The organism is Pontibacter sp. YIM B11418, assembly GCF_059278805.1.
The window spans coordinates 57,672-115,342 of sequence record NZ_JCAEMH010000005.1; the positions used below are offsets into that span (position 1 = coordinate 57,672).

The 57,671-nt window shown below is 52.0% G+C and carries 52 protein-coding genes (2 of these 52 cut by a window edge); 37 read left to right on the forward strand and 15 right to left on the reverse strand.

Features of this window, described 5'->3' with window-relative positions:
• Nucleotides 1-640 carry the 5' portion of a hypothetical protein gene (locus tag AC4QZR_RS13060; RefSeq protein WP_494481311.1) on the reverse strand. 248 nt of this gene lie to the left of the window's left edge, so 640 of the gene's 888 nt are visible here — the first part of the coding sequence; its start codon is at nucleotides 638-640; its stop codon lies beyond the left edge, outside the window.
• Nucleotides 641-979: 339 nt separating this feature from the next.
• On the opposite strand from AC4QZR_RS13060, the gene cphA reads away from it, so the two are divergent.
• The 14 genes from cphA (at nucleotide 980) to AC4QZR_RS13130 (ending at nucleotide 12,889) form a co-directional block, all read left to right on the forward strand.
• The gene (gene cphA / locus AC4QZR_RS13065; protein WP_494481312.1) at nucleotides 980-3,622 is read left to right on the forward strand and encodes a cyanophycin synthetase; all 2,643 of its coding nucleotides are present in this window, start codon (nucleotides 980-982) and stop codon (nucleotides 3,620-3,622) included.
• Between the two features lie 127 nt (nucleotides 3,623-3,749).
• The gene (locus AC4QZR_RS13070) at nucleotides 3,750-4,715 is read left to right on the forward strand and encodes an isoaspartyl peptidase/L-asparaginase family protein (protein ID WP_494481313.1); all 966 of its coding nucleotides are present in this window, start codon (nucleotides 3,750-3,752) and stop codon (nucleotides 4,713-4,715) included.
• A gap of 533 nt (nucleotides 4,716-5,248) precedes the next feature.
• A complete protein-coding gene (locus AC4QZR_RS13075; RefSeq protein WP_494481314.1) occupies nucleotides 5,249-5,872 on the forward strand; it encodes a hypothetical protein in 624 nt (207 codons plus the stop codon).
• A gap of 7 nt (nucleotides 5,873-5,879) precedes the next feature.
• Nucleotides 5,880-6,188: a winged helix-turn-helix domain-containing protein gene (locus tag AC4QZR_RS13080; RefSeq protein ID WP_116544321.1), complete on the forward strand. Its 309-nt coding sequence runs from the start codon at nucleotides 5,880-5,882 to the stop codon at nucleotides 6,186-6,188.
• 81 nt (nucleotides 6,189-6,269) lie between these two features.
• A complete protein-coding gene (locus tag AC4QZR_RS13085) occupies nucleotides 6,270-6,608 on the forward strand; it encodes a potassium transporter KefB (protein WP_494481315.1) in 339 nt (112 codons plus the stop codon).
• A gap of 49 nt (nucleotides 6,609-6,657) precedes the next feature.
• The gene (locus AC4QZR_RS13090) at nucleotides 6,658-7,899 is read left to right on the forward strand and encodes a hypothetical protein (RefSeq protein WP_494481316.1); all 1,242 of its coding nucleotides are present in this window, start codon (nucleotides 6,658-6,660) and stop codon (nucleotides 7,897-7,899) included.
• Between the two features lie 43 nt (nucleotides 7,900-7,942).
• Nucleotides 7,943-8,230 carry a hypothetical protein gene (locus AC4QZR_RS13095; protein ID WP_253406283.1) on the forward strand — a complete coding sequence of 96 codons (288 nt, stop codon included), beginning with the start codon at nucleotides 7,943-7,945 and terminating at the stop codon, nucleotides 8,228-8,230.
• Nucleotides 8,231-8,280: 50 nt separating this feature from the next.
• Nucleotides 8,281-8,571, forward strand: a complete 291-nt coding sequence (locus tag AC4QZR_RS13100; RefSeq protein WP_494481317.1) for a hypothetical protein — start codon at nucleotides 8,281-8,283, stop codon at nucleotides 8,569-8,571.
• Between the two features lie 11 nt (nucleotides 8,572-8,582).
• Nucleotides 8,583-8,861, forward strand: coding sequence for a hypothetical protein (locus AC4QZR_RS13105; protein WP_494481318.1), 279 nt, complete (start codon nucleotides 8,583-8,585; stop codon nucleotides 8,859-8,861).
• 141 nt (nucleotides 8,862-9,002) lie between these two features.
• Nucleotides 9,003-10,016, forward strand: a complete 1,014-nt coding sequence (locus AC4QZR_RS13110; protein WP_494481319.1) for an NAD(P)/FAD-dependent oxidoreductase — start codon at nucleotides 9,003-9,005, stop codon at nucleotides 10,014-10,016.
• The gene (locus AC4QZR_RS13115; protein ID WP_494481320.1) at nucleotides 10,016-10,339 is read left to right on the forward strand and encodes a 2Fe-2S iron-sulfur cluster-binding protein; all 324 of its coding nucleotides are present in this window, start codon (nucleotides 10,016-10,018) and stop codon (nucleotides 10,337-10,339) included. Before AC4QZR_RS13110 ends, AC4QZR_RS13115 begins: the two co-directional genes overlap by 1 nt.
• Nucleotides 10,340-10,808: 469 nt before the next feature.
• Nucleotides 10,809-11,756, forward strand: a complete 948-nt coding sequence (locus tag AC4QZR_RS13120) for a cation diffusion facilitator family transporter (protein WP_494481321.1) — start codon at nucleotides 10,809-10,811, stop codon at nucleotides 11,754-11,756.
• Between the two features lie 9 nt (nucleotides 11,757-11,765).
• Nucleotides 11,766-12,185, forward strand: a complete 420-nt coding sequence (locus AC4QZR_RS13125; RefSeq protein WP_494481322.1) for a Fur family transcriptional regulator — start codon at nucleotides 11,766-11,768, stop codon at nucleotides 12,183-12,185.
• Nucleotides 12,186-12,262: 77 nt separating this feature from the next.
• Nucleotides 12,263-12,889, forward strand: a complete 627-nt coding sequence (locus AC4QZR_RS13130; protein WP_494481323.1) for a class I SAM-dependent methyltransferase — start codon at nucleotides 12,263-12,265, stop codon at nucleotides 12,887-12,889.
• A gap of 61 nt (nucleotides 12,890-12,950) precedes the next feature.
• On the opposite strand, the gene AC4QZR_RS13135 is transcribed toward AC4QZR_RS13130, so the two are convergent.
• Nucleotides 12,951-13,784 carry a helix-turn-helix domain-containing protein gene (locus tag AC4QZR_RS13135; RefSeq protein ID WP_494481324.1) on the reverse strand — a complete coding sequence of 278 codons (834 nt, stop codon included), beginning with the start codon at nucleotides 13,782-13,784 and terminating at the stop codon, nucleotides 12,951-12,953.
• Between the two features lie 234 nt (nucleotides 13,785-14,018).
• Here AC4QZR_RS13135 and AC4QZR_RS13140 point away from each other — a divergent pair, with 234 nt between their 5' ends.
• From AC4QZR_RS13140 to AC4QZR_RS13175, 8 genes are all read left to right on the forward strand, one after another.
• Entirely contained in the window at nucleotides 14,019-15,578 is a 1,560-nt protein-coding gene (locus AC4QZR_RS13140; RefSeq protein WP_494481325.1) for an aldehyde dehydrogenase family protein, read from the forward strand.
• A gap of 77 nt (nucleotides 15,579-15,655) precedes the next feature.
• A complete protein-coding gene (locus AC4QZR_RS13145) occupies nucleotides 15,656-16,000 on the forward strand; it encodes a DUF779 domain-containing protein (RefSeq protein WP_494481326.1) in 345 nt (114 codons plus the stop codon).
• Between the two features lie 375 nt (nucleotides 16,001-16,375).
• Nucleotides 16,376-17,266 (forward strand): DMT family transporter, encoded by an 891-nt coding sequence (locus AC4QZR_RS13150; protein WP_494481327.1) that lies wholly within the window; start codon nucleotides 16,376-16,378, stop codon nucleotides 17,264-17,266.
• Between the two features lie 56 nt (nucleotides 17,267-17,322).
• On the forward strand, nucleotides 17,323-17,802 hold the full coding sequence (locus tag AC4QZR_RS13155; protein ID WP_494481328.1) for an META domain-containing protein: 480 nt from the start codon (nucleotides 17,323-17,325) through the stop codon (nucleotides 17,800-17,802).
• A 73-nt stretch (nucleotides 17,803-17,875) separates the two neighbouring features.
• Nucleotides 17,876-18,310: a hypothetical protein gene (locus AC4QZR_RS13160; RefSeq protein ID WP_494481329.1), complete on the forward strand. Its 435-nt coding sequence runs from the start codon at nucleotides 17,876-17,878 to the stop codon at nucleotides 18,308-18,310.
• Between the two features lie 55 nt (nucleotides 18,311-18,365).
• A complete protein-coding gene (locus AC4QZR_RS13165) occupies nucleotides 18,366-19,166 on the forward strand; it encodes a HipA family kinase (RefSeq protein WP_494481330.1) in 801 nt (266 codons plus the stop codon).
• Entirely contained in the window at nucleotides 19,144-19,527 is a 384-nt protein-coding gene (locus tag AC4QZR_RS13170) for a DUF3037 domain-containing protein (RefSeq protein WP_494481331.1), read from the forward strand. The genes AC4QZR_RS13165 and AC4QZR_RS13170 overlap by 23 nt, the downstream gene beginning before the upstream one ends.
• Before the next feature lie 65 nt (nucleotides 19,528-19,592).
• Complete coding sequence (locus AC4QZR_RS13175) at nucleotides 19,593-20,153, forward strand: tetratricopeptide repeat protein (protein WP_494481332.1); 561 nt, start codon at nucleotides 19,593-19,595, stop codon at nucleotides 20,151-20,153.
• Between the two features lie 39 nt (nucleotides 20,154-20,192).
• Here AC4QZR_RS13175 and AC4QZR_RS13180 read toward each other — a convergent pair whose 3' ends face one another.
• From AC4QZR_RS13180 to AC4QZR_RS13200, 5 genes are all read right to left on the reverse strand, one after another.
• The gene (locus tag AC4QZR_RS13180; protein ID WP_494481333.1) at nucleotides 20,193-20,498 is read right to left on the reverse strand and encodes a hypothetical protein; all 306 of its coding nucleotides are present in this window, start codon (nucleotides 20,496-20,498) and stop codon (nucleotides 20,193-20,195) included.
• A 96-nt stretch (nucleotides 20,499-20,594) separates the two neighbouring features.
• Nucleotides 20,595-21,491 carry a cyanophycinase gene (locus tag AC4QZR_RS13185; RefSeq protein ID WP_494481334.1) on the reverse strand — a complete coding sequence of 299 codons (897 nt, stop codon included), beginning with the start codon at nucleotides 21,489-21,491 and terminating at the stop codon, nucleotides 20,595-20,597.
• Nucleotides 21,492-21,522: 31 nt separating this feature from the next.
• On the reverse strand, nucleotides 21,523-21,957 hold the full coding sequence (locus AC4QZR_RS13190; protein ID WP_494481335.1) for a hypothetical protein: 435 nt from the start codon (nucleotides 21,955-21,957) through the stop codon (nucleotides 21,523-21,525).
• Nucleotides 21,958-21,965: 8 nt separating this feature from the next.
• Nucleotides 21,966-22,844, reverse strand: a complete 879-nt coding sequence (locus tag AC4QZR_RS13195) for a TIGR02587 family membrane protein (RefSeq protein WP_494481336.1) — start codon at nucleotides 22,842-22,844, stop codon at nucleotides 21,966-21,968.
• 15 nt (nucleotides 22,845-22,859) lie between these two features.
• A complete protein-coding gene (locus AC4QZR_RS13200) occupies nucleotides 22,860-23,624 on the reverse strand; it encodes a transporter (RefSeq protein WP_494481337.1) in 765 nt (254 codons plus the stop codon).
• Between the two features lie 673 nt (nucleotides 23,625-24,297).
• Here AC4QZR_RS13200 and AC4QZR_RS13205 point away from each other — a divergent pair.
• Both AC4QZR_RS13205 and AC4QZR_RS13210 read left to right on the forward strand, forming a co-directional pair.
• Nucleotides 24,298-24,948, forward strand: coding sequence for an outer membrane beta-barrel protein (locus tag AC4QZR_RS13205; RefSeq protein WP_494481338.1), 651 nt, complete (start codon nucleotides 24,298-24,300; stop codon nucleotides 24,946-24,948).
• Between the two features lie 10 nt (nucleotides 24,949-24,958).
• On the forward strand, nucleotides 24,959-25,666 hold the full coding sequence (locus AC4QZR_RS13210; protein WP_494481339.1) for an outer membrane beta-barrel protein: 708 nt from the start codon (nucleotides 24,959-24,961) through the stop codon (nucleotides 25,664-25,666).
• 83 nt (nucleotides 25,667-25,749) lie between these two features.
• Here the strand turns inward: AC4QZR_RS13210 and AC4QZR_RS13215 are convergent, their stop codons facing one another.
• Both AC4QZR_RS13215 and AC4QZR_RS13220 read right to left on the reverse strand, forming a co-directional pair.
• On the reverse strand, nucleotides 25,750-26,490 hold the full coding sequence (locus tag AC4QZR_RS13215; RefSeq protein ID WP_253406259.1) for a (Fe-S)-binding protein: 741 nt from the start codon (nucleotides 26,488-26,490) through the stop codon (nucleotides 25,750-25,752).
• A gap of 2 nt (nucleotides 26,491-26,492) precedes the next feature.
• Complete coding sequence (locus AC4QZR_RS13220) at nucleotides 26,493-27,353, reverse strand: hydroxymethylglutaryl-CoA lyase (RefSeq protein ID WP_494481340.1); 861 nt, start codon at nucleotides 27,351-27,353, stop codon at nucleotides 26,493-26,495.
• Between the two features lie 301 nt (nucleotides 27,354-27,654).
• On the opposite strand from AC4QZR_RS13220, the gene AC4QZR_RS13225 reads away from it, so the two are divergent.
• The 3 genes from AC4QZR_RS13225 (at nucleotide 27,655) to AC4QZR_RS13235 (ending at nucleotide 30,718) form a co-directional block, all read left to right on the forward strand.
• Nucleotides 27,655-29,085, forward strand: coding sequence for an aldehyde dehydrogenase (locus AC4QZR_RS13225; RefSeq protein ID WP_494481341.1), 1,431 nt, complete (start codon nucleotides 27,655-27,657; stop codon nucleotides 29,083-29,085).
• 110 nt (nucleotides 29,086-29,195) lie between these two features.
• Nucleotides 29,196-29,588, forward strand: a complete 393-nt coding sequence (locus tag AC4QZR_RS13230; RefSeq protein ID WP_494481342.1) for a hypothetical protein — start codon at nucleotides 29,196-29,198, stop codon at nucleotides 29,586-29,588.
• An 80-nt stretch (nucleotides 29,589-29,668) separates the two neighbouring features.
• On the forward strand, nucleotides 29,669-30,718 hold the full coding sequence (locus AC4QZR_RS13235) for a CNNM domain-containing protein (protein WP_494481343.1): 1,050 nt from the start codon (nucleotides 29,669-29,671) through the stop codon (nucleotides 30,716-30,718).
• Between the two features lie 95 nt (nucleotides 30,719-30,813).
• Here AC4QZR_RS13235 and aceA read toward each other — a convergent pair whose 3' ends face one another.
• Together aceA and aceB are read right to left on the reverse strand one after the other, a co-directional pair.
• Entirely contained in the window at nucleotides 30,814-32,094 is a 1,281-nt protein-coding gene (gene aceA / locus AC4QZR_RS13240; RefSeq protein WP_494481344.1) for an isocitrate lyase, read from the reverse strand.
• A gap of 194 nt (nucleotides 32,095-32,288) precedes the next feature.
• The gene (aceB, locus tag AC4QZR_RS13245; RefSeq protein ID WP_494481345.1) at nucleotides 32,289-33,881 is read right to left on the reverse strand and encodes a malate synthase A; all 1,593 of its coding nucleotides are present in this window, start codon (nucleotides 33,879-33,881) and stop codon (nucleotides 32,289-32,291) included.
• Nucleotides 33,882-34,033: 152 nt separating this feature from the next.
• Between aceB and AC4QZR_RS13250 the strand changes: the two genes are divergently transcribed.
• The 5 genes from AC4QZR_RS13250 (at nucleotide 34,034) to AC4QZR_RS13270 (ending at nucleotide 38,281) form a co-directional block, all read left to right on the forward strand.
• On the forward strand, nucleotides 34,034-35,515 hold the full coding sequence (locus AC4QZR_RS13250; RefSeq protein WP_494481346.1) for a helix-turn-helix domain-containing protein: 1,482 nt from the start codon (nucleotides 34,034-34,036) through the stop codon (nucleotides 35,513-35,515).
• Nucleotides 35,516-35,992: 477 nt separating this feature from the next.
• Nucleotides 35,993-36,166 (forward strand): hypothetical protein, encoded by a 174-nt coding sequence (locus tag AC4QZR_RS13255; protein ID WP_494481347.1) that lies wholly within the window; start codon nucleotides 35,993-35,995, stop codon nucleotides 36,164-36,166.
• Between the two features lie 75 nt (nucleotides 36,167-36,241).
• Complete coding sequence (gene xseA, locus AC4QZR_RS13260; RefSeq protein WP_494481348.1) at nucleotides 36,242-37,804, forward strand: exodeoxyribonuclease VII large subunit; 1,563 nt, start codon at nucleotides 36,242-36,244, stop codon at nucleotides 37,802-37,804.
• The gene (gene xseB / locus AC4QZR_RS13265; protein WP_494481349.1) at nucleotides 37,797-38,063 is read left to right on the forward strand and encodes an exodeoxyribonuclease VII small subunit; all 267 of its coding nucleotides are present in this window, start codon (nucleotides 37,797-37,799) and stop codon (nucleotides 38,061-38,063) included. The genes xseA and xseB overlap by 8 nt, the downstream gene beginning before the upstream one ends.
• 17 nt (nucleotides 38,064-38,080) lie before the next feature.
• The gene (locus tag AC4QZR_RS13270) at nucleotides 38,081-38,281 is read left to right on the forward strand and encodes a hypothetical protein (protein WP_494481350.1); all 201 of its coding nucleotides are present in this window, start codon (nucleotides 38,081-38,083) and stop codon (nucleotides 38,279-38,281) included.
• Nucleotides 38,282-38,361: 80 nt separating this feature from the next.
• Here the strand turns inward: AC4QZR_RS13270 and AC4QZR_RS13275 are convergent, their stop codons facing one another.
• Nucleotides 38,362-40,569, reverse strand: a complete 2,208-nt coding sequence (locus tag AC4QZR_RS13275) for a bifunctional alpha,alpha-trehalose-phosphate synthase (UDP-forming)/trehalose-phosphatase (RefSeq protein WP_494481351.1) — start codon at nucleotides 40,567-40,569, stop codon at nucleotides 38,362-38,364.
• 402 nt (nucleotides 40,570-40,971) lie between these two features.
• Here AC4QZR_RS13275 and AC4QZR_RS13280 point away from each other — a divergent pair, with 402 nt between their 5' ends.
• The gene (locus tag AC4QZR_RS13280; RefSeq protein WP_494481352.1) at nucleotides 40,972-41,571 is read left to right on the forward strand and encodes a DUF2179 domain-containing protein; all 600 of its coding nucleotides are present in this window, start codon (nucleotides 40,972-40,974) and stop codon (nucleotides 41,569-41,571) included.
• 85 nt (nucleotides 41,572-41,656) lie between these two features.
• On the opposite strand, the gene glgB is transcribed toward AC4QZR_RS13280, so the two are convergent.
• The 3 genes from glgB to AC4QZR_RS13295 are packed head-to-tail and all read right to left on the reverse strand — an operon-like array spanning nucleotide 41,657 to nucleotide 49,364.
• The gene (gene glgB / locus AC4QZR_RS13285; RefSeq protein ID WP_494481353.1) at nucleotides 41,657-44,002 is read right to left on the reverse strand and encodes a 1,4-alpha-glucan branching protein GlgB; all 2,346 of its coding nucleotides are present in this window, start codon (nucleotides 44,000-44,002) and stop codon (nucleotides 41,657-41,659) included.
• Nucleotides 43,995-47,327: a maltose alpha-D-glucosyltransferase gene (gene treS / locus AC4QZR_RS13290; protein ID WP_494481354.1), complete on the reverse strand. Its 3,333-nt coding sequence runs from the start codon at nucleotides 47,325-47,327 to the stop codon at nucleotides 43,995-43,997. The genes glgB and treS overlap by 8 nt, the downstream gene beginning before the upstream one ends.
• A gap of 15 nt (nucleotides 47,328-47,342) precedes the next feature.
• Nucleotides 47,343-49,364, reverse strand: a complete 2,022-nt coding sequence (locus AC4QZR_RS13295; protein WP_494481355.1) for an alpha-1,4-glucan--maltose-1-phosphate maltosyltransferase — start codon at nucleotides 49,362-49,364, stop codon at nucleotides 47,343-47,345.
• A gap of 211 nt (nucleotides 49,365-49,575) precedes the next feature.
• On the opposite strand from AC4QZR_RS13295, the gene treZ reads away from it, so the two are divergent.
• The 4 genes from treZ to malQ form a co-directional block, all read left to right on the forward strand.
• Entirely contained in the window at nucleotides 49,576-51,420 is a 1,845-nt protein-coding gene (gene treZ, locus AC4QZR_RS13300) for a malto-oligosyltrehalose trehalohydrolase (protein WP_494481356.1), read from the forward strand.
• A 121-nt stretch (nucleotides 51,421-51,541) separates the two neighbouring features.
• A complete protein-coding gene (locus AC4QZR_RS13305; protein ID WP_494481357.1) occupies nucleotides 51,542-53,965 on the forward strand; it encodes a DUF3536 domain-containing protein in 2,424 nt (807 codons plus the stop codon).
• A gap of 134 nt (nucleotides 53,966-54,099) precedes the next feature.
• On the forward strand, nucleotides 54,100-56,823 hold the full coding sequence (treY, locus tag AC4QZR_RS13310; RefSeq protein WP_494481358.1) for a malto-oligosyltrehalose synthase: 2,724 nt from the start codon (nucleotides 54,100-54,102) through the stop codon (nucleotides 56,821-56,823).
• Nucleotides 56,820-57,671 carry the 5' portion of a 4-alpha-glucanotransferase gene (gene malQ, locus AC4QZR_RS13315; RefSeq protein WP_494481359.1) on the forward strand. The gene runs 657 nt beyond the window's last position, so the window shows 852 of its 1,509 coding nt (coding positions 1-852); it begins with the start codon at nucleotides 56,820-56,822; the stop codon falls past the right edge of the window. The genes treY and malQ overlap by 4 nt, the downstream gene beginning before the upstream one ends.

Here is a 57,671-nt window from a genome sequence, read left to right on the forward strand (position 1 = left end):
CGCCCCCCATTGAACCCGAGCCACCACTTCCGTAGTCAGAGCCACGCGGAAAGCCCATAGAGCTTCTGCCGTAGCCTGCTGATGAATCCCCGTAGCCAGACGAGCTACCGTAGCCGCGCTGTGTGCTGCCATAGTCTGCCTGCCCGGAAGCGCCATACTCACCCCCGCTGGAGCCAGCTCCGTAAGGGGAACCGCTTCGTCCATACCCGCTCCCCTGCGAGGATGCAAAACCATAGTCCTGTGACTGCCCGCGCTGCTGCGAAGAGCTTCCGTAATCAGACATACGGCCACTGTAACCGCTGCTGGTCCAGCCCTGCCCGGATCGGGAAGTTTCCCCGTAATTGCTGCCTTCAGAATGCTGCGGACTATACCTGCCCAGCTGGGATTGCCCGTAACCCCTGTACTGCTCATGGCTTCCGGAATCCCGCAAACCGTAAGCAGAAGAGCGGTAGCCTCCGCGATCACTTTCTCCTGAGTAAGGGTAATGCGCACTGCGGCTGTGACCCTGGTCGTCATCATCGCGCCTTATACGCTCCCACGCACTGCTGATTTTATCGCCTACCCGGTCAAAAAAACCCTGGTTCTCCTGGTGAGACGGGTAACCTTCCCCACCATAGTCATCCTGATAATCTCTTGCCATAGCGTTGTATTAAATAGTATTATATGATTTATTAAATATTGATTTATACAAAACATGCACTTATTAAACGATCTAAGGAGGCAGGGGTTTTTAAATTGGCAGGCTTAGGGTAGTCGTTTTACTAAAAGGCGTACAAATACGGAAGGCGAGCCTGTACTAACCACCTTTTATTTTGGCGAACTACTCATTCCTGACTGAACTACTCATTTTAAAGTATATCAGGCTCTATTTGCTGCATTAACGTTCTCCCAATCGCCGCCTTATCCGTACAAATCTTAAGCATAGCCCTAGCGGCCTGCGACCTGTTTTTTACAGGCTCTAACCTGAAGCTTGAAAGCAATGAAAATACTTGAAATGAGGATCATGCGTGGACCAAACTACTGGTCCATCAAGCATCCTAAAATTATTGTCCTGAAGCTTGACCTGGAAAGCCTGCAGGATGTTCTCACCAATGAAGTGCCTCAATTCCCGGAGCGGCTGGAAAAGCTTTTCCCGGGTATGTATGAGCATCGCTCTACCAAAGGAACACCCGGTGGCTTTTTCAAGCTCGTGCGCGAAGGCACTACGTTTAGCAAGGTAGTGCAGCACATTGCACTCGAGCTACAGACGCTGGCCGGCATGGACAGTGGTTACGGAAGGCGCTATGCCGGTCCCGCACCCGGCGTGGACTATGTGCTTTTTTCCTATCAGCAGGAACGTGCCGGTGAGTATGCAGCCCATGCCGCAGTGCGCATTGCCGAACTGATGGCCAAGGGCAAAAAGCCCAGTATCCTGCAGGACATCGTTAAACTGCACCAGATCAGGGAAGACGAGTACTTTGGTCCGACCACAGAGGCGATTGTGTCGGAAGCCGTGAGCAGAGGTATACCGTATATCAACAACCATCGCAGCGGGCTTATCCAGCTGGGGTACGGCGTCCACCAAAAGCACATACAGGCGGCCATGACTTCCCGAACCTCCTTTTTTGCGGTAGAGAACGCCGGCAACAAAAACGCTACCAAGCTGATACTGGAGGAGGCAGGTATACCTGTGCCGCACGGCAGCATTGTGATCGATGCCGATGAAATGGAGACCGCTATAGATGAACTGGGTTACCCTGTGGTCATAAAACCGCTGGACGGAAACCAGGGAAAGGGCGCTACCATCAACATCCATACCTGGAAAGAAGCTATGCGTGCCCTGATTGAGGCACAGCGTTACTCCAAAAAAGTGATGGTAGAGCAGTTCATCACCGGCGACGATTACCGCCTGCTGGTCATCAATGGCAAATTCACTGCAGCCGCCAGACGTACGCCCGCCATGGTCACCGGCGACGGCATCTCGACGATACAACAGTTGGTGAAGGAAGTGAACAAGGACCCCAGAAGAGGTATAGGACATGAAAAGGCGCTCACGCATATCAAAGTCGACAAGCATACCCGCAATCTGATCAAGGACAAAGGCCTGACGCTGCAATCAGTGTTGCCAGCCGGCGAAGTGCTATACCTGAAAAGCACGGCTAACCTGAGCACCGGCGGTACGGCCACTGACGTGACGGATATTGTACACCCTTACAATGTGCTCATGGCCGAGCGCATTGCCGGCATCATCGGGCTCGACGTGTGTGGCATAGATGTGATGACGACCGATATCGCCATCCCGCTGCCCGAGACAAGAGGTTCTGTAATCGAGGTGAATGCCGCTCCCGGCCTGCGCATGCACATCTCTCCGACCGAAGGTTTGCCCCGCAACGTGGCCGAGCCGATCATCAACATGCTTTTCCCGCACGGCAGTCCAACCCGTATACCTATTGTGGCCATTACGGGCACCAACGGTAAGACCACCACCACCCGCCTGGTAGCGCATATGCTCAAGTTTAAAGGCTTCCAGGTTGGGTATACTACTACCGACGGCATTTACATACAAGACAAGAAGATCATCAAAGGGGATACAACCGGCTCGTACAGCAGTGAGTTTGTGCTCAAGGACCCCACCGTGAACTACGCAGTGCTGGAATGCGCGCGGGGCGGTATGCTGCGCACCGGCCTGGCCTTCCGGCAGTGCGACATCGGCATCGTCACCAACGTGTCGGCCGACCACCTGGGGCTGGGCGACATCAACACGGTAGAGGATATGGCCGAGGTGAAGGCTGTGGTGCCGCGCACCGTATGCCCCGATGGTTATGCTGTGCTTAATGCGGATGATGACCTGGTGTACGAAATGGCGACCGGCCTTTCCTGCAAAGTAGCTTTCTTCAGCCTGAATGAGGACAACCCGCGCATCTTGCAGCATATCAGCAAAGGCGGACTGGCCGCGGTGCTCGAGAACGGTTATATTTCCATCTTCAAGAACACTTATAAGATACGGGTAGACCGCGTTGCCGACATCCCGCTGACCTTTGGGGGCCGGGCCCGCTTTAACATCCAGAACGTGCTGGCGGCTGCGCTGACAGGGTATATCAACCACTTCGAGATAGCTGAGCTCAGAACAGCCCTGCGCACGTTTATACCTTCAGCGGAGACCACGCCTGGTCGCATGAACCTCTTCCAGCTGCCCCGTTACGAAGTGCTCATCGACTATGCCCACAACATTGCGAGCATGGAGGCCATCGCTGACTTTATCGACAATGTGCACGCCTCCTACAAGATTGGCATCATAGCGGGTGTGGGAGATCGTCTGGAAGAGGACACCATCGAGATCGGACGGATTGCAGCCGAAACCTTTGATGAGATCATCATCCGGCAGGACAAGGACTTGCGGGGTAGAACCGGAGATGAGATCAACGGCTTGCTTAAGCAGGGCATCATGTCGGTGAAGCCTGATATGAAACTGACGGAGATTAACCAGGAAAGCCGTGCCCTGGCCCATGCCATGGAATATGCCCCGGAGGGCTCCTTCATCGCCCTGTTCTCGGAAGACATTCCGGATTCTGTAAAAATGGTGGAGAGTTTCCGCATCATTCAGCACCGGCATATTTCCTCGCTCGAGCAGGATTCATTCTAAATCATTTTCTCCCCTTCAGCGGCTGCATCTAGAACCAGATGGCAGCCGCTGAAGCATTTTAGTACAAACAAATAAAACCAGAAAAGAGCGCCTCACATTACCAGAGATCCAATTAAAATGAACAACTATGAAAAAATTTGCGATTGCAATTCATGGCGGGGCGGAAACAGTGAAGCCCAGCGAGCTTGACAAGGAAAAGGAAGAAGCATACAGAGAAGGTTTGGCAGACGCTCTGAAAGAAGGGTACAACGTGCTGGAAAAAGGCGGCAGCGCCCTGGATGCTGTGGAAGCGGCAGTCAACAGCATGGAGCAGAACCCGGCGTTCAATGCCGCACGGGGCGCAAGCCTGACACAACGGGGAGAGACGGAGTTTGACGCCGCTATTATGGACGGCAATACCCTTCGGGTCGGGGCTGTGGGCGGTGTGCGCTATGTGCAGCACCCGATCAGTCTGGCTAAGGTGATTCTTCAGAAATGCAAGCACTGCCTATTGGTAGGTACCGGCGCCGAGGAATTTGCCCTCGCCAACAACCTGCCACTTAAAGGGCCGGAGTACTTCGTGACGCCTGAGAAAAGAGAGGCCTGGCTTGACAAGCAACAGGAAAAGGCCGAGAAGAAAAGAATGCCCGGCTCCATGTCTGATACAGTAGGCGCCGTTGCTCTGGACATCAACGGCAACCTGGCAGCCGCTACTTCCACTGGTGGTCTGACTGACCAGATGAAAGGCCGCGTCGGGGATACACCGATCATCGGCGGAGGCACTTTTGCCAACAACGAAGTATGCGCCGTAAGCTGCACGGGTGAAGGCGAGGCGATCATGCGTGGTGTGCTCGCGCACGAGGTATATGCCATGATGAAGTATGCCGACAACTCGTTGCAGTCAGCAACTGACAAAGCCATCGAGTTGCATGCCGATAAACTGGAGGGTGACCGGGGAATTCTGGCAATGGATAGTACCGGTAAAGCAGCATTTGGGTTTAACACCGGCTTTATGAAGCGAGGTTACTGGGCCGCTGATGAAGAGCCCTTTGTGGCCTTGTGGGAGACAGAAAGGCTCAGGAAGCCTGTTAAGCTAAAAGAGATGGAAAAATAGTCTGGAACGACGGGCTATACCTTCTAGGCATTGGCTGGATACCAGGGTGTACGGCCAATGCTTTTTAGTTTCGGGACAGGTATAGCTGACATGCATTGGTATAGTTTATTAGATTAAGTATAGCAGCTTTGAGTAGGTATAAAATATTTAGGTGTAACTGATTCTGACTGGTATTGCTGATTCGGATTTATCAATCCGAATCTTAATGCGGGGCTACAGACTCACGTGAACCACTCAGTGGCACATGGGGATGTGGACATCACAAACAGTTGGCTTCGGAACATGAACGTCCCGAAAAGCATAGCCCGCTAGCGCGAGTTTATAGCTCCTGCCCCCTCCACGCAGTTACCATTGACATAAGATGAGCAGTACGAGCTATAAGCTCGCACCAGCAGTTCGCTTTCTCAAACCTGAAAGCTCTTTCCTTAGTTTAGGCTAATTCCATACTCTCTTTAAATTCTTCAAATTTATTTATCCTCATGTCTTGACTTTACGTAAACCTGTATTAACTTTGAAACTCAAAGTACTTTAACATGAACCAGCAGCAAGACCAGTTAGAAGCCCTGCACGAGATCCGCAACATTATGGATCGTTCCTCCCGCTTTATCTCCCTAAGTGGGTTGTCGGGCGTATTTGCAGGTTTGTCGGCACTTGCCGGTGCTGCATTGGTGAAGTGGTATTTTACACAGCACAACATCAATTATTACAACGATCTGGCCAGTAATTTCAGTCGTGAGAACGTTCTTTTTGTGCTGGGGGTAGGGGTTGGGGTATTGGCACTGGCTTTTAGCACAGCCACCTACTTTACGGCGCGCAATGCCCGCAAGAAGAACCAGCGCACCTGGGACAACCAATCGAAGCGACTGCTCCTGAACCTGGCTATACCTCTGGCCACTGGTGGTTTGTTCTGCGCCATACTGCTGTACCATAATTTGCTATACCTGGTAGCACCGGCCATGCTGGTCTTTTACGGCCTGGCCCTGCTCAATGGCAGCAAGTATACCTTAGGCGATATCCGTTATCTGGGCATCATTGAAATTATTCTTGGCCTGTTAGCCAGTGTGTTTGTCGGCTATGGATTGATGCTCTGGACCGTGGGTTTTGGTATGTTGCACATAGTGTATGGCGCGCTGGTGTACTTTAAATACGAACGCTAGCAGACCTGTGAAAGAGTATCTGGAAAATATAAACAAAGCCTTCGAAAGCAAGGCACGGCTGGGCATTATGTCGGTGCTGCTGGTAGACGACAGGGTGGACTTCAATACCCTGAAAGAAACCCTGCAACTGACCGATGGCAACCTGGCCAGTCACCTGCGGGCGCTGGAAGAAGCCAAGTACCTGCAAGTAGAAAAACAGTTTGTTGGCCGTAAACCCAACACCACTTATCAGGCCACGGATGCCGGTCGGGAAGCTTTTAAAAGCCACCTGGATGCCTTGGAGCAACTGATTTTGAATAACAGACAGAGCGATTAATTTTTTTTGTCTCTTCACTTTGAACCTCAAAGTACTTTATTAACGAACAAAAACACGTATAAACTATAACACAGCAGTAACATGGTACAGCAAAACGAATATCAAAACCAACCTGTGCAGCCTGCCGCGGCTGGCAGACGCGCCCTGACAGGCGCCGCCTTCGGATTAGCCCTGATCGCACTTTTTCTGGCGGGTGTTCAGTCGCCTGACCCGGCCTGGGGTAAACTTTGGATGCTGCGGCCACTGCTTATCGTTCCAATGGCCGGTGCACTTGGCGGTTTCATTAACTACATGCTGCTCCATTATCACCGCAGTCTCGGCCTACACAAGGGCATCGCGGTGGTGTTAAGTGTACTGATTTATGTAGTTGGTCTGTGGCTTGGCTCTGTGCTGGGTTTGGCCGGAACGCTGTGGCACTAGACCATTTCATTGCATCTATTCCGATAAAAAACCTTACAGGTATAACCCCATGAAAGAGCAAATACTATCGCATCTTAATAACCCCGAACAGTTGGAGAAGCTGTACCGGTCCAATAAGGCAGGCTTTAAACAGGAGTTCAGTGGCATTTACCCGCAGGTACAGGACACTGCGCTGGCTGGCTTCTGGTACGAACGACTGAACTACGAAGCAGAAGATGTTTTCTGGCGCTTCAACCGGGAATTTTTGTTTGTTGTGATCGCTGCGCTAGTAGCAGGTATGCTCGTTAAGTTGCCGGTCATTTTCCCGATCAGCGAGGACTTTTACTACCCGCGCAACCTCAGCTTTTTTGTGCTGCCGCCCCTGATGGCCTACTTCGCCTGGCGGAACAACCTGCCGGTAAACCGAATCGCTTTTATCAGTGGCATTACGGCCGTGTGCCTCGTTTACATCAACCTACTACCCGACAACCAAAGCGATACCCTAGTGCTGGCCTGCATTCATTTGCCGCTGTTACTTTGGGTGCTGCTGGGAGTATCGTATGCGGGAGATGAACTCCATCTGGCAGACAAGCGCCTCAGCTACCTGCGCTTCAACGGCGACCTGGCTGTGATGTCGGCGCTGTTGGTGATAGCCGGAGGCATGATGACAGGTATAACGATTGGCTTATTTGCGCTGATCGGGCTTCGGATCGAGGAATTTTACTTTGAATACATTGTGGCCTTTGGTTTGCCGGCAGTTCCCATCATCGCTGCCTACCTGACACAGAACAATCCGCAGCTGGTCAATAAAGTGTCACCGGTTATTGCCAAGATCTTCAGTCCGCTGGTGCTGGTGATGCTGATCATCTACCTGGGGGCCATCATTTACTCCGGCAAAGATCCTTACAACGACCGCGAATTCCTGCTGCTGTTTAATGTGCTCCTGATCGGGGTAATGGCGCTGATTTTCTTTTCGGTGGCCGAGAGCTCTAACAAGTCGGGAAATGCTTCGGGTGTGTGGGTTTTGCTCATGCTATCGGTGGTGACAGTGGTCGTGAATGGCATTGCACTGTCGGCTATTTCGTTCCGCATTTCGGAGTGGGGTATCACACCAAACAGAGTGGCTGTGATGGGCGGCAATGTGCTCATGCTGGTACACCTGCTCATCGTCACGGTCATGCTCTACAAATCCGCCACCCGAAAGGCGGCCATCACTGAAGTAGGGCGGTCCATTGTGCTCTACATTCCGGTCTACTTCGTCTGGACCGTTGTGGTCGTATTCCTCTTTCCCCTGATTTTCGGGTTCGAATAATAAGTAGTAAAATCTCACTTCATCATAAAACTAAAAACACATCATGGAAAAAACATTGCAAATCGGGAGTGTGGTCAGCTGGCTGTTTGGCTTCCTCTTCTTGGCGATCGGGTTCATCAATACTTTTTGGGGCAACGACGCCGGCTATGGCCTGTTCGTTATCCTGCTGTCGTTCGCTTTCTTCCCTCCCATGACCGCTATTCTGCGGGAGGCAACAGGCTTCTCTATTCCATGGGCAGCTAAAGTCATCCTGGGAATCTTTATCATCTGGTCGGCACTGGGTGTGGCTGAATTGTTTGATAAGATCGACCTGATGCTGATGGACTTTTAACATTTCAAAATTCAGAAAAACAAAGTATTTTCATCATAAACAAAACAGATATGGTAACGCAAAACAAAAGACTTTTGGGGATAGTGCTCACAGTAGTTGGCCTGCTGCTTATCCCCCTCATCGCTATGCAGTTCACAAACGAGGTAGACTGGGACCTGCTTGACTTTGTAGTCATGGGTATATTGCTGCTCGGCACGGGACTTATGGCGGAACTGGTGATTCGCAAAGTCAAAAACACTGAATCCCGGCTCGTCATCATTGGCATCATTCTGCTGGTCTTATTCCTTGTCTGGGCAGAGCTGGCTGTCGGCATTTTCGGAACCCCGTTTGCAGGTAGTTAAACAGCAGCATCATGAAAACTCATACCTTAACTTTTCCCCTACTCGGCTGGTTTTTCGGCTTGGTAGTCGCAGCCGTTGGTGTCCTGAACCTTGTGCTGGTACACCCTGTGCCCGGGCTCGTATACCTGCTGCTCTCGCTCGTCTATCTCCCTCCGACCAATGCATACCTGAAGCGGCATCTGAACTTCTCTATACCTGTGGTGGTTAAAATTATGCTGGCCATTGTCTTGTTTATGTTCACACTAGGCGTGAGCGACCTCGGCGATATGCTGGATAAAGCGCTTATGTAATAACATCTGGCGTATTAGAAATGGGGCGGTTTATGGCAGATGCTGTGAGCCGCCCCATTTTATAACAGAAATTGCTATGGATGCTTGACACATGGCCGTATCTTTACGGTAGAAAATTGATTGATCAAAAGACAATTTTAAATGGACAGAATAACAACCGATATATGCATTGTGGGCGCAGGACCTGTGGGACTGTTCGCAGTGTTTGAGGCAGGCCTACTCAAAATGCGCTGCCACGTAGTAGATGCCCTGCCGGTGGTAGGTGGCCAGTTGGCCGAGATCTACCCTAAAAAACCGATCTACGATATACCTGGCTTCCCGTCGATACTGGCCGGTGAGCTGGTTGACAATCTGATGAAACAGATTGAGCCCTTCCACCCTACCTTTACGCTGGGTGAGCGCGTGGAGGAACTCGACAAGCAGGAGGACGGCTCGTTCATTGTGCGCACTTCCGAAGGCACCGAGATTGCCTGTAAGGTAGTGGCCATAGCCGGCGGACTAGGTTCTTTTGAGCCCCGCAAACCAGCCATCGAAAGCCTCGAAAGCTTTGAAGGAAAGGGCGTGACGTACATGGTGCGCGACCCGGAGCTTTTCCGCAGTAAGAAAGTAGTCCTGGCTGGCGGCGGCGACTCTGCCCTGGACTGGGCCATCTACCTGGCTGGTGTGGCTGAAGAGCTTACACTCGTACACCGTGGATCTACCTTCAGGGGAGCGCCGGAATCGGCTGAGAAAGTGCTGACCCTGGCTGAGGAAGGACAAATTAAATTGCTGCTGAAGTCGAACGTGACGCAGGTGCAGGGCAATGGCAAACTGGACGGTGTAACTGTGCTCATCGATAACCAGACCGAGTATCAGATCGAGACCGACTACTTCATTCCGCTTTTCGGACTGGTGCCAAAATTGGGGCCGCTTGAGAACTGGGGACTGGACCTGGAAAAGGGCGCCATTGTGGTAAACACCGTAGACTACTCCACCAACATACCGGGCGTATACGCCATCGGTGACATCAACACCTATCCGGGCAAACTCAAGCTGATCTTGTGCGGTTTTCATGAGTCGGCTTTGATGGCGCAGAGCGCTTACAACATTATATACCCTGATAAGAAGTTTGTGCTGAAGTATACCACCGTAAACGGCATACAGGAGCTAAGCTAATGGAGGATCTGATCAACATTCACGTAGAGTTGCCTGATGGTAGCCGCGTGACGCTGGAAGCTCCGACGGACATGGGACTTTCGGTGATGGAAGTGATGAAGGCCAACGAACTGAACGTGCCTGCCATTTGCGGCGGTATGGCCATCTGCGCTACCTGCCATGTAGAGGTGCTCGAAAGCGGGGAACTGCCTGAGCCCGGCGATGACGAGGCTTATATGCTTGAAACGCTGCCCCACGCCACGGCAACCAGCCGCCTCTCCTGCCAGCTGCGCGTCAACCCAGAACTCGATGGCCTGGTAGTGCGCCTGATGCCGGAAGCCTAATTGCTATACCTTAAGCGCTATACCTTATACCTGAAAAACCGGAAAGCCATACCTGTAAAGGGTATGGCTTTTTGTTTGGCTATACCTTGGCACTAGCATTTACGAAGCCGCCGCATAAGCTACTGCCCTACAAACGAGCATCAAACACTCAAAGCAGAAGTATTGCCACAGCGCAGTGCTGATATTGAAAAGGACTCAAACAGCAAGTCAAAACCGTTGTATGGGTTGGGGACGGGATCCATGACGGTACATCATTGACACCAGCCGATGTAAGTAATGCAATGGAGGTTGCCCAGAAGACGATAATTTCGTCATACCTTTCTAAGACAGGTTTTTTGCTTAACCCGATAAGCCGATCAAATAATGCTGGTAATAGCGCCTCTGATACTCGCCTTCAAGGAAAAAGTTTGCAATAGAATTGCACTCTCCCCTGGGCTAAATTTGTGACATCAATTTAAAAGGAAATAGTATGGGACACGACCACGGACATAGCCATTCGCATAGCGCCAATAAAAAGACCTTAACCATTAGCCTGGTCATTATCTCGGCTTATATGGTAATAGAGGTTATTGGCGGATTGCTTACCAACAGCCTTGCTCTGTTAGCAGATGCCGGACATATGCTAAGTGATGCGGTATCATTGTTCATCGCGCTGATGGCTTTTAAATTCAGTAGCAGGGTAGCTGACTATAGCAAAACCTATGGTTATAAACGATTCGAAATCTTAGCTGCCGTTATTAACGGAGCGACACTGATACTGATTTCAGGGTATATCATTTATGAAGCTATCGAAAGGTTTCAAAACCCAACGAAAATTGCGTCGGCTGGTATGCTCATCATTGCATTCATAGGCTTGATGGTAAATGCGCTTGTCGCCTGGATTATGATGCGCGGCAGCGATGTGAAAGACAATTTGAATATGCGGGGAGCTTACCTGCACGTCATCAGTGATATGCTTGGGTCGGTTGGTGCCATCGTAGCAGCTCTGGTTATTATGTTTTTTGGTTGGGCATGGGCAGACCCTTTGGCAAGTGTCATTGTTTCCTTATTGGTATTGCGAAGTGGTTATCTGGTTACCAAATCCTCAGTTCATATACTAATGGAGGGCACTCCGGAAAATGTTGAGATCGAAAAAGTAACAGAAAAAATCCTGAAAACTGAAGGCATCAACGGCATTCACGACCTGCATATCTGGACGATCACAAGCGGACTGAATGCACTAACCTGCCACGCTATTGTAGATGAAAAAATGTCTATTGGAGAAAGTGAAACGATGCTTCGGAAAATAGAGCACGATCTGGAGCATTTAAATATTCAGCATGTGACGATACAATTGGAAACAGCTGATCATCTGCACGATAATTCAGTATTATGCGTTGCAAAAGCAGAGCCAGCCGCACACCACCACCATCACTAAGAAACTCGAATGCAGAAGGATACCGAAGTTAAACTGACCGAAAAAAACACCAGGCCAACAAGTATGCGCATTTTGGTCTACGATTTTCTTGCTGCTCAGAGGGCAGCCTTATCGTTATCGGAAATTGAGGAACAGCTTCATTATGCAGACAGAATTACAATTTATAGGACATTAAAAACTTTTGAAGAAAAGGGCATCATACACAGTATTCAGGAAAACGCGACAACGAAGTATAAACTGTGTAGTGATGAATGTGATGAACATACCCATAAAGACTGGCATCTGCATTTCTACTGCAAAATATGCAAGCAGACCACCTGCAAGGAGAATATCGTAGTGCAGGAGAACATCAAAGGTGATTTCAGAATTGACGAAGTCCGGCTATTTGCAAAAGGCATTTGTGAAAACTGCCTTGATGAAACTTTGTAATCGTATTGCGGATCGACAGCCCTCAACTTAGCAACATTAGAGAGACACCCATTTAGTTCGAATTTAAAGAAAATGCTATGACAGAATTCTGGGAGTCAAGCTTTAGGGACAAAAACACGATGTGGGGATTTGAGCCTGCGGATGCTGCCCAAGCAACCCTGAAATTATTTAAAGAACATCATCTTGAAAAAATCTTGATTCCAGGCTTTGGCTACGGCAGAAATGCAAAGCCCTTCATCGATGCCGGATTCAAGGTAACCGGAATTGAGATCTCAGAAACTGCCATCCACCTGGCCCGCAAGCATTACGGAAGTAACATAACTATACATCATGGACCTGTCAGCGCTATGCCGTTCGACCAGGAATTATATGATGGAATTTTCTGCTACGCCCTCATTCACCTGCTAGATGAAGAGGAGCGGATCAAGTTGATTGACGATTGCTACAAACAACTAAGGCCAGATGGCTATATGGTTTTTGTGGCAGTTTCAAAAAATGATGCAATGTATGGGAGTGGGAAAGAAGTAAGTAAGAACAGATTTGAGACCAGGCATGGCGTACGATTATTCTTCTATGGTTCAAATGCTGTTGAAAAAGAATTTGGCAGGTATGGACTAATAGAATCGAAGGAGATTGATGAACCAGTCGAAAATATGGGAAACAGACCCTCTCTAAAATTCTGGCAAATAATATGTCAGAAATAAGAATGCCTCCGTCTAACAAGTTACAGGAGGTATAGTTCAGCAGACACCTTGCCCTACACCGTTAAACAGGAAAAATCCGCTCTTTTGCCTGCTTCTGGAATTGCTCCGGTGTCTGCCCGCTCATTTTTTTGAAGAACCTGCTGAAATACGACCTGTCTTCAAAACCAAGGCTGTAGCCAATTTCCTGTATATTCTTTGCACTGGTGACAAGTTCCTGTTTAGCCGCCACTACGATGCGGTCCTGCAACAACTGCGTAATCGTTTTCCCGATATTCTGCTTCAATATCTGGTTCAGACGCTTGGGTGTGATGTTCAGTTTATCGGCATAAAATGCCACTGATTTCTCTTCCCTGAAATGATTCTCCAACAGTAGCAGAAAATGATAGACCCGCTTCTCATTTAGGCCCTGGCGGGTTAAAGTCTGCGTTTTATATTGCATCAGTTTCAATAGAAATGCCTTCAGCAATGCTTTAAGCACCAGAAAATTCTTTTGCTGTTGTTCATATTCGCCTTCCAGGACCTGACGGATGGCCTCCAGTGTATAGGCCATGTCCTCTTCTAGCAAGATGGTGGAGAAACTTCCAGCGCCTTTGCCGAGAAAAAGCCTGATCACGTCCAGCGAAAATTCTTTTACCTCGTAGTCGAGCACCGATTTATGAAAGGCGATAAGTGTCCCTTTTCTGCCGGATTTTCTGGGGCGTGGAGAGCGGTTTGCCGGGATCAGGTACATCCAGTCTCCTTTGATGCGGAGAGAATCTTCTTTTATAAAATGGATGGGCTCCTCATCTTTCAGCCAGGCAATCTCAAAGTAGTCTTCCCGGAAAGGACTTTCAAAATATACCTGTAAGGGTGCTTCGAGCGAGCTAATCAGAAACAGGTCTTTGTCCGGATTCATAGGCTATCTGATAATAAGCAAAGTTTTAGTGTGAGAGCGTAATTCATTAGCTCAACTTCTCGGTTGCGCTCCAATATTATACCTTAATACCCCTGAACAATTTCCCTTTTGTCCTACCTTATGGGAAGTCTGTACTACCCCCTGCGCCTGATATTGTTGTAAATTTGTAACAGATGCAGAGACAGTGGCATGCCGCATTAAAATATATACAATCACTTTTAAAGATATAAAATTATGAGCATAACAGTATTAGAACCTATTATAGGTAACGGAAAAGCAGAGAAGAAACTATATAAATTCCCACAGCTAAAAGGTAAAGAGCTACCACGCGATAACTTTATCGGTGGGCAATTTGTCCCACCAGTAAAGGGAGAATATTTCGATAACATTTCACCTATCAACGGAAAGGTCTTTGCGCAAGCCGCCCGTTCTACCAAAGAGGACGTGGAGCTGGCGCTGGACGCGGCACACAAGGCCTTCCCAATATGGAGCAAGACATCAGCCAAAGATCGCAGTAACATACTGCTTCGGGTAGCCCAGACCATTGAAGACAACCTGGAGTACCTGGCTACAGTCGACACCATCGACAATGGGAAACCGATTCGCGAGACACGCGCGGCAGACCTTCCGCTCGTAGTCGATCACTTCCGTTATTTTGCCGGCGTGATCCGCGCAGAGGAAGGTGGCATTTCGGAGCACGACGAAAACACGGTGAGCATTGTATTGCACGAGCCGATTGGAGTGGTAGGGCAGATCATTCCCTGGAACTTCCCGCTGCTGATGGCCGCCTGGAAAATAGCCCCTGCCTTGGCAGCCGGAAACACGATTGTCCTAAAGCCAGCGGAGCAGACTCCAACGAGTATTTTGGCCTTGGTGGAGTTGCTCACTGACGTACTACCAGCCGGCGTGCTGAACGTAGTAAACGGTTTTGGAGCAGAAGTGGGTAAAGCGCTGGGTACTTCCCCAAGGATCAGCAAGCTTGCGTTTACCGGCTCCACGGCAACAGGTAAACTGATCATGCAGTACGCTTCCGAAAACATCATTCCTTCTACAATGGAACTAGGTGGTAAATCACCGAACATCTTCTTCCCATCCGTGATGGATGCCGACGACGAGTTCTTTGACAAAGCCCTGGAAGGAGCCGCGTTCTTTGCTCTGAATCAAGGTGAGATCTGCTCCGCTCCAACCCGCATCCTGGTGCACGAAAGTATAGCCGACGCCTTTACAGCCCGCGTAATTGAACGTGTGAAAGCTATTAAAGCCGGTAACCCGCTGGACGGTGAGACAATGATCGGTGCGCAGGCATCGAAGCCGCAGTACGACAAGATCCTGAACTACATCAAGATTGGTAAGGAAGAAGGAGCCGAAGTACTGCTGGGTGGCGAACCACAAAAGCTCGAGGGTGAATTGGCTGATGGTTATTACATCCAGCCCACCATCCTGAAGGGCCACAACAAAATGCGCGTGTTCCAGGAAGAGATCTTTGGACCGGTGGTATCTCTGACCACTTTTAAAACAACCGAAGAAGCCATTGAGATTGCTAACGATACCATTTATGGACTGGGCGCCGGCGTCTGGACGCGCGATGCACACGAAATGTACCAGGTACCGAGAGCCATACAGGCTGGCCGTGTCTGGGTGAACCAATACCATACCTATCCGGCACACGCTCCGTTTGGTGGCTACAAGCAGTCGGGTTACGGCAGAGAGAACCACAAGATGATGCTCGACCATTACCGCCAGACCAAGAACATGCTGATATCTTATGATAAGAAGAAGCAAGGTTTCTTTTAAGCTAAAGTTTGTCATTATCCTGAAATCACCTGGGGCTTCCTCAGGTGATTTTTTTTGATAGTTTAACAAATTGAAATATGGAAAAGATACTAGTAACAGATAAAGCAAAAGACGTGATCAGCCAACTGAAAGAACGCTACGGTGAGCTGATGTTTTACATGAGTGGCGGTTGCTGCGAAGGCTCGCAGCCCATGTGCTACGAGAAAGGCGAATTTAAAACGGGCTCCCGCGACGTGCTGATCGGCGAGGTGGAGGGCTCTGAATTCTATCTGTCGGAAGAGCAGCACAACTACTACGAGCACTCCCAACTGCTGTTGGATGCGGCACCCGGTATGGGCGGCGGCTTCTCGCTGGAAACTGTGCTGGGTATGGCGTTTAGTATAACAACCCACGCGCTCATTGCGAAGGAAGATGTCGCTTAGTCTAGTCCAACCTATAGGCTATACAAATTAAAATAGCTTTCACGCAGATTTTGTGGAGTAGGAACCCCAAGACAGCATACCTGAAAAGAGCCCGTAGGCGAAAAGCTAACGGGATCTTTTTGCTTATGCACATCAAGGCAATAGTATCTTTTGAGGCTGGCAGCAGCCGAAGAATTGGCCACCTGATATGAAAAGGCGAAAGTCCAGTGGTAATATTACATGTATGATTAAGTTTAAAGCTGCTAACAAGTAACCCGTACAATCTATACCTTAGACTTGACTTGGAAACATTGTGACCTTAGCAAGAATAAAGCGTTGACTAGCTGAGGCTGCGCGCAATTGTATACTTTTGCATGAAGTTCCACGCCTATATACATGACTAAACCGCGCCTTGCCCTGCTCATCGGCATTATATGCATCTCCATTTTTCCGGTGTTGGTAAAGCTAAACTTCACACCGGGCCTGATATCGGCCTTCTACCGGATGGCTATTGCGGCCGCGCTACTGCTGCCCTTTGTGCTGCTGACCAGGCGCCTCCACATACCGCCCACTCCGATCCTGTTGCTGGCCGTGCTGTCGGGTATCTTTTTCGCATCGGATGTGGCCGTCTGGAACATCGCTATCCAACAGTCCACAGCAACACAGGCCTCTCTGCTCACCAACCTGGCCCCGGTGTGGGTGGGTGTGGGCTCCTACCTGTTTCTGGAGAACAAGCCGGCGCGTAACTTCTGGATCGGAACGGTGATTGCCCTGATGGGTATGGTGGTGCTGGTGGGATATGAGTTTTTCCTGGAGCTGCGATTCGACTTGGCCTTTATGCTTGGTGTGCTGTCCGGCATTTTTTATGCGATATACATCCTGCTGAGCAAACATGTGCTCGAACGCATGTCGGTCCTTTCGTTCATGACGATCAACCTGCTCTCCTCCTCTGTTTTTCTGGCTGTGGTCTCCTATTTACTGAACGAGCCTTTCAGCGGCTTTTCGGAGATGGGCTGGCTGGTGCTGTTTGTGCAGGGTATCCTGTGCCAACTGGTGGCCTGGCTCCTCCTGAGCTATGCCACGCAGCACATGCGCGCCACCCGCGTCTCCCTCAGCCTGCTTAGCCAAGCACTGCTGGCCTCGTTTCTGGCCTGGTTGTTCCTGGACGAGCAAATTACGCTGCGGATGGTAGCCGGTGGCCTGATCCTTTTGTCCGGCATCGGGGTCACGTTTTATGCCGGCGACATCTCACTGCGTAGAATCCTGGGTCGGTACAGACAGGTATAGGCTTCTGTTTCTGCAGGTATGCATCAAATCAAAAAAACGTTACATCAATTTATACTATGAAGAAATACCTTATTCTCGCCTCCATTTTTGCTCTAACCCTGAGCGGATGCAACACAGCCAAAAACGCTGACCAGACTGCCGATAGCAGCGCTACCCCTACTACAGGTATGGAGCAGCACGATCAAACCATTACCGAAAAACGCTGGAAACTGGTAGAGTTGGAGGGCCAACCCGTTACCATGTCCGAAGAGCAGCAAACCGAAGCACATTTTGTGCTCCATACGGAGGGCAATAAGCTAACCGGAAACGGGGGATGTAATGTCTTTAACGGTACCTATTCCCTCTCCGAAGGCAGCCGGATCCGATTTTCCAGGATAGCAACGACCAGAATGTACTGTGCGGGTGTGGAGAAGGAAAGGGAATTTCTGAAGGTATTTGAGTTGGCCGACAACTATACCTTGCAGGGCGACACGCTAATGCTGAACGTGGGCCGTCGGGCACCACTGGCCGTGTTCCATGCCGTATACCTGCGCTAACGTTCCGGCTATACCTTGCTTCTCAAGCATGTAAAAATTGCTATCTTTTTAAAACTAAAAGATTACACCCTCTATGCACCTCATCCTTCGTAATATCCTGGCTGTTGTGGCAGGCATCGTAGTCGGCAGCATTATTAACATGGTCCTGATTTCGGTCAGTGGAACTATTATTCCGCCGCCAAACGGGGTTGATGTCACCACCACAGAGGGCCTGCAGGCAACCATGCATCTGTTTGAGCCAAAGCACTTCCTGTTTCCCTTTCTTGCACACGCACTAGGTACGCTGACCGGTGCTTTTCTGGCCGCCACAATCGCAGCTACGCATAAGTTTAAGTTTGCCATGGCCGTCGGTGTCTTTTTCCTGGCCGGAGGTATAGCCAGTGTATTCATGCTCCCCTCCCCTGTCTGGTTCACGGCGCTGGACCTGACGGTAGCCTACCTGCCGATGGCTTATATAGCATACCTGCTTTCACGGCGGTTAAACTTGCCTGAACCTACCAGCATCTAGCAATCGGCTGCCGCTATACCTGGCCGGAGCTTTAGAAATTTCGTAAGTTGCACCTATGAATCACAGATCACCGGAGATCCGGACCGTAAACGTTATCCGCTACATCACGCCTTTACGCGAAGGAGGGTCCCTACCCGCCATTGTGGAGGCCGATGACGAGTTTCTGTACGTCCTGAAGTTTAGGGGCGCGGGCCAGGGCATCAAAGTCCTGATTGCCGAACTGATCGTGGGGGAAATTGCCCGGACACTGGGCTTCCAGATTCCCGAGATCGTGTTCATGCACCTCGACGAAGCTTTTGGTCGCACTGAACCAGACGAGGAGATACAGGACCTGCTCCGCGCCAGCGAAGGCCTCAACCTGGGCTCGCACTACCTGCAGGGCGCCATCACCTTCGACCCCGTGGTCACGACCATCGATACCGACCTGGCTTCCCGCATCGTGTGGCTCGATGCCCTGGTAACCAACGTGGACCGCACCGCCCGGAACACCAACATGCTCATGTGGAAGAAGGAACTCTGGCTGATTGACCATGGCGCTTCCCTCTTCTTCCACCACTCCTGGGACAACTGGGAAGAGCAGGCCAATCGCCCGTTTGCCATGATCAAGGACCATGTACTCTTGCCCCATGCCAGCGAACTAGAGGCAGCGGACAAAGCCGGTCGCGTAACACTGACGACCGCCCGCATACAGGAGATCCTCGCGCTTATACCTGACGAGTGGCTGACCGGTGTAGAGTCGCCGTTTGAGACAGCTGAGGAACACCGCCAGGCCTATGCCCGCTTCTTCGAGATCAGATTAGCCCAATCAGACATATTTGTGAAAGCCGCCCAAGATGCAAGAAAGACACTTATTTGAGTACGCCGTGATTCGGGTGGTGCCGCGGGTGGAGCGGGAGGAGTTTGTGAATGTGGGCGTCATCCTGCTCTGCAATTCCCGTGGCTTTTTGCAGATTCGCTATACCTTAAACGAGGCGCGCCTACGGGCCGTGTACGGCGAACTGGATATGGAGGAGCTACGAGCACGTCTGCAGGCTTTCGAGAAAGTGTGCGCCGGCCGACGCGAAGGCGGGTCGATTGGTCAGCTGGGTACGGCCTCCCGTTTCCGCTGGCTCACGGCCAACCGCAGCACCATCGTGCAGACTTCTGCTGTGCACCCCGGCCTTTGCCTCGACCCTGTTGAGACGCTGGATAAACTGCACCGCGATCTGGTGTTATAGACACTTTAGCTGCAACTCAACTTGCTCCGCTTTTCGTTATATTCGCACAGACCAGACGGCACCTTATGAACATCTCCCGCATCATCACCATCGTCCTGACCATCTGCGCTATCGTGTTTGTGGTCCTGATTCTCTCGGATCCTTACTTTTTTGCGAGTACCAAAAAGATGCGAAAGAATGCGGAGTCGAAGCTGGAGGAAGGCATCATGGGTAACCCAAACGCGTTCAAGGAAGCCAGCTATTTCTTCAATTCCCTGATAGACCAGGGCCACGGCGACCGCCAGACCTACGACCTGCTCTACTGGAGCTACCGCTACGACAAGAATTTTGCCCAGGCCGAGGAAACCCTGGACGAAGCGCTGGAGGTATACCCAGATGATCTTGGCTTTTTATACCACCGCGCCGAAATGCGCCTGGAGTTAGGCAGGTATGAAGAGGCGCTGGAAGATTACAATGCGATTATACCTGCAGCCAAAAGTGAAAGCTTCTATTACGACGCGCTTTACGGTCGTGGCGCCGCAAGGTATAAGCTGGGGCAGGAAAAAGAAGCGGAAGCAGATCGTGTGAAAGCGCAGGCGCTGACGCAGGACACCCTGCAGACGTATACCGTCTATTTTAAGGAGTAGAAACCTTATTCTAAATACAAATTACTATTCCAGTTGGCCCTAGTGTTTGCTTGTTGATGTTACGAGCCCCCGCTTCCCGGCCCAAAGCCAGAGCAGGATCAGCAGCAGTTCTCCGACGGCATCGAGCAGGTATACGTTCCGGATCACATCGTTCAGACTGTAGTACACATCGATAAACCCAAGCCCGGCGGCACCGCCTATACCCAGCCATTTGATCTCAGGTGTTACCCGTCTTTTTATACCTGCCGCCAACAGTAACAGCCCGATTACCGTGATCAGTACCCCGACTGTGCGTACCAGCCACAAGTCATCCTTCGGGCCGGTCACCCAAATAAAACTGGGCATGTGCACAAGCGGCCATATACCGGTAATCGCCCAGTACACGCCCTGTATTTTTGATATAAGCGAGAGTCTGTTCAAGCACTTACAATCATTTACTGCTTAAATATGTAACTGGTGGTAGGTGGGCAAGGTATAGGTTTCGCCTGCCGCCAGCAGGTGCACTTTCATATCCCGTACCGAAAAGGGTTCGCCTGTTTTGATATCGTAGATGTTGGTTTCCGTAATGCCCAGGCCATCCACGATTGTTACCAGACCGGAGCCGAGTACTTTTATCTCAGAGCCTTTGGTTACGCAGATAGCCGTGTCCTCTTCAAGCCCGATGCCGATACAACCCGGGTTGGTGGCGATGCACTGCGACACCCTAATGATGCGACCGCGCTGTATGAAGTGTGTGTCGATGGCCACGTTTTTGAGAAACTCCAGCCCGGTGGTGATGCGCACATCGCCTTTGATGTAGCCACCCTGCGTTTCGCCTTCGTAAATCATGGGTGTGGACATGGCGGCAGCTCCTGCGCTGGTGCCGGCTATGATAAAGTCTTCGTCGTAGGTATAGCGCTCCTTTATGAGTTGCAGCACCGGCGACCCGCCCAGTATGGCCGTGAGCCGCAGCTGATCGCCCCCCGTGAACATGATGCCAGCCGCACGCTCCACCATCTCCAGGAATTCAGGCTTGCTCGCATCCATGCGGTTGCGGATATCCAGGACTTCTACGTGCTTCACTCCCAGCTTGTGAAACTCTTTGATATAATCCTGTGAGATTTCATCAGGTTCGGTTGAGGCTGTTGGCACTACAGCCACCATCGGCTCATTGCCTTTGAGGGTGTCGACAAAGTACTTCATGATCTCCTCACTTTCGAAGTCTGCATTTTTACTCTGTTCTTCTGACAGCTCCTTGTTTCCTTTGTCCTCACGGCCTCCTATGGCCAGTAAGCATCCTTTGGGTATTGGGGCTTCCTTGTGCTGCTTGTGTCGTTCAGATACTCTTTTCTTCGCCATTATTTTGCTCCTTTCTTATAGCTTTTACTCATCAAGGTCTTTTGTAACTCACTACACGTGCCACCAGCGTATCGGCGCTGGCCGGGTCCTCCTTAAAATTCACCCAACCTTCCCGCTTCGAATCCTTCGGTGAAAAGGCGATGCTCAACTCTGCACTTTCTACTTCTTCTCCTCCGCTTTCGGTTGTGAGCTCCACCTGCACTTCCTCTGCGGTTTCACCTCCCCTGTTATGCACCACCACCCGGTAGCGGTGAGGCGCGTTGGCCGAGGGATCGTGATAATACTCTAAGGTCAGGTCGGGCGAAGACGGCTCGTGGGTATAGGTCATATAGCTCAGGTATGCCAGTATAGCCAGCACCAGCACCAGGCTAACGCCAAACACCGTCCACTCCAGTCCATTTTTATCATCGTCATCTCCAGCCCTGTCTACCTTTTGCTTCTTGTCAATAGCTTCTTTTTCTTTCATTCTTTCGGTTACTTAATAAGCAGACGTCCTGCTGAAGCGCCTAAACTGGACAGTACACCCAATACAATGCATTGGGCAAATGATACTTCAAAACTAACCCCCTGAAAGCGTCCGAAAAACCAAAGCAGAAATGCTGAGGCCGCCACTGCTGTCAGGTAACTCAGGCAGGTGTCCATGGTAATGGCAAAGGCAAGATTCCCCTGCTGGTGTTCCCCAGTCCCTTTGAAATCGCTGAAATAAACCACCACCATACTCATGGCAAGTGAGAGCACAGCCATCAATAAAATGTGCACCGGCCTTGCCCCGGTTGCCAGCACAAGGACTTCCTCGGTAGGGGCCACATTACCGCCCACTACGATGCTGCCGCAAAGCGCCAGCACCACCAGGCTGACCTTGCTTCGAAGCCCGGTGCGCCAGCCCGCTTCCTTTGCCTCTGTCTGCACCTCGTCCTCTTCTTCTTCCGACTCATCTTCCGTGCCACCGAGCTGCGCCGTCCCAATCGATACGCCGATGGACACGGCCATGGCCTCGACAATGATCTTTCCCATGATCTCATCAATCGACATCTCCCCTAACTGAATGCGGTTGAGCACAAACAGCACTCCGAAGGCCAGCACGATGCCTAGCCCCATCTCCTCCACCGAGTCGATGAAGACGCTGCGCCACGAAACTCCCGGTCGCATACCTGCATAGCGGTTATACCCCAGCAATAGCAGGTAGGTGACCAGCACCATGATCAGTAACTGTACAGGCGAGGCTGTAAAACCGGCCCACCATACCTCCATGGTATAGAGCAAAGGAAAGCTAAACAATAGCCCTCCCGCTATACCCCGGGCATACTCCTGCAGCGATTTCCGGACGGGTCTTGTATTCTTCTTATCTGCCATACCTGCTACCGGACGTTAACGGGGTAAGCGAAAGGCCAGACCCGTTGTGATAAAATGCTGCGGCGCTACCTTGTTCAGCCGTCTTCCTGCCGCCACATCAAACTGCAGATTGGGCAGCAGCAGGTATAGAATCCCCGCATCGGCCTGGTGCTCTGCCGGCTCGCCTTTGCCCTTGCTCCCAAAGACCTCCAGGTATAGCGACACCTTATCGACAAACTGCCGGGTGATGTTGGCACCGTAGGATGACTCTGGGTTGCCATCGGTCCAGCCATAGCCCAGGTTATAAGTCAGGTCCGTTGTTTCGGTGAGTGCGTTGCTAAAGCCCAGATTGAACTGAGGCTCTACGTTATCTGGTTCGAAAACCTCACTGGCCAGGGGCAACGCCAGCATGGCGCTTATGGCGGCCTCCGGGCGCCAGCCGCTTTCTTCCCAGAGCCGTACCCTGGTTCCGACACTCAACGGTCCCCACCCCTTGACATGGCGCCTTGTCCCGTTCTCGATGACAGAGTCTTTGACGGCACCCTGCAGGCGCAGCTCAACACCCTCCAGTAAGCCGACGCGCAGCAGCGCCGTGGGGTAAGCATAGGTCCTAATCCTAGAGGTAAGCTTCTGATAGTTATAACCTGCCTCCAACTGTACATACCCTCGTGAGACCACGCTGGGTCCCTGTGAATTGTCAGGCCTGTCAGCGTTTAGTTCCTCCTGCGCCTGCGCCGGTAATATAGGTATGCAGAACACAAAGCTCAGCAGTACCAGCATGAGCATTTTCGTTGATTTCATTGCCTTGTGCACCTCGGTGCGTTTGTTGCGCTTTATACGCTAAAGGATGCTGCAGGTAGGCTATACAAGGCACAAATACCGCTTTGCACGGAGTGAGGCCGTATATTACCGCAAAGCATGAACAAAGGCCGATAATTTATAGGATTCCTGTGATCTGTCTGGTAAAACAATACAGTAGCTGGTAGCCAGCCGGATGATGAGTTGAAACTGAAGGGGAATTATAAGAGGGGAAAAGGGAGCCGGTTCCAACCGCCTGCATTAAAAATAACAGATACCGGCTCCCCCATAAACATGCACAAACCGCTAAACGCACCCCAGATAGCGGCAAGCGCACGATCATCTCAAAAACAACGTTCGTTTCGGCAGGGTACTCGCCAGGAGTCAGCCCGCATGGTCTAACCAACCTAAAACCAAAGGGCTCCTCTGCCTTATCCGTGTTTTGATTTCTTATACGCCAATGATTTGGGGAAGTCACCTTAAAAGTTACTAATTAGTTGTTTTACAGGCATTTTCAGTATTCTCAGCCTGTCTCCTACGTGTTTTTACGCAGCCAATAAGAAGCCGCGCAGTCACAACAACCGGTTTATAGCCCTCCTTTACATTAAAATATTCTAATATTCCTATGCTGGCACATTAATTGCGCTTCATGTGTCCTAACCTTAAAAAAACAAACATGAAGAAAATCTTTACCACTGCCATGCTGGCATTACTGGGTGCCGGGGCTTATGCTCAAACGTCTCAAGGTACAGTTTCTGTTCAGGGAGCAGTAAACTTTAGAAACGAAAACAGGAAAGTAACTGACAGTGAATTTGGAGAAATGTATTCCTCCCGTAGCGTTAACCTGGGACCTACAGTCGGATATTTTCTAAACGACGGGCTAGAACTTGGAGTGGGCTTAGGATTCTCCCGGAGCACCAGCAGATACAAATGGGATGACGGGGAAAATTATACCAGGTTCAACGACATAAGTTTACTTCCCTACGTCCGGAAGTACGTAGCCATTACAGAGCAGTTGCAGTTGCACGGTACAGGCTACGTCTCCTTTGGTCTTGGCAATCAAACCTCTAAAAACTCCCAAGATTCATCCTCCAAAGTAACTGGCACATCCACTGATCTCGGCATAGGCATCTACCCTGGTCTTACCTATTTTGCCACACCGAAGCTGGGCATTACGGCTACATTTGGTTCCCTATCTTACTCCAGACGGAAACATAAGCCAAAAGAAGATGCTTATCATACCTATTCAACTACCTACAACACATTCTCTGCTAATTTATCACCGAGTAGCGTGAGCATCGGGGTAGGGTATTTCATTGCACGCTAGCCAGTCAACCATGAAAAAAATAGCCATATTATGTGCAACAGCGTTGATAACCCTTGGTGCACAGGCACAAACTACAAAAGGAACCGTGGCCCTCACCGGAAGGTTTGGTTATACCCAACAAAAAGCAGAACCTGATAAGCACAATGGGAAGGACTTCTATAACTTAGACGGCTATACCTATACCATAGCACCCGCCATAGGGCTCTTTGTAAAAGATAATCTAGAGATAGGAGCCTCCGTATACCTTACCAGGAGAAAATCTGAAAGTCTTAGTACTAACCTGAATTATCGAGGTGATGATTTCGCAGAGGGTAATGGAAAGGGTTTCAACATTTATGCAACACAACATAAGTTCCTGAAAGAACGAATAGCTGTACATGGAACATTGTCAGCTGGCCTTGGTAACACTGAAAATACGCGATTCTTTACCAACAGAGATCAGCTAAGGGTGTATCAGTCGGGAGACTCTTATGATAAAGCTTCTGAATTTTCCGTCGCACTATCGCCAGGTCTCACCTTTTTTCCTTCTGACAAGGTAGGTATATCCGCCAACTTGGGAGCACTGAGGTATAGCCGGCGTGACATCGAGGAAGTGCATAAAAGTAGTATGTACAGCCATATGGAGCACAGGGAAACTGCCTACATATCGAATACAATGGAGTTAGATTTTTCAAGCCTACACTTAAATTTTAGCCTGACCTATTTTTTAGGAAAATAAACTTCCTATACCTGTATAACACAGCGGCCTCACCCTTTCCAGAGTGAGGCCGCTGTGTTATACCTATACCTGTAGTTTATACCTTACCAGCCACTCGCCAGCACGTCGGCAATGTGCATAGTTTTGATCGGCTTCTTGTTTTTCTGGATGTAGCCGTTGAGGTGCATCAGGCAACTGCTGTCGGTCGAGATGATATAGTCAGCGCCGGTTGCCAACGCATTTTCCACTTTCTGCTCAGCCATCGCCACCGAAATGGCTTCGAACTTTACGGCGAAGGTGCCGCCAAAGCCGCAGCAGGTTTCCGTGTCTTCCATCTCGATTATTTCCAGCCCGTGCACGCCTTGTAGCAGCGCCCGTGGTCCTTCCTTGATGTGGCATTCGCGCAGGGCGCTGCAGGAGTCGTGGTAAGTGGCTTTGCCGTCGAGGCGGGCGCCCGGCACCTGCGATACCTTGAGCACATCGGTTAGAAACTCCGTCAGCTCGAACACCTTTTTCTGCATGGCGCGGTACTTCACCAGTTTGGATGACTTCACGAAAATGTCCTGGTAGGCATTGCGCACCATACCCACGCAACTTGCCGATGGCGCCACAATGTAATGCGACGTTTCATTCGAAAAATCGTCGAGAAACTTGTTAGCTACTTCGCGGGCCTCGTCAAAAAAACCAGCATTGAAAGCAGGCTGTCCGCAGCAGGTCTGGTTTGGGTTATAGTTAACTTCGCAGCCCAGGCCCTCAAGTACCTTCACCATGCTCATACCTGTCTCGGGATGCAGCTGATCCACAAAGCAGGGAATGAAAATATCTACAATTGTTCTTCTTGCCATAATCAGGAGAAAACAGAGCCTGAAGCTGCCAGCGCAGCAGCAAAAGCCTCTTTGTCGAGCTTCAAATTTAAGGCATTATTTTCGAAGTAGCTGACCAAATTTTCTGTTGCCATGTTGCCCACCAGTTCGTCTTTGGCCATCGGGCAACCGCCATACCCGCGCATGGCCCCGTCAAACCGTCGACAGCCGGCCCCATAAGCAGCTTCCACTTTCTCGTGCCAGCTGGTTGGTGTGGTGTGCAGGTGCGCTCCAAATTCGATGTGCGGGAAAGCGGGCACCAGTTCGCTGAACAGGTAGGTGATATTTTCCGGATTGGAAACGCCAATCGTATCCGAGAGGGAAATGATCTTCACACCCAGCTTATCCAGTTCTTCTACAAAGCGAATGACGGTAGCCGCATCCCAGGGGTCGCCGTACGGATTGCCAAAGCCCATGGAAATATAGGTGACGAGCGTTTTGCCCTGGCGCAGGCAAATGTCCTGGATCTGGGCCAGTTGTGTCATGGCCTCGGCGATGCTCTTGTTGGTGTTGCGCTGCTGAAACGTCTCTGACACCGAGAGCGGAAAGCCCAGGTAATCGATCGCTTTGTGTGTTGCCGCCTCTTCCGCGCCCCGCACATTGGCAATGATGGCCAGTAGTTTAGAGCGGGTGCTGCTCAGGTCCAACCCGGCCAGCACGTCGGTGGTGTCGGCCAGTTGCGGAATGGCTTTGGTCGACACGAAGCTCCCGAAATCGATCGTGTCGAAGCCCACCTGCAGCAGCTGGTTGATGTAGTCAATTTTGGTCTGCGTAGGTATAAAATCATGCAAGCCCTGCATGGCATCGCGGGGGCACTCTATTATTTTTATGGTATCGTCTGTCATAGAAAAGCGATTTTGGTCGTTTTGCCAAAGATACAAAGAAGCATAGGTCAGAGTAGGGAAATACCACGAGAATTTATACCTGATACAGCCAGCACGGTTGATGGTATAACACCTATGCAGCCACCCGAAACGCAGCCAGGTATAGTAAGCCCCTATTTATACATCATGCGGAGGATAAAGGCATAATTATTTTTGTATATGATCTTATTCTCCTATATTATGCTTGCTAAATACAGATAATTTCAGAAACCCGCATGGCTCGCATCTGAATCCGGAACCATACTCCAAGCCCTCACCCGCTATGAACGTAACAAACACCTTTGTAACCAGAGTCAGCCCCGGCAGGGAAGCAGACCCGCAAGACGTACTCGGCCTGCTGCAACAGCAGCGCGCCTTTTTTGCGAGTGGCCATACCTTAGATGTCAGTTTCCGGAGGGAGCAACTCCGACGACTGCTGGAGGCCTTGCGCAGCCATGAGCAGGAACTGATCGATGCCATGTACACCGACTTCCGGAAACCGGCTTTTGAAACATTTACCACCGAGATAGGCTTTGTCGAAAAAGAGCTGCAGCTCGTGCTCAAAAATATCGTGCGCTGGGCTAGGCCACAGGCAGTCGGCGAAACGCTGCTCAATTTCCCGGCCCGCAGCTACATCTATTCGCAGCCTTATGGGGTGGCCCTCATCATCGGTCCCTGGAACTACCCGCTGCAACTCGTGCTAAACCCCTTGATTGGTGCCTTGGCGGCTGGCAACTGTGCCATCATCAAACCATCCGAGCTCACGCCTGCCACCTCAGCAGTTATTGCCCGCCTGATCGCCAAAACTTTTGATCCCCAATTAGTTGCCGTGGTGGAAGGTGGCGTGTCCACGACGCAGCACCTGTTGGCGCAGCGCTTTGACTACATCTTTTTTACGGGCAGCACCCAGGTGGGCCGCGTCGTGATGAAGGCTGCCGCTGAACACCTGACGCCTGTGACGCTGGAGTTGGGCGGCAAAAGTCCTGTGATCGTGGCTGAAGATGCTGACCTGGGCTTGGCAGCACGTCGTATTGCCTGGGGAAAGTTCATGAACGCCGGCCAAACCTGCGTGGCCCCTGATTACCTGCTGGTGCAGGAACAGGTAAAGGACGAGTTGATGGAGCGGCTGCGGCTTGCCATTCAGGAGTTTTATGGCGACTCACCCCGACACAGTCCGGACTTTGCCCGCATCATAAACGACCGGCACTACCAGCGCCTGAGCAAGTACCTGCAGGACGGCGTGGTGCGGATAGGTGGACAACATGATGCGGAAAGCCGCTTCATCGCTCCGACTGTGCTGGACCAGGTGAGCTGGCAACACTCGGTTATGCAGGACGAAATATTCGGACCTATCCTGCCTGTGCTCACTTATACCTATCTGGATGAGGCCATTCGGGAAATAAACGCCCGGGAAAAGCCCCTTGCACTTTACTTCTTCTCATCTGACAAATGGCAGCAGCAGCAAGTACTGGAGCAGGCGCACTTTGGAGGTGGTTGCATCAACGATACCATCTCGCACCTCATCAATCCCAAACTTCCTTTTGGCGGAGTAGGCGAAAGTGGGGTGGGCAGTTACCATGGGCAGGCCAGTTTTGAGCTGTTCTCTAACCAGAAGAGTGTCGTGCATCGCGGCACATGGATTGACCTCCCGCTGCGCTACCCACCCTACGGCAATCGCCTGGCATTAGTCAAAAAGGTGTTTAAATGGCTATAAGCCCAGCCATAGGTATACCTGATGTAGCCGTGCCATAGCGCCTCTCGTATGAAAATATATGGAGCAATTGCCGTATAGGAGTTGTACACCCTTACATACCTGAGAACACTATGGAAAACCTGATAGAATACCTGAATGAATCACTCGTTCCGCTGGAGGAAAAAGTAAAAGAGTACCTGCACGTGGAGCGTGACATCCGGCTGCTAGAAGTGGAACTGCTGTCGCTGCAAAGCATGCGGCCCGACTTTGACCCGGAGCAGACGATGGAACAGCATCTGACGAATAAGCAACCGCAGAACTCGCTGAATGATAAAGAGCAGAAGCTGAAAGATCTGCTCACGAAGTACAAGGCCCTGCAGCAGGAGGTGATCGGCATGCTGCCTGAGCGGGACAAATTTGTGGAACTGAATCTGGGCTATGGGCCGAGTATGGTCGGCTATTTTACGGTGGATCCGGAGACCCGCACGCCGCTCGAGGAGCCAGTGCTACGCGTGGTACACTAATTTCAGTATCTTTGATGCCTTAATCTTTGACGTCCCAGGATTAGGATTGTCACAGACTAACCAAAACCGTATCCACCTACATGGGTTTACTATTCCTCTACCTTCTTATCTCACTTGTTTTTTCATTCTTATGCTCTCTGCTTGAAGCAGCTTTGCTCAGCATAACACCCTCGCACGTAAGCATCACCTCGCAGGAGAACCCGACGGTAGGCAAGCACCTGAAGGAATTCAAAGACAACGTCGACCGTCCGTTGGCGGCCATTCTAACGGTAAACACCTTTGCACATACCATCGGCGCAGCGGGTGTAGGAGCACAGGCCCAGATTATCTGGGGCGAGGAGTATCTTTCGCTGGTTTCGGCTATCCTCACGATCATCATCCTGATCCTCTCCGAGATTATACCTAAAACATTGGGCGCCAATTACTGGAGGCAGCTGACTCCCTTTACGGTGAACACGCTGCGCATCATGATCTATTCTCCTTTGTATCCGCTCATTGTACTATCACAGTTCATTACCAAACGCCTGAAGCGTGACAAGGACAAGAGTGTGCTGAGCCGCGCCGACTTTTCGGCTATGGCGGAAATAGGTATAAAGGAAGGCATTTTTAAGAGAGGCGAGTCCCAGATTTTGCGCAATGTGCTGCGTTTTAACAAGATTCTGGTGCGCCATGTGATGACACCGAGAACTGTTGTGTACGGTGCTCAGGAAGACATGCTGATCGTTGATTTTTTCAAGCAGGCGAAGACCCTGCGCTTCTCCCGGATCCCGGTTTACCAAAGTAGTCTGGATGACACAGATGGCTATGTACTGAAGGATGAAGTGCTCTCCAAACTGATCGACAACCAGGGCCACCTGCCCTTGAAAAGCATTAAGCGCAGCATAGAAGTCGTGACAGAATACATGCCTATACCTGAGCTGTTCAGCCGACTCATCAAAGAGCAAAACCACATCGCGCTGGTCGTGGATGAGTACGGCGGCACGGCGGGCATCGTGACCATGGAGGATATCATCGAGACGCTGCTGGGTATGGAAATCATGGACGAGATGGACAACGTGGAAGACATGCAGAAATGGGCTCGCGAGAACTGGGCAAAACGCGCCAAAGGCATTGGGTTCAAGCAGGAGTAAAAGGTCATCTTATACCTTCCAGATCCTACAAAAAGAGAATTCCCCGCTGTCTGATCGATGGCGGGGAATTCTCTTTTTATGGGGTCGGTCAGTGCTTAATGAAACTGCTCTTCTTCGGTAGAACCCACCAGCGCGGCAGTGGAAGCAGTGCCTGAGGTGACGGTATTCTGAATAGCATCGAAGTAGGCCGTGCCGACAAAAGACTGGTGCTTCACGGCTTTAAAGCCTTCTTTCGCTAAACCAAACTCGCGTTCCTGCAGCTCGGAGTAGCCTGCCATGCCGCGGGCTTTGTAGGCCTTGGCCAGTTCAAACATGCTGGTATTGAGTGCATGGAAGCCGGCCAGTGTGATGAACTGGAATTTGTAGCCCATCTTCGCTAACTCTTCCCGGAACGTTTCCATTTCTTTCACACTTAATTTAGCAGCCCAGTTAAAGGACGGCGAGCAATTGTACGCCAGCAGCTTACCCGGGAATTCTGCATGGATGGCTTCTGCAAACCTGCGGGCCTGCTCCAGGTCGGGTGTAGAGGTTTCCATCCAGATCAGGTCGGCATAAGGGGCGTAGGCTAGGCCACGGGCTATACCTTGCTCGATGCCGCAATTCACGCGGTAAAAGCCCTCGTTGGTACGTTCGCCAGGTATAATGAATTCATGATCGCGCTGATCGATATCGCTGGTGATCAGGTTGGCAGCGTCGGCATCGGTGCGGGCAACAAGCAATGTTGGTACGCCCATCACATCAGCTGCGAGTCGGGCTGCCACCAGCTTGTTGATAGCCTCCTGCGTTGGTACCAGCACTTTACCGCCCAGGTGTCCGCACTTTTTGGCGCTCGATAACTGGTCCTCGAAATGCACGCCGGCGGCTCCGGCCTCGATCATCATCTTCATCAGTTCAAAAGCATTCAGGTTACCACCAAAACCAGCCTCCGCATCAGCCACGATCGGCACCAACCAATCTACTTCTCCCTCGCCAGTCACGCTTTGGATCTGGTCGGCACGTAGTAGCGCGTTATTGATCTTTTTGATCACCTTCGGTACGCTGTCGGCTGGGTATAAACTTTGGTCGGGGTACATATGGCCGGCCAGGTTGGCATCGGCGGCCACCTGCCAGCCGCTCAGGTAAATGGCATTGAGACCAGCCTGCACTTCCTGCACCGCCTGGTTGCCGGTCATGGCGCCCAATCCGGCCACATAGTCTTCGTTATGCAGCTTATACCACAGTTTCTCTGCTCCATTGCGGGCCAGTGTATACTCAATTTTAACGGAGCCCTGCAGTTTCACAACTTCGTCGGCGGTATACGGTCTTTTTATACCTGCCCAACGTGGGTTCACCAGCCAGTCTTGCTGGATTGCCTGAATTCTTTCGGTCTTTGACATAATTATAGGAGTTTAGAAGTTTGAGAAGTAAGAGTTTGAGAGATAAATGGGTGGAGGAGTTAAATGAGTTTGGGAGTTGAGGAATATCAGGTTCTGAGTTGAGTACTTTCAATTTAAAATGGAAAGCGATTCAGTTGCTATTGATTATCTACCATCTAGATTCTACAAATCCTAAACTATCGAACTCCTTAACTCTAGTCGATATACTTATAGGCCGGTAGCGTCAGGAAATCGACGAAGCAGGTAGAGAGCACGAGCTCGGAGAAGAGTTGGGAAGCGCGTTCGAAATGGCAGTTTTTGAACATGGCCAGGCCCACTTCCTCTTTGATATGCTCGGTCTCTTCTTTGATCAGCTGCAGCACACGGACCTCGGTAATGGGTTCGCCTTCTGCGGTGCGGGTATCCTGGTGGTGAAGCCATTGCCATACCTGCGCGCGGGATATTTCGGCGGTGGCGGCGTCCTCCATCAGGTTGTGAATCGCTGCTGCGCCGGTTCCGCACAGCCAGTTGCCGATGTACAGGATGCCTACGTTGATGTTGAGTCGCAGCCCTGCTTCTGTGATCTGGCCCCCTTCTATCCTGAAGTTGAGGAGGTCGTCTGCTTTCACTTTCACGTCTTCGCGCAGCACTTCCTTCTGGTGCGGTTTCTCACCAAGCACTTTGTCAAATGCCTCCCTAGCCACGGGGATCAGGTCCGGATGGGCGACCCAGGTGCCGTCAAAGCCATTTTTGGCCTCAAAATCCTTGTCGTCTTTCACTTTCTCAAAAGCGGTCTTGTTCACAGCAGGATCGTGGCGATTCGGAATAAAGGCCGCCATACCACCCATGGCATGCGCGCCGCGCTTGTGGCAGGTCTGCACGAGCAGATCGGTATACGCTTTCATAAAAGGCACCTGCATGGTGATGGCCGTGCGATCCGGGAAAATGACATCCGGTTGGTTGCGGAATTTCTTGATAGCGCTGAAGATGTAGTCCCAACGGCCAGCATTCAGGCCGACGATGTGTTCGCGCAGTTCGTACAGGATCTCGTCCATCTCGAAAGCCGCCAGGATGGTTTCAATCAGCACCGTCGCTTTGATCGTGCCCACAGGTATAGCCAGCGTCTCCTGCGCGGCCACAAACACCTCGTTCCACAAGCGGGCCTCCAGGTGACTTTCCAGTTTGGGAAGGTAGAAGTAAGGTCCTGTACCCCGGGCAATCAGCTCTTTGGCATTATGAAAGAAGAAGAGTCCGAAGTCAAATAAGGCGGCAGAGATCAGCTTGCCCCCGATTACCAGGTGCTTCTCCGTCAGGTGCCAGCCGCGTGGACGCACTTTCAGCAAAGCCACTGTATCTTTCAACTGGTATACCTTACCATTCTGATAAGTAATGGTGCGGCGCACGGCATCGTAGAGGTTGAGCTGTCCCTCCACCACATTTTCCCAGGTAGGCGAGTTGGCATCCTCAAAGTCAGCCATGAACACATCAGCCCCGGAGTTAAGTGCATTGATCACCATTTTGCGATCCACCGGACCTGTGATCTCCACACGGCGCATCTGCAGATCGGCAGGTATAGCCCCCACTTTCCAGTCCCCTTCCCGAACCGGTTTGGTATCCTCCAGAAAATCGGGGCACTCGCCTGCATCGATGCGCTGCTGCCGCTCCGCTCTGGCTTTCAAAAGCTCCGCTCTTCTGTTTTCGAAACGCTCATGCAGCATTTCCAGAAATTCGAGTGCTTCAGGTGTCAACACTTGCTCTATACCTTTCACAGGCGATCCTTTTACTTGGGCTGTGCTTTCTACTAACATAGCTATAAACTTGAGGTGATAGATTATAAATTTATCATCTATACGCGAACATTTCAATTTTGGCGAATTTTCGCTAATAATTTCATTTACGTTTTTAGGAAATAATCGCAAAAGCCCGTTTATTAGCATAAATACCAAGAAAAATATTTTAAATGAGGCTACAGGAAGATGTTATCCGGCTTATACTAGGACTGAAAATCAAACAGTTAAGATCAGAAAAGAACATCTCGCTGACTGACCTTGCTACGAGCACAGGTATATCGGTGTCGTACCTCAATGAAATAGAGAAAGGGAAAAAACACCCGAAACCGAGCAAGATCGCCGTGATTGCCGATGAATTGGGTGTAACGTACGATTACCTAGTGTCGCTGCAACTGAGCAAGCGGCTTCAACCGGTGGGGGAACTGCTCCAATCGAACATTCTGTCGGAACTGCCGCTGGAGCATTTCGGGCTCGACATCAGCCGCCTGCTGGACCTTTTCGCGACGGCGCCGGCCAAGCTGAGCGCCTTTGTGAACACCCTGCTGGAAATCTCGCGTGCATTTGACCTGCGGGTAGAGCAGTTCTATTTCTCCGCCCTCCGCTCTTACCAGGAGTTGCACGACAATTACTTCGAGGACCTGGAATTGGAGGTAGAGCACTTTATGGAGGCGCACGGCATCATCCCGGACTCCACCCCTACTTTTTTGCAGTTGGCAGCTATACTGGAAAATTCATTTAACATAAAAATAGCAACAGATACTTTTGATCAGCACCCTGAGCTGGCTCCGCTTCGTTCTATTCACATACCTGGTGCGGCCCCTGTGCTGTTGCTCAACCCGAACCTGACAGAGCAGCAGCGCGCTTTTGCGGTAGCCCGCGAGCTTGGCTTTGAGGTGCTGCAGTTGAAACCGCGCCCTCACACCTCTACCTGGGTAAAAGTGGGCTCGTTTGAAGAGGTGCTTAACAACTTCAAGGCATCATATTTTGCGGGAGCCTTGCTGCTCAACCGCGACCGCCTGGTGCAGGACATGCAAACGTTTTTTGCGCAGCCTACCTGGCAGCCAAACTTATTACTGCAGCTCATGGAAAACTATAGCACTTCACCGGAGACGTTGCTGCACCGGCTCACCTCTCTCCTGCCGCGCTTTTTCAGCATCAAGCAGCTGTTCTTTCTGCGTTTTCATCACGATGTGGCCTCAGACCACTATTCACTGACCAAAGAGCTGCACCTTTCAGGACTGCACAACCCGCACGCGTCTTTCCTGAACGAGCACTACTGCCGCCGCTGGATCTCACTCACGCTTTTCGAGGAAATGGACAGACAAAAACGGACGGGTCGGCTTGAGCGGCCGCTGGTAGGTATACAGCGCTCCTCCTATATCAACATCACCAACGAGTACCTGGTGCTCGCCCTGGCCCAACCAACCGAAAGCCTGACAGGCACGATCAGTATCGGCCTGCTGCTTAACGAGAACCTCCGCCGCAAAGTCCGCTTCCTCGACGACCCGGCCATTGTGCACCGCTACGTCAACGAAACCTGTGAGCGCTGTCCCGCCCTGGACTGTCTCGAACGCGCCGCACCGCCTGTGATATTAGAGAAGCAGCTGTGGCAGGAGAAGGTGATGCAAACGCTGGATGGGTTGAAGGGGTAAAGCAGAGTTTATGGTTCTATGTGCACGATTAACATCCCCCTGCCCCCTTCGAAGGGGGAGTTTTCCGCACTGCCAGTTCTCAGGTATAGCTTCGTAGTTGATGCAGTTCCTTTGCTATACCGGGTCCAACCACCCCTACCCCTCCTTGTCCAAGGAGGGGAATTTCCGCCGCTGCCTGTTTGCCGGTATAGCTTCGTAGCACAGACTCTTGGTAGGTATAGCAAGACTAACTTGCCCCTTCAGCTATGAAACAGATCACCTCAGCCAGGTGCACTAAACGACACTCCACTGTTTGAGCGTTCAGCGAGTTTGGAGGGTCTTGATTTTTTTGCTTACTTTTTTCATCAAGGAAAAAAGTAAGGCCCGCCCGGCCAGGGCAAGCTATAAAACAAGATAGCCTTCTATACCTGTAATTGCAGTTGCTATGCAAGTTAAAAACTACCTTCAACTCCAACCACATTTGCGCAACCGCTAAACTTGCGCTATACCTATACCTATACCTATACCTATACCTATACCTATACCTATACCTATACCTATACCTATACCTGGGCCAGAGGCCCCACTATACTAGTCACGAGCGAGGACGCTCGCGCCATTACTACCATACCTGCAACAAACCTTTGTCCATCCAGAGCTGAAACCATTTAAAGGAAAATCCGATATCGCTCTAACCAGATTTCACCCAAAAACCCTATCTTCGGGATTAGATTCTTCACCCTGCCCATGGCCCAATTCTATATCCGCCAGACTACCGTTACACAGGAGTTTCATGCTCCGCTTTCGCTCTTCGAGCTGCACCAGCAGATTCGGGAGGAACTGGAGATGGCGTTTCCGGAGAGTTATTGGGTAGTGGCGGAGATCTCGCAAGTCACGCCGGATCGGCGAAAAGGGCACTGCTACCTCAACCTGGTTGACAAAGGCGACGACCCACGTGGAGCCATTCAGGCGCAGGCACGTGCTACGATCTGGAGCAGCCGCTTTCAGATGCTGGGGCGCTATTTTGAAGAGAAAACCGGGCAGCCTCTCAAAGCCGGACTTAAGATCCTTTTTAAGGCGCAGGTGCGTTTTCATGAACTCTATGGCCTGAGCCTCGATATTGTCAACATTGACGCCAACTATACCATCGGTGACCTGGCCCGGCAGCGACAGGAAACCCTGAAGCGACTGGAGGCGGAGGGACTGCTCACGGCTAATAAAGAGCTGGAAATGACAATTGTACCGCAGCGACTGGCTATTGTATCGTCGGCAATGGCGGCGGGCTACCAGGATTTTATCCATCAACTTGAAAACAACAGCTACGGCTATACCTTCGACACGAGGCTTTTTCCGGCTACCGTGCAGGGCAATGAGGCTCCCGCCTCCATTGTCAAAGCCATGGACCTGATCGCCAGGTATAGCCATTTGTTCGATGCGATTGTGATCATTCGCGGGGGTGGTTCGCAGACGGATTTGGGTTGTTTTGACGATTACAGAGTGGCGGCAGCCATCGGCAATGCTCCCCTGCCCGTAATAACAGGTATAGGCCACGAACGCGACGAAAGCATCTCCGACCTGGTGGCGCATACCCGCCAGAAAACACCTACGGCCGTGGCGAATTACCTGCTGGAAAAGGCGCTTGCTTTCGAAACGGAGGTAGAGGGGCTCTTCGACAGTATTTACATGTTCGCCAGCCAGCAGCTTCGTCTCACAACCGACAAGCTGGAGCGGCAGAGCCTGAAAATAGCCAATCTGACCAACAGCTTGCTGCAGGAGAACCGGGAGCAGCTGGAGCATTTTTCCAAAAGCCTGTTACTCAAGCCCAAGAGCTTTCTCGAGAACCAGAAACACCAGTTGCTGAACTCGGAGAGGTTGCTGCAGGCCAACACCAAAGACCTACTGCACCTGCGTGGAAAGGAACTAAGCGAGCTGACGGTTTGTGTGGAGGGTATAGGCCAGCGCTGGCTTCACATGAAGGAGCAGGACCTGAACAAACTCGTGCACTGCATCGAGACAGAGGCCAAGGACAAGCAGAAGCGGAGTCAGCTGAGCTTTGTGAAATGCAGCGACCGCCTGCAGTACAGTGCCCAGAAGAAACTGAGCTCCGACAGCCACAGGCTCGACATGCTCGAAATGCGTATTCAGGCAAACGACCCGGAGAAGCTTTTACTCCGCGGCTATACCTTAACACTGATCAACGGCAAGATCATCAAGCACATGGGGCAGGTAAAAGAGGGAGATGTGATCGAAACGCGCCTGCAAGACGGCAGAGTGCACAGTTTAGTTGTAACTACAGACAAAGATGAATAACAAAGACATAAATAAAATGACTTACCGCGAGGCCACTCAGGAACTCGAGGAAATCCTGCGGGCCATCGAAAGCGACTCCGTGGATGTGGACGAACTCACCCAGAAAGTGCAGCGCTCTTCCCTGCTGATCAAATTCTGCAAAGACAAACTGCGCCATGCCGAGAACGCCATCAACCAGGTATTCAACGAGGAGAATTGCGAAGAGCCGGCATCTAAGTCTGAGAAAGGCAGTGGCGCGAATGGCACCTTGTTTCAGTAGGTATAGCTGAACTCCTCATGAAAAAGTTTGCCCTCATCCTGATCGTGTTACTGATCGGTTTGATCATTTATAACCTGACCAACATTGATTTCTCCGGTTCGCTGACTTCTGTGCCGAACCAACAGGTATACATGCGACTTGTAGCCAATGTACTGGTGCTTCTATCGCTGGTATACAGTTACCGCAGGTATAGCAAAAGAACGGAAGAAAAGCGCTAAGCGCAGCAGGCACTGCCTAAACGAAAAGCCCCGCACTGTCATACAACAGCCGGGGCTTTTTCTGTTTCGCTAAAATCAATTTACAGCAATTCTTTCGGAAGCTTTTTCTGTTTAAGCCCCACCAGCCTCGAGAGCAGTTTCCGGGCTTCCTCACAGCTATCCAGGTGGTATTTGGCTACGGAATGCGAGTTACCGATCTTCACGGTATAGGCTTCGCGCGGCATTGCCTTGAAAATGTCCTCGTCGCCCCAGTCGTCGCCGACGGCCAGCACAAAGTCGTGCGGGTACATGTTGAGCCAATAACCGGTTGCTTTGCCCTTACTCACCTCCTGTGCCTTGATCTCCACGGCCATCTGCCCGTCAAGTACCTGCAGGTTGCTGTTGGTGGCCAGGAAATTGAGGTGGCTCACGAGCTCACGAGCCCGCAGCTCTCCCAGACCAGTTTCCACGCGACGGTAATGCCATACCAGGGAGTACTCTTTTTCTTCGATAAATGAGCCCGGCGTGCGGTCTACATACAGGTCCAGGATCAGGCGTATATCGCTTTTCCAGTCGTCGATCAGGCTGGTCATGGTCTGCCAGCCGGTGCCGCGCTGCTTTATCCAGACGCCGTGCTCAGCGATCAGGTCGATGTTCAGGTGGCCCAGCCAGCGTTGCATGTTGTCTTTCTCGCGGCTGCTGATCACCACTACCCGGTTTTTAGGATTGCTATTCAGCTTTTGCAAAAGCTCCAGCAGGTCCTCGTCAGGAGCAGCCATTAGCGGACGATTGTGGTAGTCAACCAGGGCACCATCATATTCCAGGAAGAACAAGCGGGAACTAGCCTCTGCGTACGAGTTGCTGAGTTCCTGATAAGTAGCTTCGTCGAGGTATGTGGTGGCCATGGACAGCTGTTTGATCTTCACATAAGAGAGGCGGTCCATAAACATGCTCACCCAATGATGGATGTTATACCTGCGCAGCGATTCCTGCATGTGCTGCATGTGCTGCTTCTGAATGTCTTCCGGCATGGTGAGGGCCGTGTGCAGCGTCTCTACCATCTGATTAATGTCATTCGGATTGATCAACAGCGCTTCCGAAAGCTCTTTGGAAGCGCCCGCCATTTCGCTCAGGATCAGCACGCCGGTCTGGTCCAGCTTGCTGGCCACGTACTCTTTGCAGACCAGGTTCATGCCATCGCGCATAGGCGTTACCAGCGCCACATCGGCCATGCGGTAGAAGGCAGACAGCGTTTCGAGCGGATACGAGCGGTAGAAATACTGGATCGGGTTCCAGTTCATGTGGCTGTACTTGCCATTAATGCGGCCCACCAGTTCATCCACCGCCTCTTTCAGCTCCTTGTATTTCTCCACCGCGTCACGCGAGGGCACCACCAGCATTACCAGGGTCACCTTCTCATGAAACTCGGGGTAGCGCTCCAGAAAAAGCTCAAAGGCCTGCAAGCGTTGCGGTATACCTTTGGAGTAATCCAGTCGGTCAATCGAGAGCACTATCTTTTTGGAGTGCAGGTTGTTGCGGTACATCTTCTCCCGCTTCATAACTTCCTCACTAGCAGCCGTCTGCTCGTATTTGTCATAATCTATCCCCATCGGGAAAGAGTCGACGAGCAACGAGCGGCTGCCGGTATTGATCCAGCCATGCGTGCTGCCGTGACCCACGAGGCGGTTGACCGAGCTGAGGAAGTGGCGCATGTCGTCGTAGGTATGGAAACCGATCAGGTCAGAACCCAGCATACCTTCCAGCAGCTCCTTGCGCCAGGGCAGGAGACGGAACACTTCGTAAGAAGGAAATGGGATGTGTTGAAAAAAGCCGATGGTACTCTCCGGCAGCTTTTCGCGCAGCATGGAGGGTAGTAGCAGCAACTGGTAATCGTGTACCCAGATCGTGTCGTCGGGTTCCGCTACTTTCATCAACTCGTCGCAATACTTCTGATTTACCTCTACATACGTATCCCAGAGCTGGTGCTCATAAATGGCGTACTGACTGAAATAGTGGAAAGTGGGCCATAGCGTTTCGTTGCTGAAGCCCTCGTAAAACTCTTTTATTTCTTTCTCCGATAAAAAGACCGGATGCATGTTCTGTCCGTTCAGGTTGTCGGTGATCTGCTGTTGCTGCGACTCATCTTCGACCACCATGCCCGGCCAGCCAACCCACAGGTTGTTCTTCTTTTTGTAGATAGAGCCAAGCCCGGTAGCGAGGCCTCCCTCACTTGGTTTAAAATCAAGCCGGCCCTCATTTTCCTGTAGTTTTACAGGGAGTCGGTTTGATACAATAATCAATTTCGCCATGCGATTACACCTTATGTCTGGCATCTGCAGCAGCCGACCCAGGGTGTGAGACAGCTGCATTCAGGGTCCGGATTTTGAAAAATATGCTTCGTCAAATTAATTATGACACAAGCAGTCTTTATAGCATACGGAGAAAATTGAGCGCACGTTTTAGCTATATAGTAAAATTAATATGAAATAAATTCTCTCCCTGATACTGAAGTATTTACTACACCGCAAAGCTTTCTTCAGCTCATGGGGCATACCTGGAGTTATGTTACCATATTCGCGAAATACTTAGTATCTTTATTTGTGAGCCTCGCCCGGAAGCTTTGCATGAAGCCCGGGCCACGGCAGATTGGAAAACTATTTCTGGTCGTTGTCAGTAACAGCTTACACATTAGCCAAAGAACAAAGCACCCCATGGATTACTTTAAAGGAATTGACCCTGAAATCGTCAACTGGGTCATTATACCTGCCCTTATATTTTTTGCCCGCATTATGGATGTGACGCTGGGCACCCTTCGCATCGTCTTCATCTCGAAAGGTGACAAAACCATTGCTCCGCTGCTTGGTTTTGTGGAAGTACTGATCTGGCTCGTGGCCATTACGCAGGTGATGCAGAACCTCAATAACGTCGCCTCTTACTTTGCCTGGGCGGCCGGTTTTGCCGCAGGCAACTTTCTGGGTCTTCGCATCGAACAGATGCTGGCGCTGGGACAAGTCGTAGTGCGGGTCATTACGGTCGATTCTGGCGATGAGCTCATCAGTCGCCTGACCAACAGGGGTTACCGCCTCACTGCCCTGGACGCAAAAGGCTCGCGTGGCAAAGTCAACCTGCTTTTCATGATTGTGAAGCGCAAGAAAATGACAGAAGTCATCGACATTATCCGCGACTATAACCCCAACGCTTTTTACTCCATCGAAGACGTACGCTCGGTTTCCGACACAGACCTCCCCAGTGAAGAAGGCGAACGCAAGAGAAGTTTCACCAAGTTTCTGCCGCTCAGGAAAGGAAAGTAAAACTACTGCGAAGTCAGCAAAAAAGAGCGTCTGCCGAGTTTTGGGCAGACGCTCTTTTCTTTAATCAACCATTATATAAAAACCACTACGACGGCTGGTACTTAAAATACACCACCGCCATAGGCGGCAACTTCAGCACAATGGAGTAAGCATGCCCATGGAAGGAATCAGGTATAGCCTGCAGCGTACCGTGGTTGTGGAAATTACTGCCACCAAAAAGGCTGTCATCGCTGTTGAATACCTCCACCCAGTTACCACCCGTCGGAACACCCAAACGGTAATTATCGTGCACGCCAGGGGTGAAATTGCAAACCACCAGCAATTGCTCATCAGGCCGCTCCCCTTTGCGCAGGAAACTGATCACACTGTTGTGCGCGTCATTAAAGTCAATCCACTCAAAGCCTGACGGTTCGAACGCTTTGCCGTAAAGGGCTGGTTCCTGCTGGTAAGTATGGTTGAGTGCGCGAATGAGCTGCTGTATACCTGCATGGTTGCCGTATTGCAGCAAATGCCAGTCCAGGCTGCTGTCGTGATTCCACTCGGTACTCTGGGCCAGTTCGGCACCCATGAACAAGAGCTTAGCTCCTGGGTGAGCGTACATGTAGGTATAGAGCGCCCGCAGGTTGGCAAATGCCTGCCACTCGTCACCCGGCATCTTACGGATCAGGGAGCCCTTTCCGTGCACCACTTCATCGTGTGAGAGTGGCAGCATGAAGCGCTCGGTGAAAGCGTAGATAATACTGAAGGTGATATCGCCCTGGTGGTGTCTGCGGTAGATCGGGTCTTTAGAGAAATAAGTCAGCGTGTCGTGCATCCAGCCCATCATCCACTTCATGTCGAAGCCCAGACCGCCGTCTGCTACTTTGCCCGTCACCTGCGGCCAGGCCGTGGACTCTTCTGCAATCGTAAGCGTTTCGGGGAACTGCGTGTGCACGGCCTCGTTGAAATCTTTCAGGAAGGAGATCGCCTCCAGGTTCTCCCGTCCGCCAAACTCATTCGGAATCCACTCGTCGTGTTTGCGGCTGTAGTCCAGGTATAGCATGGAGGCAACAGCGTCTACACGCAGGCCATCCACATGGTACTTATCGAGCCAGAACAGGGCGTTACTGATCAGGAAAGAGCGTACCTCGTTTCGACCATAGTTGAAGATGTAACTGTTCCAGTCCGGATGATAACCCTTCCGCGGATCGGCGTGCTCGAACAGGTGCGTGCCGTCGAAATAAGCCAGGCCGTGCTCGTCGGACGGGAAGTGAGAGGGCACCCAGTCCATGATCACGCCGATACCTTCGCGGTGTAGGGCATCAATCAGGCACATCAGGTCCTCAGGAGAGCCGTAGAGACTGGCGGCTGCAAAATAGCCCGTGATCTGATAACCCCAGGAACCGCTGAAGGGATGAAACATCACAGGCATGAACTCCACATGTGTGAAGCCTAAGTCCTTGACGTAGGCAGGCAATTCCTCGGCCAGTTCACGGTAGGTCAGTGGTCGGTTATTATCTTCGGGTTTGCGGCGCCAGGAACCCACATGCAGTTCGTAAACCGAGTAAGGCTGCGGCTGGCCGTGGCGCGACTTGCGTTTTGCCAGCCAATCCTTGTCCTGCCAGGTATGGTGCAGCTCGTGCACCACCGAAGCGGTTTGTGGCGGTTTCTCACGGCGCAATGCAAAGGGGTCGCTTTTCTCGACATGGTACATGTGGTAGCGGGACCTGATATGGTACTTGTACAGCATGCCTGCCTGCACGTCCGGTATAAAGCCTTCCCATATACCCGAGTTGTCGGCACGCACCTGCAACTGGTGACTTTCACGGTTCCAGGCATTAAAATCACCCATCACGGAAACCTGCTCGGCATTAGGCGCCCAAACTGCAAAGTAGGCGCCTTTGGTGCCTTGCCGCTCCATCAGATGCGAACCCAGCTTTTCGTACAGGTTGAAGTGCCGACCTTCGCGGAACAGGTATACATCAAACTCAGACAGTCGGCTGATGTCGTAATAGACTGGTCCGGTTTGCTCCTGCCCTGGCTGCTCCACCACCGGAGCAGGCGTGGTAGACAAACCCACCTCCTGCGCCTCCTGCTGTAGTGTTGCCAACTTTGTCGATCTGCCTCGCTTCGGTTTCGTTTCACCTGTCAGAGCAGTCGGCTCAACTGAAGTAATTTGGCCTGCACGTCCCCTTTTAGGCTTCACCACCATTTCCCGGGCTGCAGCACCCGGTTCTGTGCTGTCCGTTTTGCGCGCTCTACCCCTCTTGGTCTGCGCCGCAGCACTACCAGACTGCACTTCCACAGTGGCTATACCTTCGTCCTTTTTGCTTTTCTTTCCACTACCAGTATTGCCTGGCGCTGTGCCTTCTTTCAAGGCTGGACCGGTACCGGTTTCCATACCTGTCAGTGGGTTCTGCTGTGTGTTTTCCTGTTCCTTCTTCTTAGCCATTCTGATATTTCCTCATGATGTACTTGATGCCCCTGATCGGGATGAGCACCCAATCCGGACGGTTATTCAGTTCATAGCCCAGCTCATAAATCGCCTTCTCGAGCAGGTAGGTCTCCATCAGCACCTGTATGTCTTCTTCGTTTGCCGGCACCACACCCGAGCCCTTGGCTATACCCAGGTAGGTATGCATAAAGAAACCGCTGGCATAGTGGTACCATTGCTCGGCCCATTTCTCCAGATAATCGCCATCCTCTTTGCGGAAACTGTCCTGCTGGAAGAGCGCATTGTAGGCAGCGTAGTGGAACGATCGGATCATACCGGCCACATCGCGCAGTGGGGAGCGTTTTAAGCGGCGCTCACTGAACGAGCGGGCCGGCTCCCCTTCGAAGTCGATGATGGTGAAGTCTCGGCCTGTGAACAGCACCTGCCCCAGGTGGTAGTCTCCGTGGGTCCGGATCTTCATGGTGTCGATCTTGCGACGGAAGATCATCTTGAGACGCTCCAGCACTTGCTGACGCATCTGCAGTACTTCCTCTGCCTCAGCCCGTACGCTATCCGGCAGGTTGGGCAGGTGTTTGCGCAGGCTGTCGAAATTGCTGCGCACCAAAGAGGTGAGCGACGAGTAGAGTGAACGCTGGTAATGGAGCGAAAACTCCTCCGGCGAAAAGTCTTTGGAATCGGTGATGTTGGCCAGTGCCAGGTGCATTTCGGCAGTGCGCTGCCCCAGTAGCTCGATACGCTCCACAGAGGCTCCTCCTAATTGCAACTGCATATGCTCCGGGGCTTCCGAGAACGGAACAGGCTGAGCAAACGTGCCCGTTGTGTCGGACAGCGGTTCCCGGTCTTTGTGGGTTTGCAATCGCTCAAAAAAGCGTTTAAGCGAATCTTCCATGTAAGTCCACGCATCGCCCTGGTTCGGCACGAGTTCCTGCAGCATCACGAGCACCATCGGCGGTTTGCCCTCTTCCTCGTGCTCCACCGAGCCCAGGTACATCGGCACGTTCGCAAACTCCTTATCAGTTAGCGCCTGCACGATCTCCACATCCGGGTTAAGGGTGCGGTCGAGCTTGCGGTATACCTTCAGGAAGAACTGGTTATCATACACTACCGAAGTGTTGCTCTGCTCCGCCCCCAGTATTTTAGAAGACAGCGGATGGCCCGTTTCTTTAATTTTATTGGCAATGCTGCGGCTTCCGGTACCTACCACTTCGGCGCCGTCGACTCTAATGCTCTTGCGTTTGGCCATTAGATTGAGCAGCAGTTGGCGGTAATCCTCAGAGTAGACCGCATCATATAGGATACCTTCCTTGCCATCCATGGTCACGCGGGCGATCACGCTGTTGGGTTGGGTGGCAATCAGTTCCTCTTCCTGTTCACCGGTGGCAAAAGCGAGCGGCAATTGGTACAGCTCTGGAAGCCCTTCGTTGTAGCTCACTTCAATGAACAGTAGCGAAGCAGCAAACCGCCCCGCCACCATTGGCGTGTTGTTCACTACCTGCATGCGCTGTATCGTGCGGGCTTTGCCCCCGAACCAGCGACGATTCATCACGTAAGGCGGCAACACCTTGCTTTCGAGTGTTTTGAGCGCACGGGAAGGTATAGACTGACTGAGTGGAGGCAGTTGCATGGCTGGCTTCTTCATGTCGAGTCCCTCGCGGCCGCTCACTTCCTGCGGCTGCAGTTCGAACCAGTAGTAGCCGTGGGCTCCCATCGTCAGCACATAGCTGTCCTCTTTTATCTGCGGGAATTTGTTCTTACTGAACACCTCCACCGGCACATAACCCCGGAACTCCGGCAAGTCCAGCTCCACCGCTTCCGGGAAGCGCGATAGGTTGGCAATTACGAGTATGTTTTCATCCTGGTAGGAGCGCACAAAGGCCAGCACTTTGGCGTTAGCCGGGTTCAGGAAGCGGATCTCGCCGCGACCGAAGGCCTTGTAGCGCTTGCGCATGTTGATAACGCGTCGCATCCACCAGAGCAGCGAGTTGGCGTTGTGCTGCTGCGTGTCCACGTTCACCGACTCATACTTGTACTCCGGGTCGATGATCACAGGCAGGTATAGCTTCTGCGGATTGGCTGTCGAGAAGCCAGCGTTACGGTTGTCGTTCCACTGCATAGGCGTGCGCACACCGTCGCGGTCGCCGAGGTAGTAGTTGTCGCCCATCCCGATTTCGTCACCATAGTATACCACCGGAGTGCCGCGCATAGAGAACAGGAGCACGTTCATCAACTCTATCTTCGCGCGGTCGTTGCCCAGCAGCGGCGCCAGGCGGTGGCGTATACCCAGGTTGATTTTGGCCAGCGGGTCGCGCGTATACACTTTGTACATGTAGTCGCGTTCCTCGTCGGTCACCATCTCCAGCGTGAGTTCGTCGTGGTTGCGCAGGAACATGGCCCATTGGCAGGTTTCAGGTATAGCAGGCGTCTGGTCAAAAATATCGATGATCGGGTAGCGGTCCTCCATCTTCACCGACATGAACAGGCGCGGCATGATCGGGAAGTGGTAGTTCATGTGGCACTCATCACCATCGCCGAAGTACGAAGCCGAATCCTCGGGCCACATGTTCGCCTCCGCCAGTAGCAGTTTCCCGGTATACTTGCTGTCCACGTGAGCCCGCAGCTTTTTGAGGAAGGCGTGGGTTTCGGGCAGGTTCTCGCAATTGGTGCCATCGCGCTCAAACAGGTAGGGCACTGCGTCCAGACGGAAGCCGTCCACGCCCATATCGAACCAGTAATCGAGCATCTTGAACACCTCCTGCTGCACGTCCGGGTTGTCGAAGTTCAGGTCGGGCTGGTGGTGGAAGAAACGATGCCAGTAGTACTGCCCGGCCACAGGGTCCCAGGTCCAGTTGCTCGGTTCGTAATCCGTGAAGATGATGCGCACATCCTTGTACTGCTTCGGATCGTCGGTCCAGACGTAGTAGTTGCGGTACTTGGAGCCTTTCTTGGCGCGACGTGCCCGCTGAAACCACGGATGCTGGTCGGAGCTGTGGTTGATAACGAGCTCTGTGATGACCTTCAGCCCACGACGGTGCGCCTCTTTTACAAACAGCTTGAAATCCTGCATGTTGCCATAGCTCGGGTTGATGCTGTAGTAGTCGGCAATGTCGTACCCGTCGTCTTTGAGGGGCGACGGGTAGAAAGGCAAGAGCCAGATAGCCGTCACGCCCAGTTCTTCCAGGTAGTCGAGCTTTTGCATCAGGCCTTTGAAGTCCCCGATGCCGTCGCCGTTGCCATCCATAAAGGCTTTGATGTGCAACTCGTAAATGATGGCGTCTTTGTACCAGTGAATGTTGTCGTCGAGAAGGGTGTTGTCCTCTGCCATATAGTTTTTTCTGCTTTATTCGTGTTTGCCGTGGTCATCGGGTAGCCAGTTGTCGTCCAGACTTTCGTGGCCCATGCCAGGGTTTGCGGTTTCGATGCGGAACACATGCACCGGCATTTCGTGCGGCCGAAGCTCCACGTAATTCCACTCACTGTTCCAGGTATACTTGTGTTCGGTCATCAGGTCGTGCACCATGTACTGCTGGGTGCTGTCCATGTTCAGGGCATGCAGCGGCACTTGTACCCAACCGGCCTGCGTGTTGTGCGGGTCCAGGTTCACCACCATCAGCATCTTGTTTCTTCGTTCGCTGTCCCACTTGGCATAGCATAGCAGCTGCGGATTGTCGGTGTCGCCGAAGGCGATGTTCCAGGTGGTTTGCAGCGCCGGGTTCACCTGACGTATCTTATTTATCTTCGTGATCACCTCCCGGATTTTGGTCAGGCGGCCCCAGTCCCAGTGCATGACTTCATACTTTTCTGAATCCCAGTACTCTTCCTTGCCCTGCACCGGTGTGTTAATGCCGAACTCATACACAGGACCATACATACCGTAGTTGGACGAAAGCGTAGCCGCCAGCACCACACGGACAATGTGCGCCGGTTCGCCTCCTGACTGCAGTTCGTGCGGCAGGATGTCGGGTGTGTTTGGCCAGAAGTTAGGTCTGTAGAAGTCGCGCATCTCGGTCTGGGTGAGTTCGCGCATGTACTCTTTGATCTCTGCGGCTGTGTTGCGCCACGTGAAGTAGGTATAGGACTGCGTGAAGCCGATCTTACCAAGCCGCTCCATCACACGCGGACGGGTAAAGGCCTCTGCCAGGAAGATCACCTGCGGATATTGTTGACGCACTTCCCGGATCATCCATTCCCAAAAGGCGAAAGGCTTAGTATGCGGGTTATCGACTCGGAAAATATAAACGCCCTGCTCGATCCAGTGAATCACGATGCTTTTGAGTTCACGCCACAGGTTTTGCCAGTCTTCCGTCTCGAAGTTGACAGGCAGCACGTCCTGGTATTTCTTGGGTGGGTTTTCGGCATACTGCACGGTGCCATCGGGTCGCCACTTAAACCACTGTGGGTGCTCCTTTACGTACGGATGGTCCGGCGAACACTGAATAGCAAAGTCCAGCGCTACCTCAATGCCATGCTCGCGGGCCGTCTGCACAAAATGACGGAATTCGTCCAGTGTACCCAGCTCTGGCAGTATAGATTTATGACCGCCTGATTCAGCGCCGATGGCCCAGGGCGAACCCGGTTCTCCGGGCTGAGACGTGACTGAGTTATTTTTGCCTTTCCGGAAAGCGTAACCAATAGGGTGGATAGGCGGTAGGTAGATCGTGTCGAAGCCCATTTCGGCGATGCGGGGCAACAGCCGCTCGCAATCCTGAAAGGTTCCATGGCGGCCTGCTTCCTGTGCGGCTGAGCGTGGGAAGAATTCGTACCAAGTACTGAAAAGCGCTTTTTGGCGCTCCACTTCCACGGTAAGTATTTTATGGTATGTTGTCACGTTTTGCCGATCGCAACAGGCGTGCATCAAATCCGATACGTCTTCGCTAGTTGCCAGCGCTACAGCGTCGGCAACGGAGCCGGGTCTGTTCAGTTGCTCGGCCCACTTGCGCAGGCGCTTCTGCTGGCCGGGCTTGGCGGTAGCAGCAGACTCTTCGAGCAGCTGTGCACCTATCTGCAACTCTACGGTGATATCCTGATTGGCTTCAAACTTCTTTTTGAGTCCCTTTTGCCAGGTATAGAAGTGGTCGATCCAGCCCTGCAGGGTATACTCAAACGAACCCATGCTATCGGGTTTGAAACTTACGCGCCAGTGGTCGTTGCCCAAGAATTGCATCGGCACTTCGCTCCATTTTTTCTTTTTGGAATGACGGTAGAGCAGTACCGCTTTTACTTCATCATGGCCATCTCCAAACACATCTGCCGTCACTTCTACTTCCTCTCCCACAACGCGTTTGATTGGATACTGCCCACAGTTTACCTGCGGCTTCACGTTCTCGATGACAACCCTTTTGGTTCCTTCCAGTGCTTCCATGTATGCTTTTTTTCCTGATTTGATGAAGAATAGCTAATAGGTACTGCATGCGCGCTTAATAGGTTTCGAAGCCGGGAGATGCTTTTTTACCTACAACTCATGTTAAGCGGGGAATAGCGCGACTTTAAAATCAGAAAAGATCGGATTGGCCAAAAAAGAACAACCTAATGCCGTATATGGCAGTTAAGAATCAGGCGTAAAAACATTGGAAATGAGCATAACAAGAGAAATTGGAGCACATTATACCCCGGATAAAGGAACCTTGTTCACCGTTTGGGCGCTAACCGCCGGGCAGGTAGATGTAGTATTAAAAGATAACGATAAGATCATACCGCTGCAGCGTGAAGCCTTTGGCTACTGGACTGCGCTGAGCGAAGAGGTAGGTCCGGGAGCCAGCTATACCTTGCGGCTTGATGAAGACATGGAACGCCCTGATCCTGCTTCCTATTTTCAGCCCGACGGTGTGCACGAGCCGTCCGTTGTGGTAGACCATACCTCTTTCGAATGGACTGACAACAACTGGAAGCCGCTGCCGCTCGAGCAGTACATTATTTATGAACTGCACGTAGGCACTTTCTCTGAAGAAGGCACTTTTCAAGGCCTCATCGACAAACTCCCGGAACTGCTTGACTTAGGTATAACGGCTATCGAACTGATGCCGGTGGCGGCATTTGCAGGCAGCCGCAACTGGGGATACGATGGCGTATACCCTTCGGCAGTACAGGAAAGCTACGGCGGTCCGTATGGTTTGAAAAATCTGGTAAACGCGTGCCATGCCGCAGGTATAGCCGTGGTGCTGGACGTGGTATACAACCACCTCGGTCCGGAGGGCAACTACCTCAACGACTTCGGCCCATACTTCACCGACAAGTATAACACACCCTGGGGCAAAGCCCTCAATTTTGATGACGTCCACAGTGACCATGTACGCAATTTCTTTATCCAGAACGCCCTCATGTGGTTACGCGACTACCACATCGACGCCCTGCGCCTCGACGCTGTGCACGCGATCCTCGACACAGGCGCCAAGCACTTTTTGCAGGAACTGCAGGAGCAGGTGGAGCACCTGGAGCAGCAACTGAACCGTCCTTTTATCCTGATTGCCGAAAGTGACCTGAACGATGTGCGGGTGATTAATCCGGTGGAGAAAGGCGGCTTTGGACTGGCAGCACAGTGGAGCGACGATTTCCACCATGCTGTGCACGCGCTGCTCACCGGCGAGGACTCCGGTTACTACAGCGATTTTGGCAAGCTGGAGCAACTGCAGAAAGCGCTGCAGCATGGCTTTGTGTACGATGGCCTCTACTCCGAGCACCGCAAACGCACCTTCGGCAGCGATGCCACCGCCAACCCCGCCCGCCAGTTTGTGGTCTGCTCCCAGAACCACGACCAGGTGGGCAACCGCATGCTCGGCGAGCGACTGTCGCAACTGGTTTCCTATGACATGCTCAAAATGGCGGCGGGACTGGTACTGCTCTCCCCTTTTACACCCATGTTGTTTATGGGAGAAGAGTATGGCGAAGAGAACCCGTTCCTTTACTTTGTGAGCCACTCTGACAAAGACCTGGTAGAGGCCGTGCGCAATGGCCGCAAAGAGGAGTTCTCGGCTTTTGCCTGGCAGGGTGAAGCACCGGACCCACAGTCAGAGGACAGCTTTAACCGATCGAAACTGCAGCGCACGTACGAACGCAGCGAGAAGCATCGCCAGCTACGCGATTTCTACAAAGCGCTGATCAGGCTCCGCAAGTCAGCCCCTGCACTGTCCCACCCCGACAAAACCCGCTTGCATGTTTCGAGTGACAGTCATACCCAGGTCTTGCATCTGATTCATTCCGGCGAGAGTCCTTATCTCTATACCTTATTTAACATAAGTAACCAACCTCAAAAAACTAAAATCGTGACAGAAGTAGGAGCTGCCTGGAAGCTGGTTTTGAGCTCTTGCGAAACTAGGTATGGCGGGGTAAGTATAGACTTGCCGCTTGAGAGGCATGAAGGCCAGGAAATAGAATTGCCGGCCGCTTCCGTTACCGTATACCAAAGCAACATTATTTTATAAAGTAAAGACTGGAGCTCAGTCAGGTATAGCCTTTGCACGATCAGGCCCGCGGGTACACGGTCTGCCGCCTATACCTGAACGCTGCCTGCCTTTTGTCTAACGATTCTTTGCCCTTTAAAATATGAACAAGTACATCTGCATTCACGGTCACTTTTACCAGCCGCCCCGCGAGAACCCTTGGCTTAACGAGGTAGAGCTGCAGGAGTCGGCTAAACCTTACCACGATTGGAACGAGCGCATCACGGCAGAATGCTACGCCCGCAACTCTGCCTCCCGCATCCAGAACGGCAAAGGGCAGATTGTGGACATTATGAACAATTACGCCCGCATGAGCTTCAACTTCGGCCCGACCTTACTGGAATGGATGGAGAAAAAAGCCCCGGACATCTACCAGTCCATTCTCGATGCTGACAAAGAGAGCCAAAAGCGCTTTTCGGGCCATGGTGCTGCGCTGGCGCAGGTATACAACCACATGATCATGCCGCTGGCTAACGAGCGCGACCAGCATACGCAAGTGATCTGGGGTATTTATGATTTCCGGAAGCGATTCGGTCGCGACCCGGAAGGGATGTGGCTGGGCGAGACGGCTGCCAACACTACTACACTGGAAGTACTAGCTGAACATGGAATCAAATTCACCATACTATCGCCTTACCAGGCCAAACGCTACCGCAAGATCGACGAGAAAGAATGGCACGATGCGTCAGGCGCCAGGATAGATCCACGCCGGCCTTACCGCTGTACACTGCCTTCGGGCCGCACCATCGCGCTTTTCTTTTATGATGCGCCCGTATCGCAGGCCATTGCCTTTGAGGGTTTGCTGGAGAGCGGCGAGAAATTCGCCCATCGCCTCACCACCACCTTTGATGAGCAAAGCAAAGACCCGCAACTAATGCACATCGCCACCGATGGCGAAACTTACGGCCACCACCACCGCTTCGGCGAGATGGCCCTCTCCTACGCCCTGCACCACATCGAGCAGGAGCAGCTGGCCAAGATCACGATTTACGGGGAATACCTGGAGCTATACCCTCCTAAATACGAAGCCGAGATCATCGAAAACACCTCCTGGAGCTGCATGCACGGTGTGGAGCGCTGGCGCAGCGACTGCGGTTGCCATACGGGTGGCCATGATGACTGGAACCAGGCCTGGCGTGCTCCGGTGCGGGAGGCCTTTGACTGGGTGCGTGACCAGTTGGAGCCGCTCTACGAGCAGGAAATGCGCAAGCTGGGCGCCGATCCCTGGCAAACCCGCAACAACTACATTCAGGTGATCATGAACCGGGGTGAGAAAAAAGTACGCGAATTCATTGACACCCACACCGACCGCGACCTGAGCAAAGGCGAGCAGATCAAGTTCCTGAAACTGCTCGAAATGCAGTACCACGCCATGCTCATGTACACCAGTTGTGGCTGGTTTTTTGACGAAGTGACCGGTATCGAAACCATGCAGGACATCCTGTATGCAACCCGTGCCCTGCAGCTGGCCAAGGACCTGAGCGGCGAGGATTTCGAAGCTCCTTTTGTGGAGTTTCTGAAGCGGGCCAAGAGCAATAACAAAGAGTATGGTGACGCCTCCAAAGCGTACTATAAAATCGTGCAGCCAACCCAGCTGGACCTGATACGGGTGGGGGCACACTATGCCGTGTCGTCGCTCTTCACCGACTCGCCGGACGAGTTGCCGCTCTATAGCTACAAAGCGACGTCGGAATATTACGAGATGCAGGAAGCAGGTCGTCAGCGACTGGCTATCGGCAAGGCTTTTATCCGCTCGACCATCACCTGGGAAGAAGTGGACGTGTCCTTTGGCGTACTGCACATTGGCGACCACCAGCTGTTCGGGGGCGTGCGCAAATACGTAAGCCCCGAGGCCTTTGCCACACTCCACCATGAGCTCAGCACCGCCTTTGACAAAGGCAACATCACGGAAGTGATCATGCTCCTCGACAAGCATTTCGAATCGCATAACTACTCGTTCTGGCACCTGTTCCGCGACGATCAAAAGAAGATCCTGGACCAGGTACTGGAGCAAACTATGCGGGCGCTCGAGCACGATTTTCAGCAGGTATACGACAACAACTACCCGCTTATGGCCGCCATCAAAAGTGTGGATATGAACCTGCCGCGTCCACTGCAGATCACGGTGGACTACATCGTGACGGGCCGTTTGCTCGAAGCCCTGATGGCCGAGCGGGTGGATGTGGACTCAGTGCTCAAACTGCTGAAGGAGGTAGAGCGCATGGGCGTGAAACTGGACGAAGATGCCGTAAATTATGCGGCTACCATTCACGTAGAAGAAGCCATGCACTACCTGGAGGAGAACCCCGCTGATACGGAGCACATGCTATACCTGACAGAGTTGCTTACCGTGCTCAACGGCTCCAATCTGCAGCCCGAGTACTGGCAGTCGCAAAACATCGCTTTCAGAATGCGGCGGAGCACCTATGTGGTTAATCTAAAAAAACAGGATGAAAAAGATGAAAAGGCGGCGACCTGGTGCAGGCAGTTCAAAGAACTGTACGAGAGCCTCAATCTGAAAATATGATCTTGTTTTGACAAAGGACAATGGACTACATGAATTTGAATCAGTGACTGACACCGTGCCTATACCTGTGAGCGCAACGATGCCGGGATACCACTCTGACAAACGCTGCTTTTAAAGGCTAAAACGAAAACAACATGGTATACATACCTTCCTCCACTTACAGAGTGCAGCTCTCACCACAGTTCACGCTGCGGGACCTGAAAAACATTCTCCCCTACCTGCGGGATCTGGGCATCAGCACGATCTATGCCGCGCCTTTTTTCACGGCCCGACCCGGCAGTGAGCACGGGTATGATGTCACAGACCCGCATCAGATCAACCCGGAGGTGGGCACGATGGAAGAACTGCAGGAAATAGCCGAAGAACTGAAAGCACACAGCTTGGGCTGGCTGCAGGATATCGTGCCGAACCACATGGCCTTCCACCCGAACAATGCCTGGCTGATGGATGTGCTCGAGAAAGGCCAGAAGTCCCGCTACTATACCTTCTTCGACGTCAACTTCAGCCACCCGGATTTCAAGGGTCAACTGATGGTGCCTTTTTTGGGAGAACCTTTAGAGGAGGTCGTAAAAGAGGGACAACTCAAGGTGACATTCGACGAACACGGCTTCCGGCTCAATTACTTCGACAACATATATCCGATCAGCATCGATAGCTATACGTTTCTGCTGGCGCGCGTCGCGGAAAAACTGAGCTCTGATGATGGCAAAACACAACTGGCGGAACAGGTACAAAAGCTGGAGCAGCTGATGGCGCATGACAAACTGGAGCCAAATGACTGGCAGCAGGCTAAACAGGCCCTCTACCAAACTGCGCAGCGGCAGCCGGATATAAAGCAAGGTATAGCCGCCGTGCTGGAAGGTATAAACGAGGATGAGTCAACCCTTCAGAAATTGCTGGGGCAACAGTATTACATTTTGAGCCACTGGCAGGAAACGGAAAAAAGGATCAACTACCGCCGCTTCTTTACGGTCAATGACCTGATCTGCACCGCCATGGAGCGGGAGGAGGTATTTACCCATTACCATCAGTTTATCAAGGAGCTCTGCATGCGGCAACTCGTACAGGGCCTGCGGGTGGACCATGTCGACGGCCTTTTTGACCCCGACAAGTACTTGGCTCAACTACGGAAAATGGCGGGCGAACAGGTATACCTGGTGGTGGAAAAGATCCTGGAAGGCGAGGAAAACATGCCCGACTACTGGCCGATACAAGGCAACAGCGGCTACGATTTTCTGGCCTGGGTGAGCAACCTCTATACCGATGCCGAAGGCGAACGCAAACTCACACAGGTATACCGCCGACTCGTGCCCGATGCTCCGCTCGACTACGAAGGACTGGTGTACGAGAAAAAGCTGCTGATACTGGAGAACTACATGCAGGGCGAGCTGCAAAACCTGCTGCGACTGCTGCGTGACAGCGAACTGCTGCCTGCTTCGTCAGAGAACGACAACTGGCATCATGCCCTGGCCACGCTGCTGGCTTCTTTCCCGGTATACCGCATTTACGGCCATACCTTTCCGCTGGCAGCAGAGGCCATGGAGGTGGTGGATAATGCTTTTGCCATTGCGCATGAAAAAGCACCCAACCTGCAAGCCGAGTTGGAGCACCTGCGCACCTTGTTTGAGGCCGGTGATCAGGACAGTGAAGAGCAGAAGCGCAACAAGCTATACTTCGTGATGCGCAGTCAGCAGTTCACAGGGCCGCTGGCCGCCAAGGGTGTGGAAGATACGACCTTCTACAATTACAACCGCCTGCTGGCACTCAACGAGGTGGGCAACAGCCCGGACGTGTTCAACCTCGACCGCCGCGACTTCCACGAACGCATGCAATACCGCATGCAGACCTATCCGCACTCCATCAACGCCACAGCCACGCACGACACTAAACGCGGCGAAGGCTCCCGCATGCGTCTTCAAGTGCTGAGTGAGTTGCCGGAGGAGTGGGAGGAAAACGCAAAAACATGGATGCAACTGGCGCAGCCACACAGCAAGACAGTTGGCCCGACTGCAAACGACCTCTACTTCATCCTGCAAACGCTGCTGGGCGTTATGCCAATCGACGGACAGGTGGATGACACACTGGTGGAGCGGGTGCAGGAATACCTGGTGAAAGCGTTCCGGGAGGCTAAAGTCAACACCAACTGGTCGGAGCCAAATGAGGCCTATGAAACAGCAACGAAGGATCTGGTGCAAAAACTGCTGCAGGAGGATAAGGAATTCATGGCCTCATTTCTCCCCTTCTTCCGGAAGACGGCGCACTTCGGCTGGCTTTACTCGCTCTGCCAGACGCTCCTCAAAACTACCTGCCCGGGCGTGCCCGATGTGTACCAGGGCTGCGAATTCTGGGACTTCAGCCTGGTGGACCCAGACAACCGCCGCCCCGTAGACTACGAAATTCGGCAACAGGTTTTGCAGGAAATAAAGACGAGCAAACAACCAGAGGATCTGCTGCAGCAACTGCTGTCATCCCCGACCGATGCCCGCGTCAAGCTATACCTGTTGCACCAGGTACTGCACCTGCGCAAAGAGCAAAAAGCACTCTTCGACAAAGGCGACTATATTCCGCTGCAGCTGAAAGGCAAGCACAGCAAACAGGCCATGGCCTTTGCCCGTCACCACGAAGAAAACTGGTGCCTTGTCGTGGTGCCGCGCCTTTTGACCGATATCATCTCCGAAAACGAACTGCCACTGGGCGAGCAGGTATGGGGCGACACATCGGTAGAACTGCCAGCCGAAGCCCCGCAGGAATGGCACCAATTGTTTAGCGGTCAGCACATACAGGCGAAGCGCGCTATACCTTTGGCTGAAATATTCAAGTCTTTCCCGGTTGCACTCTTAACATCCACGAAACTATGATCATACCTAAACGCAGTAGCGGCATCCTGCTCCACATCACCTCGCTCCCATCGGCCTACGGCATCGGCGATCTGGGCTCGGAAGCCTACAAGTTTGCCGACCTGTTGGCCGAGGCGGGCCAGCGCTACTGGCAGATCCTGCCCCTCAACCCGACCGAAATCGGCTCAGGAAACTCGCCCTACAGCAGTCACTCTGCCTTTGCTGGCAATCCGCTACTCATCAGTCCTGAAAGACTGGTAGAAGACGGCCTGCTCGACAAAAAAGACCTGCGGGCAGGCGGCGGTTTCGACAAGGCCAAGGTAGAATACCCAAGGGTAGCGGACTACAAAGTAAAGCTTCTCCGGCAGGCCTATGACAACTACAAAGACGGTAAGGCAACCAAGCTGCAGGGGGAGTTCATTCGTTTTCAGGAAGCACATAAATCATGGTTGACGGACTTCACGCATTTTGTGGCTTTCAAACAGTATTATGGCCGGAAACCCTGGACCGAATGGCCTGAAAAGGTAAAGACAAGGCAAGCGCATGCCATGGAAGCGCTAACAGCCGAGTTGGCTGGCGAAATAGAACGGGAGGCTTTTCTGCAGTTTCTCTTTTACCGGCAGTGGGAAGCCCTCAAGGCCTACTGCACCTCCAAAGAGGTCACCTTCATCGGCGACATGCCCTTCTATGTCAGCCACGACAGCGCTGACGTGTGGTCGCATCCGCACCTCTTTAAACTGGACAGAGCCAGTATGCCGACGGCGGTATCCGGTGTGCCGCCCGATTACTTCAGCGAAACAGGCCAACTGTGGGGTACGCCGGTGTTTGACTGGAAGGAGTTGGAGAAACAGGATTTTGACTGGTGGCTG

Excerpts from the sequence above, each read along its gene's own strand:
- cphA (WP_494481312.1), top strand. The coding sequence starts at position 980 with ATGAAAATACTTGAAATGAGGATCATGCGTGGACCAAACTACTGGTCC.
- AC4QZR_RS13070 (WP_494481313.1), top strand. The coding sequence starts at position 3,750 with ATGAAAAAATTTGCGATTGCAATTCATGGCGGGGCGGAAACAGTGAAG.
- AC4QZR_RS13075 (WP_494481314.1), top strand. The coding sequence starts at position 5,249 with ATGAACCAGCAGCAAGACCAGTTAGAAGCCCTGCACGAGATCCGCAAC.
- AC4QZR_RS13085 (WP_494481315.1), top strand. The coding sequence starts at position 6,270 with ATGGTACAGCAAAACGAATATCAAAACCAACCTGTGCAGCCTGCCGCG.
- AC4QZR_RS13090 (WP_494481316.1), top strand. The coding sequence starts at position 6,658 with ATGAAAGAGCAAATACTATCGCATCTTAATAACCCCGAACAGTTGGAG.
- AC4QZR_RS13095 (WP_253406283.1), top strand. The coding sequence starts at position 7,943 with ATGGAAAAAACATTGCAAATCGGGAGTGTGGTCAGCTGGCTGTTTGGC.
- AC4QZR_RS13100 (WP_494481317.1), top strand. The coding sequence starts at position 8,281 with ATGGTAACGCAAAACAAAAGACTTTTGGGGATAGTGCTCACAGTAGTT.
- AC4QZR_RS13105 (WP_494481318.1), top strand. The coding sequence starts at position 8,583 with ATGAAAACTCATACCTTAACTTTTCCCCTACTCGGCTGGTTTTTCGGC.
- AC4QZR_RS13110 (WP_494481319.1), top strand. The coding sequence starts at position 9,003 with ATGGACAGAATAACAACCGATATATGCATTGTGGGCGCAGGACCTGTG.
- AC4QZR_RS13115 (WP_494481320.1), top strand. The coding sequence starts at position 10,016 with ATGGAGGATCTGATCAACATTCACGTAGAGTTGCCTGATGGTAGCCGC.
- AC4QZR_RS13120 (WP_494481321.1), top strand. The coding sequence starts at position 10,809 with ATGGGACACGACCACGGACATAGCCATTCGCATAGCGCCAATAAAAAG.
- AC4QZR_RS13125 (WP_494481322.1), top strand. The coding sequence starts at position 11,766 with ATGCAGAAGGATACCGAAGTTAAACTGACCGAAAAAAACACCAGGCCA.
- AC4QZR_RS13130 (WP_494481323.1), top strand. The coding sequence starts at position 12,263 with ATGACAGAATTCTGGGAGTCAAGCTTTAGGGACAAAAACACGATGTGG.
- AC4QZR_RS13135 (WP_494481324.1), bottom strand. The coding sequence starts at position 13,784 with ATGAATCCGGACAAAGACCTGTTTCTGATTAGCTCGCTCGAAGCACCC.
- AC4QZR_RS13140 (WP_494481325.1), top strand. The coding sequence starts at position 14,019 with ATGAGCATAACAGTATTAGAACCTATTATAGGTAACGGAAAAGCAGAG.
- AC4QZR_RS13145 (WP_494481326.1), top strand. The coding sequence starts at position 15,656 with ATGGAAAAGATACTAGTAACAGATAAAGCAAAAGACGTGATCAGCCAA.
- AC4QZR_RS13150 (WP_494481327.1), top strand. The coding sequence starts at position 16,376 with ATGACTAAACCGCGCCTTGCCCTGCTCATCGGCATTATATGCATCTCC.
- AC4QZR_RS13155 (WP_494481328.1), top strand. The coding sequence starts at position 17,323 with ATGAAGAAATACCTTATTCTCGCCTCCATTTTTGCTCTAACCCTGAGC.
- AC4QZR_RS13160 (WP_494481329.1), top strand. The coding sequence starts at position 17,876 with ATGCACCTCATCCTTCGTAATATCCTGGCTGTTGTGGCAGGCATCGTA.
- AC4QZR_RS13165 (WP_494481330.1), top strand. The coding sequence starts at position 18,366 with ATGAATCACAGATCACCGGAGATCCGGACCGTAAACGTTATCCGCTAC.
- AC4QZR_RS13170 (WP_494481331.1), top strand. The coding sequence starts at position 19,144 with ATGCAAGAAAGACACTTATTTGAGTACGCCGTGATTCGGGTGGTGCCG.
- AC4QZR_RS13175 (WP_494481332.1), top strand. The coding sequence starts at position 19,593 with ATGAACATCTCCCGCATCATCACCATCGTCCTGACCATCTGCGCTATC.
- AC4QZR_RS13180 (WP_494481333.1), bottom strand. The coding sequence starts at position 20,498 with ATGCCCAGTTTTATTTGGGTGACCGGCCCGAAGGATGACTTGTGGCTG.
- AC4QZR_RS13185 (WP_494481334.1), bottom strand. The coding sequence starts at position 21,491 with ATGGCGAAGAAAAGAGTATCTGAACGACACAAGCAGCACAAGGAAGCC.
- AC4QZR_RS13190 (WP_494481335.1), bottom strand. The coding sequence starts at position 21,957 with ATGAAAGAAAAAGAAGCTATTGACAAGAAGCAAAAGGTAGACAGGGCT.
- AC4QZR_RS13195 (WP_494481336.1), bottom strand. The coding sequence starts at position 22,844 with ATGGCAGATAAGAAGAATACAAGACCCGTCCGGAAATCGCTGCAGGAG.
- AC4QZR_RS13200 (WP_494481337.1), bottom strand. The coding sequence starts at position 23,624 with ATGAAATCAACGAAAATGCTCATGCTGGTACTGCTGAGCTTTGTGTTC.
- AC4QZR_RS13205 (WP_494481338.1), top strand. The coding sequence starts at position 24,298 with ATGAAGAAAATCTTTACCACTGCCATGCTGGCATTACTGGGTGCCGGG.
- AC4QZR_RS13210 (WP_494481339.1), top strand. The coding sequence starts at position 24,959 with ATGAAAAAAATAGCCATATTATGTGCAACAGCGTTGATAACCCTTGGT.
- AC4QZR_RS13215 (WP_253406259.1), bottom strand. The coding sequence starts at position 26,490 with ATGGCAAGAAGAACAATTGTAGATATTTTCATTCCCTGCTTTGTGGAT.
- AC4QZR_RS13220 (WP_494481340.1), bottom strand. The coding sequence starts at position 27,353 with ATGACAGACGATACCATAAAAATAATAGAGTGCCCCCGCGATGCCATG.
- AC4QZR_RS13225 (WP_494481341.1), top strand. The coding sequence starts at position 27,655 with ATGAACGTAACAAACACCTTTGTAACCAGAGTCAGCCCCGGCAGGGAA.
- AC4QZR_RS13230 (WP_494481342.1), top strand. The coding sequence starts at position 29,196 with ATGGAAAACCTGATAGAATACCTGAATGAATCACTCGTTCCGCTGGAG.
- AC4QZR_RS13235 (WP_494481343.1), top strand. The coding sequence starts at position 29,669 with ATGGGTTTACTATTCCTCTACCTTCTTATCTCACTTGTTTTTTCATTC.
- aceA (WP_494481344.1), bottom strand. The coding sequence starts at position 32,094 with ATGTCAAAGACCGAAAGAATTCAGGCAATCCAGCAAGACTGGCTGGTG.
- aceB (WP_494481345.1), bottom strand. The coding sequence starts at position 33,881 with ATGTTAGTAGAAAGCACAGCCCAAGTAAAAGGATCGCCTGTGAAAGGT.
- AC4QZR_RS13250 (WP_494481346.1), top strand. The coding sequence starts at position 34,034 with ATGAGGCTACAGGAAGATGTTATCCGGCTTATACTAGGACTGAAAATC.
- xseA (WP_494481348.1), top strand. The coding sequence starts at position 36,242 with ATGGCCCAATTCTATATCCGCCAGACTACCGTTACACAGGAGTTTCAT.
- xseB (WP_494481349.1), top strand. The coding sequence starts at position 37,797 with ATGAATAACAAAGACATAAATAAAATGACTTACCGCGAGGCCACTCAG.
- AC4QZR_RS13270 (WP_494481350.1), top strand. The coding sequence starts at position 38,081 with ATGAAAAAGTTTGCCCTCATCCTGATCGTGTTACTGATCGGTTTGATC.
- AC4QZR_RS13275 (WP_494481351.1), bottom strand. The coding sequence starts at position 40,569 with ATGGCGAAATTGATTATTGTATCAAACCGACTCCCTGTAAAACTACAG.
- AC4QZR_RS13280 (WP_494481352.1), top strand. The coding sequence starts at position 40,972 with ATGGATTACTTTAAAGGAATTGACCCTGAAATCGTCAACTGGGTCATT.
- glgB (WP_494481353.1), bottom strand. The coding sequence starts at position 44,002 with ATGGCTAAGAAGAAGGAACAGGAAAACACACAGCAGAACCCACTGACA.
- treS (WP_494481354.1), bottom strand. The coding sequence starts at position 47,327 with ATGGCAGAGGACAACACCCTTCTCGACGACAACATTCACTGGTACAAA.
- AC4QZR_RS13295 (WP_494481355.1), bottom strand. The coding sequence starts at position 49,364 with ATGGAAGCACTGGAAGGAACCAAAAGGGTTGTCATCGAGAACGTGAAG.
- treZ (WP_494481356.1), top strand. The coding sequence starts at position 49,576 with ATGAGCATAACAAGAGAAATTGGAGCACATTATACCCCGGATAAAGGA.
- AC4QZR_RS13305 (WP_494481357.1), top strand. The coding sequence starts at position 51,542 with ATGAACAAGTACATCTGCATTCACGGTCACTTTTACCAGCCGCCCCGC.
- treY (WP_494481358.1), top strand. The coding sequence starts at position 54,100 with ATGGTATACATACCTTCCTCCACTTACAGAGTGCAGCTCTCACCACAG.